This is a genomic window from Mycobacterium sp. 29Ha, from assembly GCF_032883055.1.
GTDB lineage: Bacteria > Actinomycetota > Actinomycetes > Mycobacteriales > Mycobacteriaceae > Mycobacterium > Mycobacterium gallinarum.
On sequence record NZ_JAMQTI010000035.1, the window covers coordinates 1 to 56,551 of the forward strand.

52 protein-coding genes and 1 pseudogene are annotated in these 56,551 nt (G+C 67.1%); 37 read left to right on the plus strand and 16 right to left on the minus strand.

Annotated features, from left to right (window positions below; translation table 11 throughout):
• From M1248_RS33470 to M1248_RS30220, 4 genes are all read right to left on the minus strand, one after another.
• Nucleotides 1–139, minus strand: a 139-nt coding sequence (locus M1248_RS33470; protein ID WP_410506762.1) for a hypothetical protein, incomplete at its 3' end; no start/stop codon positions are given.
• A complete protein-coding gene (locus tag M1248_RS30210) occupies nt 136–1,329 on the minus strand; it encodes a ubiquinol-cytochrome c reductase iron-sulfur subunit (protein ID WP_317150606.1) in 1,194 nt (397 codons plus the stop codon). The genes M1248_RS30210 and M1248_RS33470, both read right to left, overlap by 4 nt.
• On the minus strand, nt 1,326–2,162 hold the full coding sequence (locus M1248_RS30215) for a c-type cytochrome (RefSeq protein WP_163729292.1): 837 nt from the start codon (nt 2,160–2,162) through the stop codon (nt 1,326–1,328). The genes M1248_RS30210 and M1248_RS30215 overlap by 4 nt, the downstream gene beginning before the upstream one ends.
• Nucleotides 2,163–2,209: 47 nt before the next feature.
• The gene (locus M1248_RS30220; protein ID WP_163729290.1) at nt 2,210–2,821 is read right to left on the minus strand and encodes a heme-copper oxidase subunit III; all 612 of its coding nucleotides are present in this window, start codon (nt 2,819–2,821) and stop codon (nt 2,210–2,212) included.
• Nucleotides 2,822–2,870: 49 nt separating this feature from the next.
• On the opposite strand from M1248_RS30220, the gene trpD reads away from it, so the two are divergent.
• Nucleotides 2,871–3,947: an anthranilate phosphoribosyltransferase gene (gene trpD, locus M1248_RS30225; RefSeq protein ID WP_232076526.1), complete on the plus strand. Its 1,077-nt coding sequence runs from the start codon at nt 2,871–2,873 to the stop codon at nt 3,945–3,947.
• On the opposite strand, the pseudogene M1248_RS30230 reads toward trpD, so the two are convergent.
• A pseudogene (locus tag M1248_RS30230) lies at nt 3,885–5,684 on the minus strand (DEDD exonuclease domain-containing protein); the annotation flags it as partial. The gene trpD and the pseudogene M1248_RS30230 overlap by 63 nt on opposite strands.
• A 134-nt stretch (nt 5,685–5,818) precedes the next feature.
• Between M1248_RS30230 and M1248_RS30235 the strand changes: the two are divergent.
• From M1248_RS30235 to M1248_RS30250, 4 genes are all read left to right on the plus strand, one after another.
• Nucleotides 5,819–6,049: a hypothetical protein gene (locus tag M1248_RS30235; protein WP_163684556.1), complete on the plus strand. Its 231-nt coding sequence runs from the start codon at nt 5,819–5,821 to the stop codon at nt 6,047–6,049.
• A 151-nt stretch (nt 6,050–6,200) separates the two neighbouring features.
• The gene (gene ripC, locus M1248_RS30240; protein WP_174262051.1) at nt 6,201–7,355 is read left to right on the plus strand and encodes a peptidoglycan hydrolase RipC; all 1,155 of its coding nucleotides are present in this window, start codon (nt 6,201–6,203) and stop codon (nt 7,353–7,355) included.
• A gap of 23 nt (nt 7,356–7,378) precedes the next feature.
• Nucleotides 7,379–8,224, plus strand: coding sequence for a DUF4157 domain-containing protein (locus tag M1248_RS30245; protein ID WP_317150607.1), 846 nt, complete (start codon nt 7,379–7,381; stop codon nt 8,222–8,224).
• A 20-nt stretch (nt 8,225–8,244) separates the two neighbouring features.
• Nucleotides 8,245–9,372 carry a glycosyltransferase family 4 protein gene (locus M1248_RS30250; protein ID WP_317150608.1) on the plus strand — a complete coding sequence of 376 codons (1,128 nt, stop codon included), beginning with the start codon at nt 8,245–8,247 and terminating at the stop codon, nt 9,370–9,372.
• On the opposite strand, the gene M1248_RS30255 is transcribed toward M1248_RS30250, so the two are convergent.
• Entirely contained in the window at nt 9,369–11,171 is a 1,803-nt protein-coding gene (locus tag M1248_RS30255; protein WP_197905578.1) for an AMP-dependent synthetase/ligase, read from the minus strand. The genes M1248_RS30250 and M1248_RS30255 overlap by 4 nt on opposite strands.
• Nucleotides 11,172–11,264: 93 nt before the next feature.
• Between M1248_RS30255 and M1248_RS30260 the strand changes: the two genes are divergently transcribed.
• The 5 genes from M1248_RS30260 (at nt 11,265) to M1248_RS30280 (ending at nt 14,672) form a co-directional block, all read left to right on the plus strand.
• The gene (locus M1248_RS30260; RefSeq protein ID WP_163729281.1) at nt 11,265–11,654 is read left to right on the plus strand and encodes a polyketide cyclase / dehydrase and lipid transport; all 390 of its coding nucleotides are present in this window, start codon (nt 11,265–11,267) and stop codon (nt 11,652–11,654) included.
• 68 nt (nt 11,655–11,722) lie between these two features.
• Nucleotides 11,723–12,163 (plus strand): SRPBCC family protein, encoded by a 441-nt coding sequence (locus M1248_RS30265; protein ID WP_317150609.1) that lies wholly within the window; start codon nt 11,723–11,725, stop codon nt 12,161–12,163.
• A gap of 22 nt (nt 12,164–12,185) precedes the next feature.
• Nucleotides 12,186–13,445: an ArsA family ATPase gene (locus M1248_RS30270; RefSeq protein WP_317150610.1), complete on the plus strand. Its 1,260-nt coding sequence runs from the start codon at nt 12,186–12,188 to the stop codon at nt 13,443–13,445.
• Nucleotides 13,442–13,843 (plus strand): hypothetical protein, encoded by a 402-nt coding sequence (locus M1248_RS30275; RefSeq protein WP_163729277.1) that lies wholly within the window; start codon nt 13,442–13,444, stop codon nt 13,841–13,843. The genes M1248_RS30270 and M1248_RS30275 overlap by 4 nt, the downstream gene beginning before the upstream one ends.
• Before the next feature lie 103 nt (nt 13,844–13,946).
• Nucleotides 13,947–14,672, plus strand: coding sequence for a lysophospholipid acyltransferase family protein (locus M1248_RS30280; protein ID WP_163729275.1), 726 nt, complete (start codon nt 13,947–13,949; stop codon nt 14,670–14,672).
• On the opposite strand, the gene M1248_RS30285 is transcribed toward M1248_RS30280, so the two are convergent.
• The gene (locus M1248_RS30285; protein ID WP_163729273.1) at nt 14,669–15,961 is read right to left on the minus strand and encodes a glycosyltransferase 87 family protein; all 1,293 of its coding nucleotides are present in this window, start codon (nt 15,959–15,961) and stop codon (nt 14,669–14,671) included. The genes M1248_RS30280 and M1248_RS30285 overlap by 4 nt on opposite strands.
• An 84-nt stretch (nt 15,962–16,045) precedes the next feature.
• Between M1248_RS30285 and M1248_RS30290 the strand changes: the two genes are divergently transcribed.
• Genes M1248_RS30290 through M1248_RS30300 form a run of 3 tightly spaced genes read left to right on the plus strand, consistent with a single transcriptional unit; the run spans nt 16,046 to nt 18,837 of the window.
• Nucleotides 16,046–16,921: a hypothetical protein gene (locus M1248_RS30290; RefSeq protein WP_163729270.1), complete on the plus strand. Its 876-nt coding sequence runs from the start codon at nt 16,046–16,048 to the stop codon at nt 16,919–16,921.
• Nucleotides 16,918–17,415 carry a polyadenylate-specific 3'-exoribonuclease AS gene (locus tag M1248_RS30295; protein ID WP_163729268.1) on the plus strand — a complete coding sequence of 166 codons (498 nt, stop codon included), beginning with the start codon at nt 16,918–16,920 and terminating at the stop codon, nt 17,413–17,415. The genes M1248_RS30290 and M1248_RS30295 overlap by 4 nt, the downstream gene beginning before the upstream one ends.
• A 33-nt stretch (nt 17,416–17,448) precedes the next feature.
• Entirely contained in the window at nt 17,449–18,837 is a 1,389-nt protein-coding gene (locus M1248_RS30300; RefSeq protein ID WP_163684573.1) for a class II 3-deoxy-7-phosphoheptulonate synthase, read from the plus strand.
• Here M1248_RS30300 and M1248_RS30305 read toward each other — a convergent pair whose 3' ends face one another.
• A complete protein-coding gene (locus M1248_RS30305; RefSeq protein WP_163729266.1) occupies nt 18,838–20,019 on the minus strand; it encodes a protein kinase domain-containing protein in 1,182 nt (393 codons plus the stop codon).
• Nucleotides 20,020–20,055: 36 nt separating this feature from the next.
• Between M1248_RS30305 and M1248_RS30310 the strand changes: the two genes are divergently transcribed.
• Nucleotides 20,056–20,460 (plus strand): helix-turn-helix domain-containing protein, encoded by a 405-nt coding sequence (locus tag M1248_RS30310; RefSeq protein ID WP_163729263.1) that lies wholly within the window; start codon nt 20,056–20,058, stop codon nt 20,458–20,460.
• On the opposite strand, the gene M1248_RS30315 is transcribed toward M1248_RS30310, so the two are convergent.
• The 4 genes from M1248_RS30315 to M1248_RS30330 form a co-directional block, all read right to left on the minus strand.
• On the minus strand, nt 20,449–21,981 hold the full coding sequence (locus M1248_RS30315) for an alpha-(1->6)-mannopyranosyltransferase A (RefSeq protein WP_163737264.1): 1,533 nt from the start codon (nt 21,979–21,981) through the stop codon (nt 20,449–20,451). The two genes, M1248_RS30310 and M1248_RS30315, sit on opposite strands and share 12 nt — an antisense overlap.
• Before the next feature lie 2 nt (nt 21,982–21,983).
• Nucleotides 21,984–23,072, minus strand: a complete 1,089-nt coding sequence (gene idsA2 / locus M1248_RS30320) for a bifunctional (2E,6E)-farnesyl/geranyl diphosphate synthase (RefSeq protein WP_163729262.1) — start codon at nt 23,070–23,072, stop codon at nt 21,984–21,986.
• Nucleotides 23,073–23,166: 94 nt separating this feature from the next.
• Nucleotides 23,167–23,814, minus strand: a complete 648-nt coding sequence (locus M1248_RS30325; protein ID WP_163737261.1) for an LppM family (lipo)protein — start codon at nt 23,812–23,814, stop codon at nt 23,167–23,169.
• A 91-nt stretch (nt 23,815–23,905) separates the two neighbouring features.
• Entirely contained in the window at nt 23,906–24,514 is a 609-nt protein-coding gene (locus tag M1248_RS30330) for a GNAT family N-acetyltransferase (RefSeq protein WP_163729260.1), read from the minus strand.
• Nucleotides 24,515–24,746: 232 nt separating this feature from the next.
• Between M1248_RS30330 and M1248_RS30335 the strand changes: the two genes are divergently transcribed.
• The 20 genes from M1248_RS30335 (at nt 24,747) to M1248_RS30430 (ending at nt 46,035) form a co-directional block, all read left to right on the plus strand.
• Nucleotides 24,747–25,154, plus strand: a complete 408-nt coding sequence (locus tag M1248_RS30335) for a DUF3040 domain-containing protein (protein ID WP_163729258.1) — start codon at nt 24,747–24,749, stop codon at nt 25,152–25,154.
• A gap of 302 nt (nt 25,155–25,456) precedes the next feature.
• Nucleotides 25,457–25,888 carry a division/cell wall cluster transcriptional repressor MraZ gene (gene mraZ, locus M1248_RS30340; RefSeq protein ID WP_163684585.1) on the plus strand — a complete coding sequence of 144 codons (432 nt, stop codon included), beginning with the start codon at nt 25,457–25,459 and terminating at the stop codon, nt 25,886–25,888.
• Nucleotides 25,863–27,014 carry a 16S rRNA (cytosine(1402)-N(4))-methyltransferase RsmH gene (rsmH, locus tag M1248_RS30345; protein ID WP_317150611.1) on the plus strand — a complete coding sequence of 384 codons (1,152 nt, stop codon included), beginning with the start codon at nt 25,863–25,865 and terminating at the stop codon, nt 27,012–27,014. The genes mraZ and rsmH overlap by 26 nt, the downstream gene beginning before the upstream one ends.
• The gene (locus tag M1248_RS30350; protein ID WP_317150612.1) at nt 27,011–28,081 is read left to right on the plus strand and encodes a hypothetical protein; all 1,071 of its coding nucleotides are present in this window, start codon (nt 27,011–27,013) and stop codon (nt 28,079–28,081) included. The genes rsmH and M1248_RS30350 overlap by 4 nt, the downstream gene beginning before the upstream one ends.
• Nucleotides 28,078–30,006, plus strand: a complete 1,929-nt coding sequence (locus tag M1248_RS30355) for a peptidoglycan D,D-transpeptidase FtsI family protein (RefSeq protein ID WP_163729252.1) — start codon at nt 28,078–28,080, stop codon at nt 30,004–30,006. Before M1248_RS30350 ends, M1248_RS30355 begins: the two co-directional genes overlap by 4 nt.
• Before the next feature lie 44 nt (nt 30,007–30,050).
• The gene (locus tag M1248_RS30360; RefSeq protein ID WP_163729250.1) at nt 30,051–31,571 is read left to right on the plus strand and encodes a UDP-N-acetylmuramoyl-L-alanyl-D-glutamate--2,6-diaminopimelate ligase; all 1,521 of its coding nucleotides are present in this window, start codon (nt 30,051–30,053) and stop codon (nt 31,569–31,571) included.
• Nucleotides 31,568–33,058: a UDP-N-acetylmuramoyl-tripeptide--D-alanyl-D-alanine ligase gene (locus M1248_RS30365; RefSeq protein WP_317150613.1), complete on the plus strand. Its 1,491-nt coding sequence runs from the start codon at nt 31,568–31,570 to the stop codon at nt 33,056–33,058. The genes M1248_RS30360 and M1248_RS30365 overlap by 4 nt, the downstream gene beginning before the upstream one ends.
• Nucleotides 33,055–34,134 carry a phospho-N-acetylmuramoyl-pentapeptide-transferase gene (gene mraY, locus M1248_RS30370; protein WP_083125477.1) on the plus strand — a complete coding sequence of 360 codons (1,080 nt, stop codon included), beginning with the start codon at nt 33,055–33,057 and terminating at the stop codon, nt 34,132–34,134. Before M1248_RS30365 ends, mraY begins: the two co-directional genes overlap by 4 nt.
• Nucleotides 34,127–35,554, plus strand: a complete 1,428-nt coding sequence (gene murD / locus M1248_RS30375) for a UDP-N-acetylmuramoyl-L-alanine--D-glutamate ligase (RefSeq protein ID WP_163729246.1) — start codon at nt 34,127–34,129, stop codon at nt 35,552–35,554. Before mraY ends, murD begins: the two co-directional genes overlap by 8 nt.
• Nucleotides 35,555–35,559: 5 nt before the next feature.
• Nucleotides 35,560–37,119, plus strand: coding sequence for a putative lipid II flippase FtsW (ftsW, locus tag M1248_RS30380; protein ID WP_163729243.1), 1,560 nt, complete (start codon nt 35,560–35,562; stop codon nt 37,117–37,119).
• Complete coding sequence (murG, locus tag M1248_RS30385; protein ID WP_410506761.1) at nt 37,116–38,228, plus strand: undecaprenyldiphospho-muramoylpentapeptide beta-N-acetylglucosaminyltransferase; 1,113 nt, start codon at nt 37,116–37,118, stop codon at nt 38,226–38,228. Before ftsW ends, murG begins: the two co-directional genes overlap by 4 nt.
• Before the next feature lie 38 nt (nt 38,229–38,266).
• Complete coding sequence (gene murC, locus M1248_RS30390) at nt 38,267–39,670, plus strand: UDP-N-acetylmuramate--L-alanine ligase (RefSeq protein ID WP_410506763.1); 1,404 nt, start codon at nt 38,267–38,269, stop codon at nt 39,668–39,670.
• The gene (locus tag M1248_RS30395) at nt 39,667–40,611 is read left to right on the plus strand and encodes a cell division protein FtsQ/DivIB (RefSeq protein WP_317150615.1); all 945 of its coding nucleotides are present in this window, start codon (nt 39,667–39,669) and stop codon (nt 40,609–40,611) included. Before murC ends, M1248_RS30395 begins: the two co-directional genes overlap by 4 nt.
• Before the next feature lie 176 nt (nt 40,612–40,787).
• The gene (gene ftsZ, locus M1248_RS30400; protein ID WP_163690324.1) at nt 40,788–41,921 is read left to right on the plus strand and encodes a cell division protein FtsZ; all 1,134 of its coding nucleotides are present in this window, start codon (nt 40,788–40,790) and stop codon (nt 41,919–41,921) included.
• Between the two features lie 55 nt (nt 41,922–41,976).
• On the plus strand, nt 41,977–42,684 hold the full coding sequence (gene pgeF / locus M1248_RS30405) for a peptidoglycan editing factor PgeF (RefSeq protein ID WP_197905528.1): 708 nt from the start codon (nt 41,977–41,979) through the stop codon (nt 42,682–42,684).
• 5 nt (nt 42,685–42,689) lie between these two features.
• Nucleotides 42,690–43,502, plus strand: coding sequence for a YggS family pyridoxal phosphate-dependent enzyme (locus tag M1248_RS30410; RefSeq protein ID WP_317150616.1), 813 nt, complete (start codon nt 42,690–42,692; stop codon nt 43,500–43,502).
• Nucleotides 43,499–44,152 carry a cell division protein SepF gene (locus M1248_RS30415; protein ID WP_317150617.1) on the plus strand — a complete coding sequence of 218 codons (654 nt, stop codon included), beginning with the start codon at nt 43,499–43,501 and terminating at the stop codon, nt 44,150–44,152. Before M1248_RS30410 ends, M1248_RS30415 begins: the two co-directional genes overlap by 4 nt.
• 159 nt (nt 44,153–44,311) lie before the next feature.
• Nucleotides 44,312–44,602 carry a YggT family protein gene (locus M1248_RS30420; protein WP_083125548.1) on the plus strand — a complete coding sequence of 97 codons (291 nt, stop codon included), beginning with the start codon at nt 44,312–44,314 and terminating at the stop codon, nt 44,600–44,602.
• Nucleotides 44,603–44,864: 262 nt separating this feature from the next.
• Nucleotides 44,865–45,680 (plus strand): DivIVA domain-containing protein, encoded by an 816-nt coding sequence (locus M1248_RS30425; RefSeq protein ID WP_163729229.1) that lies wholly within the window; start codon nt 44,865–44,867, stop codon nt 45,678–45,680.
• 46 nt (nt 45,681–45,726) lie between these two features.
• Nucleotides 45,727–46,035 carry a DUF308 domain-containing protein gene (locus M1248_RS30430; protein ID WP_163729227.1) on the plus strand — a complete coding sequence of 103 codons (309 nt, stop codon included), beginning with the start codon at nt 45,727–45,729 and terminating at the stop codon, nt 46,033–46,035.
• 54 nt (nt 46,036–46,089) lie between these two features.
• Here M1248_RS30430 and M1248_RS30435 read toward each other — a convergent pair whose 3' ends face one another.
• The gene (locus M1248_RS30435) at nt 46,090–46,761 is read right to left on the minus strand and encodes a phosphoribosyltransferase (RefSeq protein WP_163729226.1); all 672 of its coding nucleotides are present in this window, start codon (nt 46,759–46,761) and stop codon (nt 46,090–46,092) included.
• A gap of 82 nt (nt 46,762–46,843) precedes the next feature.
• On the opposite strand from M1248_RS30435, the gene M1248_RS30440 reads away from it, so the two are divergent.
• Complete coding sequence (locus M1248_RS30440; RefSeq protein WP_163729224.1) at nt 46,844–48,190, plus strand: TIGR01777 family oxidoreductase; 1,347 nt, start codon at nt 46,844–46,846, stop codon at nt 48,188–48,190.
• Here M1248_RS30440 and M1248_RS30445 read toward each other — a convergent pair.
• Nucleotides 48,169–48,894 (minus strand): type 1 glutamine amidotransferase, encoded by a 726-nt coding sequence (locus tag M1248_RS30445; protein WP_163729223.1) that lies wholly within the window; start codon nt 48,892–48,894, stop codon nt 48,169–48,171. The genes M1248_RS30440 and M1248_RS30445 overlap by 22 nt on opposite strands.
• A gap of 8 nt (nt 48,895–48,902) precedes the next feature.
• The gene (locus M1248_RS30450; RefSeq protein ID WP_163729221.1) at nt 48,903–50,141 is read right to left on the minus strand and encodes a serine hydrolase domain-containing protein; all 1,239 of its coding nucleotides are present in this window, start codon (nt 50,139–50,141) and stop codon (nt 48,903–48,905) included.
• Nucleotides 50,142–50,296: 155 nt separating this feature from the next.
• On the opposite strand from M1248_RS30450, the gene M1248_RS30455 reads away from it, so the two are divergent.
• Nucleotides 50,297–51,838, plus strand: coding sequence for a phospholipase D family protein (locus M1248_RS30455; protein ID WP_163729219.1), 1,542 nt, complete (start codon nt 50,297–50,299; stop codon nt 51,836–51,838).
• On the opposite strand, the gene M1248_RS30460 is transcribed toward M1248_RS30455, so the two are convergent.
• Nucleotides 51,822–53,033: a cytochrome P450 gene (locus M1248_RS30460; protein WP_317150618.1), complete on the minus strand. Its 1,212-nt coding sequence runs from the start codon at nt 53,031–53,033 to the stop codon at nt 51,822–51,824. The two genes, M1248_RS30455 and M1248_RS30460, sit on opposite strands and share 17 nt — an antisense overlap.
• 127 nt (nt 53,034–53,160) lie before the next feature.
• Between M1248_RS30460 and M1248_RS30465 the strand changes: the two genes are divergently transcribed.
• Nucleotides 53,161–56,442, plus strand: a complete 3,282-nt coding sequence (locus M1248_RS30465; protein ID WP_317150619.1) for a LuxR C-terminal-related transcriptional regulator — start codon at nt 53,161–53,163, stop codon at nt 56,440–56,442.
• Nucleotides 56,443–56,551 lie beyond the last annotated feature (109 nt).

Genomic DNA, 56,551 nt, shown 5'->3' on the forward strand with positions numbered 1-56,551 from the left:
GGAACGACCAGTGGGTCGGGAACACCTTGTTGAGTTGCCGACGCACCGCCGCTGATGGGTGATAGCGCGAATCGATGGCGTCGCCTTGGCCGGCCGCGACCTCGGCCATATTCGGTGGTTTTGGCAGTTTCGGACTCAATTTGTTTGCTCCCAGAATGCCGGGCCGACGGGTTGGATGAAGTCGCCGTTGGCGACCAGGTATCCGTCCTGATCAATGGTGATGGGCAACTGCGCCAGCGCGCGCGCAGCCGGGCCGAATATGGGTTTCGCAAAGTGCAACGCGTCAAATTGCGACTGGTGGCACGGGCAGAGAATGCGGTAGGTCTGCTGCTCGTAGAGCGATGACGGGCAGCCGAGGTGCGAGCAAACCTTGGTGTAGGCGAACAGATCCCCGAAGTTGAAGCTCTCCTGGTTCTTTCGCTTGACGACCCGGGGCAAGTCGACCGGCTTGATGCGGATCAGCATGACCGGGTTGCGCACGCCCATGGTGATTTCGGCCAGCCGGTGATGCGACTCGACGGTGGTGCCGTCACCGTCGGCCTCACGCCACGGGAACACCGTCTCCATTCCGCCGGCGTCGATGTCCTCAGGGCGCATCTTGGCGTAGGTGCCGTTGCCGGTTGCGCGGGCAAGGAAGATGGTCTCGCCCTTGAAGCGCGGCGTCCAACCGGAAGTCCAGAGCACGGCCTTCTTGCCTTCGGCGGTCTGCACCACCGGTTTCCACGGATTCTTGATCAGACCACCGGCGAAGGCCACGAGGGTGCCGAGGCCGAACGCGCCGAGGCCGACTCCGAGCGACAGGCCAATCAATTTGCGCCGCTTCAGCGTTGACGCTTCGAGCGCGTCGGACAGGTTGGCCACCACCGTCTTTCGGTGGATGTCGGGAGAGGCGCCGTCGTGGCGCTCCTGGATCGAGATCTCCTCGGGGATGAACTTCTTCTGGTACAGCACGGCGCCAATGCCGATCGCCAGGATCGACAGACCGAACGTCAATCCGTACATCGGAGTGGCGAGGTCGTACCAAAGGTGGCCTTCTTCGGCTCCGCTGCGGTACTCCCACGGCCAGAACAGGAAAACGACCAGCAGCGCCAGGCCCGACAGGCCGCCCAGCATCAACCAATACGCGACCAGGCGCTCGGCGCGCTTCTCGGCCTTGGTGCCGGGAACCGGCCAGCGGTCGTCCTTGTAGACGATCTCGACACCGTCGAGCTTGCCGCCGAGCTCCAGCAGTTCCTCACGCGACATCGCGGCGAGTTCGGCGTCGGTCGGCTGACCGGGAACGCCTTGCTGGCCGGGGGTGTCGGTGCCCTTGCCGGTGCCGTCGCTCATGCTCGCGCTCCGATCCACAGGGCCACGATGACGACGGCCACTATGCCGATAATCCAGATCGCCATGCCCTCGGACGTCGGGCCGAGGCCACCGAGGCCGTAGCCACCCGGGTCAGGAGCCGTGCTGGCCATCCGGACGTAGGCGACGATGTCGCGCTTTTCCTCCGGCGACAGCTGCCGATCGGAGAACTTGGGCATGTTCTGGGGTCCGGTCAGCATCGCGGTGTAGATCTGGGCCGGATCGGCGCCCGCCAGGGCGGGTGCGTACTTACCCGACGACAACGCGCCGCCCTTACCCGTGAAGTTGTGGCACGACGAGCAGTTCAGCCGGAACAGGTCACCGCCGCGGGCGACGTCGCTGCCCAGCAGCGACTCGTTGGCGATAGCCCCGTTCTCGTCGCGCGGAACAACCGGTCCGCCACCGTTGGCCTGCACGAATGCGCCGAGGGCATCGATCTGCTCGGCGTCGAACTGCGGGGGCTTCTGCGGTGCCTGGGCCTCGCCACGCATGGCGGGCATGCGTCCAGTGGACACCTGGAAGTAGACGGCGGCCTCGCCGACACCGATGAGGCTGGGTCCGCGGTCGGCCACACCCTGCAGGTTCGCGCCGTGGCACGTGATGCAAGAGGTGTCGAACAGTTCCTTACCGGTGCGCAGCAGCGCCGACTGCGACTCGTCGGCGACCGCGACCTGCGGGGTCGGGGTCAGCGTGGCCGCCAGACCACCGGCGACCCCCAGCCCGACGAGCAGAAGCATCGCCGCTGACAGGCGGCGGCGCAGCCGCCGGCGCTTGATCGTCGCCGGTTTGCCGGTTCCGGTGGCCTTCTCGGTCATCGAACCCCTTCTCTTCGAACCCCTCAACGGACGCATCGGCGAGCCGATCACCGAACGAAGTAAATGACGGCGAACAGGGCAATCCACACGATGTCGACGAAGTGCCAGTAGTACGAGACGACTATCGCCGCGGTGGCCTGAGCAGGCGTGAACTTACTCATCCTGGTTCGGGCCAGCAGGAAGATGAAGGCGACGAGGCCGCCGATGACGTGCAGGCCGTGGAATCCGGTGGCCAGGTAGAAGACCGACCCGTAGGCGCTGCTGGACAAGGTGGTGCCGTGTTTGACCAGCTCGATGTATTCGTAGCCCTGGCCGAGGACGAAGAACAGGCCCATCAGGAACGTGATGACATACCAGCGACGCAGCCCGAAGACGTCACCGCGCTCGGCGGCGAACACGCCCATCTGGCAGGTGAACGACGAGGCGATCAGCACCAGCGTCACCGGAACGGCCTGGACGAGGTTCAGCTCGGTCGGCTCGGGTGGCCAGTTGCCCCCGGCCTGCGAGCGGGCGGTGAAGTACATCGCGAACAGCCCGGCAAAGAACATCAGCTCGCTGGAGAGCCAGACGATCGTTCCGACACTGACCATGTTCGGCCGGTTCAGGGAATGAACTCGCGACGTGATAGCGGTCCCCGAGGTGCCTACAGCGCTCGTCACAGAAGCAAGTATGACGCTTTGTAGTTGTTGAACTCCACCCGGGTGAGCAATTGGTCATAATCAGCGCGTGACTTCCGCTGATTCCCCCACCTGGCCACAACTCCTCGGCCGCCTAACCACAGGTCAGGCGCTCGAGACCGGCCAGGCCGGCTGGGCGATGGATCAGATCATGACCGGTGCGGCCACTCCAGCTCAGATCGCCGCCTTCGGCGTGTCGATGAAAATGAAGCGCCCGACGCCCGCAGAAGTGGCCGAGATGGCCGACATCATGCTCAAACATGCGCGCCGAGTTCCGACGGAGACGATCGGCAACGAGACCGTCGACGTGGTCGGTACCGGTGGCGACGGCTCCAACACGGTGAACCTGTCCACGATGGCCGCGATCGTCGTGGCCGCCGCCGGTGTGCCGGTGGTCAAGCACGGCAACCGGGCCGCGTCGTCACTCTCAGGTGGTGCCGACACTCTGGAGGCGCTCGGGGTGCGGATCGACCTGGGTCCCGAGGATGTCGCCCGCAGCGTCGCCGAGGTCGGTATCGGATTCTGTTTCGCGCCGCAATTCCATCCGTCCTACCGGCATGCCGGAGTTGTGCGGCGTGAGATCGGTGTGCCCACTGTTTTCAATCTGCTTGGGCCGCTGACGAATCCGGCGTCGCCGCGGGCCGGTCTGATCGGCTGCGCGTGGGCGGACCTGGCCGAGGTGATGGCCGGAGTGTTCGCCGCCCGCCGCTCCAGCGTGCTCGTGGTGCATGGCGACGACGGCCTTGACGAGCTGACCACCACCACGACGAGCACCATCTGGCGCGTTCAGGCCGGCACCGTCGAGCGGCTGACGTTCGATCCGATGGCGTTCGGGTTCGCCCGCGCGCAACTGTCCGAGCTCATCGGCGGAGACGCGGAGGCGAACGCCGAGTCGGTGCGGGCGGTACTCGGCGGTGAGAAGGGGCCGGTGCGAGACGCTGTGGTGCTCAATGCCGCCGGCGCGATGGTGGCGCACGCCGGTCTAGCCAGCGACGCCAAGTGGGTGCCCGCGTGGGAGTCGGGTCTGGCCAGAGCCACCGAGACCATCGACTCGGGTGCGGCCGAAAAGCTGCTCGCGCGTTGGGTGGGGTTCGGTCAAAAGCTCTGATTCGGAACGGGTTTCGGTCAGTTGCTCAGCCGCGACGCGCGCCGACCGCGCCGCCGCGGCCCAGCCCGAGAATCGACCCGCCGAGCCCGCCGGTGAGGCGTAACCGGCTTCCGCGCGCACGATCCGGACGCCCGGCTGGGAGAGCCAGCGTGCGATGAGCGCAGTCTCCTCGACGAGTGCACCGCCGAGTGGCGCCTGACTCGGCAGAATCGCTTGTGCGCCAGCGCAAATCGCGTCCACGACCGGCATGGGCGGAACGCCGCGCAGTGCATTGCCCGCCGACGCCAGCTGCCCGTGACGGATCACGGCGAGGCGCCAGCCGCCGGCGCCGTCCGGACGCGCCGCGACGATCTCGCTGACGTCGGCAAGTGCGCGTAGCCGCTGGCCACGCCAGAGCACGTCGATGGCGGTGGCGGCGTGATCCCTCAGCCGCGCAGCGGTTTCGTAGCGCGCGCGGCCCGCGAGGTCGGTGATGTGCGACAGCACGTCGGCCAGCGCGCTGCTGTCGGCGCCTTCGATCAGGTCGCGGGCCCGCGTCGGCGCGCCGGCGTATTCGGCGGCGTTGATGTCGCGCGGCGCGGGGCACGGTGAGACTTCGTGTTCGGGGCACTTCGGACCGTGCAGCGCCGCGCGGCCCAGCCTTGCCGAGCAGGTCCGCACGCCGGTGAAGCGGGCCAGCAATGCGGCGGTCTGTACCGCGTCGGCGCGGGCGCGAAACGGGCCGACGGCGGACGCGTGCTTTGGCGAACGCACGACAGAAAAACGTGGGAACGCCTCGTCGGTCAGCACCACCCACCACCACCGGTGCGGGAATTTCGATCGGCGGTTGTAGGGCGGTGAGTGCGCGGCGAGCAGCCGGAGTTCTCGCACACCGGCCTCCAGATCGTGCGCGCACTCGACATGGTCGACCGCCGTGGCCAGCGACGCCATCTCCTTGATGCGGGTGCGTGGGTCCGCGCCGTTGAAGTACTGGCCGACCCGACGGCGCAGATCGACGGCCGTGCCCACATACAAGACTTCCGACGCGGGCCCGCGGAACAGGTAGACGCCGGGCCGCCGGGGCAGTGATGAGGCGAGATGGCGGTTGCGGCGCTGAGCGGGTGACACGTCGGGCAGGTACGACCGCAGCTCGGTATAGGTGTGTACGCCTTGGTTGCCGACGCGCTCGATGAGCCCGTGCAGCACGTCGACGGTGGCGCGGGCGTCGTCGAGGGCGCGGTGCGTCGGGGTGGTGGACGCCCTGAACAGCCGGGCCAGCGCCGACAGGCGCACGCTGGGTGCCTCGTCGCGGGTGAGCACGCGTCGCGCCAGGCGCACCGTGCACAACACCGGCGGCCGGGGCCAGGCGATCTCGGCGCGCTCGGCGGCCGCGCGCAGGAACCCGACGTCGAAGCCGGCGTTGTGGGCGACCAGCACCGCTCCGCGCGCGAATTCGAGAAACGAGGGGAGTACCGAGTCGATCGTCGGGGCATCGCACACCATGGCCGTGGTGATGCCGGTCAGCGACACGATCTGGGGTGGGATGCTGCGGCCCGGGTCGACCAGGGTGGCGAGCTCGCCAAGCACCATGCCGCCGCGCACCTTGACCGCGCCGATCTCGGTGATGGCGTCGTGGTTCTCGCCGCTGGCGCGGCCGCCCGTGGTCTCGAGGTCGACGACGACGAACGTGGTTTCGCGCAACGACACATCAGTGTTGAAAGCCAATGGCTCGACGTCAGCGAAGCTGAGCTGGCCCATGCGCTGACGGTAGGGAACCGGACCGACAAATGCCGCCAGGCTGGGCTTTGCCACGCCGCCCGCGGCACACACCAAACGTAAATGTCGGTGCCCGCGGATACCGTGCGGGCAACACCGAGCAGGAGGACTGCGGAATGTTTGATAACGACGAGGTGCCCGACACGGGCACCGTCACCATCGACTGCGATGACTGCGCAGTGCGGGGCCCCGGTTGTCAGGACTGCGTCGTCAGTGTCCTACTCGGCGTCCCCGAAACTTTGCTCGACGACGAACGCCGAGCGCTCGAAGTGCTCGCTGACGTGGGGTTGGCGCCACGTCTTCGACTCGTTCCGATCCACGGCCGCAATAACTCTGGCGTTGCGTGACAACACGCTACAGGTGGGCCGGTTGTTGCAGATGTGGCGTCGCCTGTTAAATTTGCGTCTTCTGTTGGACAAGGGCGATGCCGTTTCGTAACCTGTCTGAGACCTAAGCGCAGCTCGACACGGCCCGTCACGGCAGTTGAAGGACGCAATCTTGAGGCTCGACCGCACGCAATGGTTCACTCGTGTTCTTAAGCGACCCGGTATCGGTGTGATAGCCGGCCTCATGGTGTTCGGCGGACTTCTCGCCTCGGGTGTGCAGGCCGATCCCGCCGATGACGCGCTGGCGAAGCTCAATGAACTGTCGCGGCAGGCCGAGCAGACGACCGAGGCCATGCACTCCGCGCAACTGGATCTGAACGACAAACTGGCTGCGCAAGAGGCCGCGGAGGCCAAGCACGCCGCCGACGCCGGTGCGCTGGATTCCGCCAGGTCTGCACTGGTGACATTCCAGATCGGTGTCGACAAGATCGCCGCGTCGCAGTACATGGGTGGCCGGCCCGACGGCATGAACGCCCTGCTGACAGCCTCGTCGCCGCAGGGTCTCATCGATCAGATGTCGGTACAGCGCGTGATGGCCGCTGAAATATCGTCACAGATGAAGAGCTTCCGGGAGGCCAGCGCACGGGCAGCCGCCGCCGAGGAAGCATCGGCGAAGTCGGCCGCCGCGGCGAAGACCGCCGCCGAGCAGGCTGCCGCCGTCCGTGCTGATCTGCAGTCCAAGCAGAGCAAGCTGCAGGTCGAGATCGCGACCGTCAAGTCGCAGTACGAGGCGTTGACGCCGAACCAGCGCGAGGCCCTGGCCGCCATGCCGCCCGTGCCCCCGATCCCGCCGCCGCCCGCTCCGGCGCCCCCGGGCGATCCCGCGATACTCGCCGCCGCTCCTCCTGGCATCGCTCCGCCGCCCGCCGGCGCTGTTCCGGCCCCCGGCGTTCCGCCCGGTGACATGGCCCCGCCAGTCGGCGGCCACGGCACCACCGTCATCCAGGCCGCATTGAGCCGCATCGGATCGCCTTACTCGTGGGGCGGATCCGGCCCCAACGCGTTCGACTGCTCCGGGCTGGTGCAGTGGTCGTTCCAGCAGGCGGGCATCTCGCTGCCGCACTCCAGCCAGGCGCTGGCCAACGGCGGATCGCCGGTCTCGGTAGACCAGATGCAACCGGGTGACGTCGTCAACTACTACTCCGACGCATCGCACACCGCGATCTACATCGGCAACGGCATGATGGTTCACGCCTCGACCTATGGCACGCCGGTGCGCGTCGCCCCAGTGGACAACGCGCCGATCTACAACGTCCGCCGCTACTGACCCTGGAGAACCAGCGCCGGCGAGTGGCAGATCGCCTCTCGCATGCAAAGACGAGAACCACTCTCGCCGCGGTCCTGATCGCCGAACTGGTCTGCGGACTGCTTCTACTTGGCAATGCCGGACCAACTCAGCCCGATCCGCCGATGGCCGCACCGGCGTCCCTCAGCACGCCCTCCTCGGCGCCGACCACGCAGACGCTGCGAGACGGCCGCACCGTGCGCCTGGTCGGTCTTGGTGAGCGCACCGCCCCCCTGCTGCGGCGCATCTCCGCGCATCTCGACGACGCGGCGGACGCCGTCACCGGCTTCTGGGGACCTGACTGGCCGCGCGAGATCGTCCTGGTGGCGACCGGCACCGACGAACAGTTCGCGGCGGTCGGCGGCGGCGACTCTCACACCGCGGCCACCACCACCGGCGAACGAATCGTGTTCGCACCCGGCGCTGCGCAGATGAGCGATGAATCGCTGCGAATCGTCTTGCGCCACGAACTGTTCCACTACGCGGCACGTCACGCGACCGCAGCCGATGCACCGCAGTGGCTCACCGAGGGCGTTGCCGACTTCGTCGCTCGCCCTCCCACGCCGCTGCCCACCCACGCCGCCGCTATGGCAGGGGCAGGACTGCCGACCGAGGCGGAGCTCAGCGGGCCCGACCGCTCGCTGGCCTACGACCGCGCCTGGTGGTTCAGCCGGTTCGTGGCCGACACCTACGGCACCGCAGCACTGAAGGACCTCTACGTGCGCGCCGGCGGACACGGCCACCCCGACGTCGCCACCGCGGTGCAAGACGCCCTCGGAACCGACCTCGCCGCAGTGCTGGCCGCATGGCGGCAGTGGCTGACCTGGGGGGACCGCCCACCCGGGCGCTAGAGGGAATAGCCTGACGGGCTATGAGTCGGGTCCTGCTGGTTACCAACGATTTTCCGCCCAGACGTGGCGGCATTCAGTCGTACCTCCAGGAATTCGTGGGCCACCTGGTCGACGCGGGTGCCCACACTTTGACGGTGTACGCACCGAAGTGGAAGGGCTCCGACGAGTTCGACCGGGCCGCCGACTACGAGGTGGTGCGGCATCCGACCACGCTGATGCTGCCCGAACCGTCGGTCGCGGGTCGGATGCGGCGACTCATCAAGCTTCACAACGCCGAGACCGTGTGGTTCGGCGCGGCGGCACCGCTGGCGTTGATGGCGTCACTGGCTCGCGACGCGGGCGCCGCCCGGGTGATCGCGAGCACCCATGGCCACGAGGTGGGATGGTCGATGCTCCCGCTGGCCCGAACGGCGTTGCGGCGCATTGGATCCGGGACCGACGCGGTGACTTACGTCAGCCGCTACACCAGGCGGCGGTTCGCGTCGGCGTTCGGTCCGCATGCGGCACTCGAGCATCTGCCGCCGGGTGTGGACACCGAGCGGTTCGTGCCCGACGAGATCGCACGCGCGCAGATGCGGGCCCGCTACGGGCTGGGCGGTCGCCCCGTCGTGGTCTGTCTGTCGCGACTGGTGCCGCGCAAGGGCCAGGACATGTTGATCCGGGCGCTGCCCGCCATCCGGCAACGTGTGCACGGTGCCGCTCTGGTGATCGTCGGCGGCGGCCCCTACGGAAAATCCCTGCGGGGCCTCGCGCAGGACTTCGGGGTGTCCGACCATGTGGTGTTCACCGACGGCGTGCCTGGCGAGGAACTGCCGGCCCATCATGCGATGGCTGACGTGTTCGCGATGCCGTGCCGGACCAGGGGAGCCGGCCTGGACGTCGAAGGTCTGGGCATCGTCTACCTGGAGGCGTCGGCGTGCGGAGTGCCCGTGGTCGCCGGCCGGTCAGGCGGTGCGCCCGAGACCGTGCTCGACGGCGAGACCGGGGTGGTGGTCGACGGCTGGGACGTCGGCGCGATCGCGGCGACCGTGAGCGATCTGCTCGCCGATCCCGACCGGGCGGCCCGGATGGGGGCGGCCGGTCGGCGCTGGGCCGTCGACAACTGGCAGTGGAAGGACCAGGCCGCCAAGTTGTCCGACCTGCTCTAGTCCTTCGCGTACAAACCCTCGATATCGGTGGCGAACTTCTCGGCCACCACCTTGCGCTTGACCTTCATCGTCGGGGTCAGTTCGCCGGTGTCCTCGGTGAAGTCCACGCCCAGGATCCGGAACTTGCGGATCGCCTCGGCCTTGGACACGGCCTCGTTGGCCTCCTTGACGGCCAGGTCGATCTCGGCGACCAGGTCGGGGTCGGTGGCCAGGTCACCGACCGACGCGCCCGCGTTTTTTCCGTTGCGGTCCTTCCAGCCGTCGAACGCCTCGGGGTCAATCGTGATGAGCGCTGCGATGAAAGGTTTCGCGTCACCGACCGCCATCGCCTGACTGATCAACGGGTGGGCCCGCAGCCGGTCTTCGAGGATGGCGGGTGCGACGTTCTTGCCGCCGGCGGTGACGATGATCTCCTTCTTGCGACCGATGATCGTCAGGAAGCCGTCGTCGTCGATGGCGCCCAGATCGCCGGTGTGGAACCAGCCGTCGGAGAACACCGCGTTGGTCTCGGCTTCGTTGCGCCAGTAGCCGCTGAACACGACGCCGCCCTTGACCAGCAGCTCGCCGTCCTCACCGAGCTTCATACTGTTGCCGGGCAGCAGCTTGCCGACCGAACCCACGCGCAGGTCGCCGACGCGGTTCACGGTGATGGCCGCGCTGGTCTCGGTGAGCCCGTAGCCCTCGTAGATCGAGAGCCCGACGCCGCGGTAGAAGTGGCCCAGCCGTGCACCAAGCGGGGCGCCGCCGGAAATCGCGGCGTGACATTCGCCGCCGAGTGCGGCCCGGAGCTTGCCGTAGACCAGCTTGTCGAACAGCGCGTGCTTGAGTTTGAGCACAAGACCGGGGCCGCCGGTGTCCTGCGCCTTGCTCCACTCGATCGCGGTGTCGGCGGCGGCCGTGAAAATCTTGCCCTTGCCGCCACTTTCGGCGTTCTGCTCGGCGGTGTTGTACACCTTTTCGAACACCCGCGGCACCGACACCACCAACGTCGGCTTGAAGACCGCGAACGTCGGCACGAGGTTCTTGATGTCGCTGGTGAACCCGAGCGTCACCTTGTTGGTGAACGCGGCGACGGTGATCGCGCGGGCCAGTACGTGCGCGAGCGGCAGGAACACCAGCATCCGTTCGCCCTTGGCCAGGTGCGTGGGGAAGCAGTCCTTGGCGCCGCGGATCTCGTAGAGCAGGTTGGAATGGGTGAGTTGGCAGCCTTTCGGTCTGCCGGTGGTGCCCGACGTGTAGATCAGCGTCGCGGGGTCGGAGGACTTCACGCCGGCCAGGCGGTCATCGAGCTGTTTGGCGTCCACCGACGCGCCCGCCGCGGCGAGCGCGTCGAGCGCGGGCGTATCCGAACCGTCGATCCGCAGCACCGTGCGCAACGAGGGCACCTCGCCCTTGAACTGCTCGATCTTGTCGGCGTGAGCGTCGGACTCGGCGAATATCAGCACCGCGCCGGAATTCTCGAGTACGTATTTCACCTGCTCGGCGGAGCTGGTCTCATAGATCGGCACCGTCACCGCACCCGCGGCGAGAATCGCGAAGTCCAGGATCGGCCACTCGTAGCGGGTGGCCGACAGGACGGCGACGCGATCACCGGGGGCCACACCCTCGGCGATCAACCCCAGTGCCGCCGAACGGATCTGATCGGCGGCCTCCTTGCACGTGACGTCGGTCCATACGCCGTCGACGAGGCGCTGGAAGATCACGTGGTCGGGATCGTCGCGCTCGTGGCTGAAGACGGAGCTGACGACATTGTCATACTCACCCACGGTGAATGAGGCGGGGACACTGAACTCGCGCACGATCATGGCCTCTCGACTAGCGGCTTTGCCGCTCAATAGCGTAGTCGGCCACCGTCGACACCGACCGGGGCACGCATGTATAGCTTGTAGGCCATGCACAGCATCCAGATCGCCGACGAGACGTTTGTCTCCGCTGACCCCGCCGAGGTGGGAACGGCGGTCGGCGACCCCGCGAACTGGCGCCGCTGGTGGCCCGACCTGCGGCTGACCGTGGTGGAGGACCGCGGCGAGGTCGGTCACCGGTGGACAGTCGCCGGCGCGCTCACCGGCACGATGGAAGTCTGGCTGCAGCCCGCCCTGGACGGGGTGATCCTGCATTATTTCCTGCATGCTGAACCGTCGGGCGTGGCGGCCTGGCAGCTGGCGAAGATGAACCTCGCCAAAATGAACCATCAGCGCCGGGTAGCGGGCAAAGACATGGCGTTCGAGGTGAAGCGGCGCCTGGAGGCGACGCGCCCGGTCGGGGTATCCCGGCTGGCGTGAGACTTGGGCCCAACGCCGCCGCGCGGGGTAGATTCTGGGCCATCGGCAGATAGACGGAGAAGAAGGCAGTGGCGGACAAGACGGCGCAGACCATCTACATCGATGCCGACCCGTCGAGGGTGATGGGTGTCATCGCCGACATCGCGTCCTATCCGGAGTGGGTCAACGAGTACAAGTACTGCGAGGTCCTCGAGGCAGGTCCGGAGGGGTATCCCAAGACGGCGCGACTGGTGTTGGACGCGGCCGTGCTCAAGGACACGATGGTTCTGGCATACGACTGGAAGCAGGTCGACCGCGGCTCGGTGGAGTGGACCTTGGTGTCCAGTTCGCTGCTCAAGTCGTTGAACGGCGCATATCGGTTGTCGCCCAAGGGGTCTGGAACCGACGTTACCTATGAGCTGTCGGTCGACCTGATCATCCCCATGATCGGGCTGCTGAAGCGCAAGGCCGAACGGCGGCTCACCGACACCGCGTTGAAGGACCTCAAGAAACGAGCCGAGGCTGAGTGACCTTCCGCCACCCCCTCGCGGTGTGAATCCGGGCCCGCCGGTGGCTCGGATCAGTCTCTTCGTCGGTAAGGGCGGTGTCGGGAAGTCGACTCTGGCCACCGCCACCGCCGTGCGCGACGCCCGCGCGGGCATGCGGGTGCTGCTCGTGTCGACGGATCAGGCGCACTCGATCGGTGACGTCCTGGGCGCGCAAATCACTCCGACCGGGCGACGGAAACCCACCAGGGTCTTCGCCGACCTTGACAACGGCACCGACGCGGGTGGTCTCCTCGACGCGTTGGCGCTCGACACGCTGGCACTGCTGGAGACGCACTGGCGCGAGATCGCCGGGATGCTGGCCGGCAGATTTCCCGAGTCGGATCTGGGAAGCGTTGCCCCCGAAGAACTTTCAGCGCTGCCGGGTATCCAGGAAGTGCTCGGTTTGCACGAGGTCGGCGAGCTGGCGGCAGCTGGTCAGTGGGATCACGTCGTGGTGGACTGCGCGTCGACCGCCGATGCGCTGCGCATGCTCACGCTGCCCGCGACGTTCGCGCTTTACCTGGAGCGCGCCTGGCCCCGGCACCGCCGGCTGTCCGGCACCGACGACGCTCGTTCGGCTGCGGTCGTGGGACTCGTGGAACGCATCGGCGCGGGCACCGAGCGGTTGAGCGCGCTGCTCACCGACGGGTCCGTACTCAGCGCCCATCTGGTGATGACCGCTGAACGGGTGGTCGCCGCCGAGGCGGCCCGCACGCTGGGCTCGCTGGCGTTGATGGGCGTTCGGATCGACGAGTTGATCGTCAACCAGATTCTGGTGCAGGACGATTCATACGAGTACCGCAACCTGCCCGATCATCCCGCGTTTGACTGGTACTCCGAACGGATCTCCGAGCAGCAGTCGGTGCTCGACGAATTGGACAGCATGATCGGCGACGTGCAGCTCGTCCTCGTTCCGCACCTGGCCGGCGAGCCGATCGGTCCGAAAGCACTTGGCGAGCTGCTGGACGCCGCACGCAGGCGCGACGGTTCACCGCCCCCTGGTCCGCTGCGGCCGATCGTGGACAGGGAATCCGGATCCGGTCTCGAAGCCGTCTACCGACTGCGGCTAGAGTTGCCGCAGGTCGACTCAACCGCCCTCGCGCTCGGACGGGTCGACGACGACTTGATCATCGGTGTCGGCGGGATGCGACGCCGTGTTCGACTCGCTTCGGTACTACGTCGTTGCATCGTGATCGACGCGCAGCTGCGAGGCAGTGAACTGACAGTGCGGTTCCGACCGAATCCGGAGGTGTGGCCTCAGTGAACGGCGAACACTCCGACATCGGTCCGGAGTTGCGGCAGCTGGCGCAGACCATCCTGGATCGACTCGACCCCGCGCTGCGCATGGCCGCGGCGCGTGCGGCCGCCCCAGACGCCACCCCCGGGAAGTGCCAGCAGGTGTGGTGCCCGGTGTGCGCACTGGCCGCGCTGGCGTCGGGCGAACAGCATCCATTGCTGACGGTCATCGCTGATCACAGCGTCGCGCTGCTCACCGTGGTGCGGGCGCTCATCGAGGACACTGCGCATTCCGGACAGTCGGGTGGCGCACCGCCTCCGCCTCCGGACGGGCCGCCGTCGCCGCCGGAACCGCCCAACAATGACGGGCCCGCACCACCGGGACCCGGGCGCTATCAGCACATTCCGGTAACGGTCGAGGACTAGCTGAGTTCAATCTCGCGCCGAGGCTGCGCTGTGGTCGCATGCCCGGTGCGTGGGTACAGTTGTCGCAGAACACCGAGGTGTGTTCGATCATCAGGAGGGGCCCATGTGGTATTGGCTGTTCAAGTACATCTTCATGGGTCCTTTGCTGTCGTTGCTGGGCCGGCCGAAAGTCGAAGGGCTGGACTATGTTCCGCGCTCGGGACCCGCGATCCTCGCCAGCAACCACCTAGCCGTTGCCGATAGCTTCTTCAAGCCTCTTGTGGTCCGCCGCCGGATCACCTTCCTGGCCAAGGCCGAGTACTTCACCGGAACGGGGCTCAAAGGGTGGTTCCAGCGGTGGTTCTACACCGCCGCGGGCCAGGTGCCGATCGACCGTTCCGACGCCGACAGTGCGCAGGCCGCGTTGACCACCGCGGCGCGGGTGCTCGGTGAGGGCAAGCTGCTCGGTATGTATCCCGAGGGCACCCGCTCACCCGACGGACGGCTCTACAAGGGCAAGACAGGGCTGGCGCGACTGGCGCTGGAGACGGGTGTCCCGGTGATTCCGGTCGCGATGATCGGCACGGATTCCGTCAATCCGCCTGGCAGCAAGATGTGGCGATTCGGCCGGGTCACGGTGAAGTTCGGCAAGCCCATGGACTTCAGCCGGTTCGAGGGCCTGGCAGGCAACCGGTTCATCGAGCGGGCCGTCATCGACGAGGTGATGTACGAGCTGATGCGCCTGTCCGGGCAGGAGTACGTCGACCTGTACGCCGCCGATGTCAAGGAAGGCAAGGCGGAGCCCACCGCGAAGCCGTCCGCCCGTATGCCCGAAGTTGCCGCCGGTTAGTTGACCGCGGGAACACGCGCTTCGTCGACCGCGGCATCGGAGCCCTGGGTCTGGCGCCACGACATCGTGCCTGACACGACAATCACCGCGATCGCCCACCACACGTAGGAACCGCCGGCCAGCTGCCGCCAAAGCGACGCCGCGGTTTCCTGGTGTTCGGGCATCAGCGGGATCGGGGTCCAGATCATCAGCGCGACGCCCGCCGCGGCGACAACCCCCAGGGCCACGTGCCGCTGGCGGTAGGCCGCGATGCCGGTGACCAGCACGGTGGGCAGCACCCACACCCAATGATGCGACCAGGAGACCGGCGACACCACCAGCCCGAACATCGCCACGCAGATCAGGGCGAGCACCGGTTGCTCGGCCTTCAAGACGCGTCGCACGGCCCACACCGTCAGCGCCAGCACCGCGAAACAGGCGACGGTCCACAACACGAATCGCATGCCTTCGCCGAGGCCCAACCGAGCCAGGGCGCCGGCGATGTTCTGGTTGGTGTTCAGCGTCGCGGTGCCGATGCGGTCGGTGTTGCGCACAGTTTCCGTCCAGTACTCGAACGAGTCGCGCCAGGCGAACGCCACCCCGGCCAGCGTGGCGGCAGCGGCAGACGCTGCGGTGACCAGCAGCGCGCGGGTGTCCCGACGCAGGACGAAGTACAGCAGGAACACCGCAGGGGTGAGTTTGAGGGCGATCGCCAGCCCCAACAGCATGCCGCGCGGCCACGGTGTCTTGCGCGGGACGCAATCGGCGATGACCAGGGTCATCAACACCACGTTGATCTGGCCGAAGTCGAAGTTCGACCGGATCGGTTCGAAGTAGATGACCGCGGGCGCCACGATCGCCGCGGCCAGCCAGGTCCGGCGCAGCCATGCCGGCTCCGAGGTGACAGCGCTCTTGCCGTCCGCCGGATCCGGCCATACGTCCAGTCGAGTCAGCAGGATGGTCGTCGCGACGATCAGCAGAAGCAGTGTGGCCAGCGTGATGGCGATGCTCGCACCGTCCAGCGACAGGAGCGCGAACGGCGCGAACAGGACGGCCGCCAGCGGCGGGTAGGTGAAGGGCAGGTCGAGCCCGCCGCGAGTGTTGAACATGACACCGTCGGCATACAGCGGCCGGCCGTCGAGCCAGGCCTGCCCGCCCATCCGGTAGACGTCGATATCGATGCGGTACGGGGTGTGGCCCAGCAGCCGCCAGCCGGCCCAGACCAATGCCGCCACGGTGAGCAGCTGAACCAGCCGCCAGGCGAGCATTCGTCCCCAATCAGGCATGCCGGGAGACCGCCGAATACTCATTTCGCGACCAGACTATCGGTGGCCACCGGCGCGTCGGAGGGTATCCCGGGCGTGACACGCGCAGGTCGGCGTAAGTTTTCGACCGTGCGCGCGACGTTCGACCTCGACTTCGGCATTCCACATAGCCGAATACCGCTGGTGTTCTGCCTGGTCGCGTTCATTCTCACGTTCTTTGTGACGCGCACGATCGTGCGGTACATCCGCAGCCATGCCGACTCCGACGCGCCCCGCAAGTGGTGGCAGCCGCGCAACATTTCTGCAGGCGGCGGACTGCACATCCACCACGTGGTTATCGGCGTGATACTCGTCATGATCTCCGGTGTGTCGATGGTGACTTTGGCGGTCAACGGGGGGGTACCCGAATTCACGGTCGCGGCAACCTTTTTCGGAATCGGAGCCGCACTGGTGCTCGATGAGTTCGCGCTGATCCTGCACTTGCAGGACGTTTATTGGGCCGAGGACGGGCGAACTTCGGTCGACGCGGTATTCGCTGCCGTCGCCGTGGCGGGTCTGCTCGTCCTGGGGTTCAACCCGCTGTCTTTCTTCGATATCGGGATCTGGCGCAACGACCACTCGTTCGAGGCGAGGGCCAGCGTGATCGCCCTTGCAGCGCTCACGTTGATGCTGGCGGTCGTCGTGTTGCTCAAGGGCAAGGTCTGGACCGGGTTGGTGGGGATGTTCATCACCCCGCTGCTCTTCATCGGAGCGATCCGGCTGTCCCGCCCACACGCGCCGTGGGCCCGATGGCGATACGGCGACCGCCCGAGGAAGATGCACCGCGCGCTGGAGCGCGAACGTCGGCTGCGACGACCGGTGGTGCAGGCCAAGCTGTGGCTGCAGCACGTCATCGCGGGCGAGCCACGCTTCCCGGAAGACGCCGAAGTGAACCAGGAACTGGACCGCGAGATCCGCGCCGCCCCGGCGCCAGAGCGGGCGGCGGCGGGAGTACCGCGGGCGTGAAGTACTTCTACGACACCGAGTTCATCGACAACGGCCGGACGATCGAGCTGATCTCCATTGGCGTCGCAGCCGAGGACGGTCGCGAATATTACGGTATTTCAACGGAGTTCAACCCGGAACAGGCGGGCAGCTGGGTGCGCAAGAACGTGCTGCCCAAGCTCCCTTCGCCGTCGTCGCAGCTATGGCGCTCGCGTCGGCAGATCCGCTCGGAGCTGGAAGATTTCTTCGGCGTCGACGGTGACGAGCCGATCGAACTGTGGGCGTGGGTCGGGGCTTACGACCATGTCGTGCTGTGTCAGTTGTGGGGCCCGATGACCGACCTGCCGCCTGCGATTCCTCGGTTCACCCGGGAGTTGCGGCAGTTCTGGGAGGAGAGGGGATCGCCCCGGATGCCGCCGCGACCGCGCGACGCCCACGACGCCCTGGTGGACGCGCGTCACAACCTGTTGCGCTTCCAGTTGATGACCACCGGCGAAGTGCCAGTCCAGCGGTGAAAACCGCTATCGGCGCCCAGTTACCATTGACGGGTGAACTGGACCGTCGACGTACCCATCGACCAGCTGCCTGCGCTGCCGCCGCTGCCTGATGAGCTGCGGCAACGCCTGGACACCGCACTCGCCAAGCCCGCCGCCCAACAGCCGAGCTGGGACGCCGAACAGGCCAAGGCGATGCGGACCGTCCTGGAGAGCGTGCCGCCCATCACCGTTTCCTCTGAGATCGAGCGGCTCAAGAGCCTGCTGGCCGACGTGGCCCGCGGCGAGGCGTTCCTGCTCCAGGGCGGCGACTGCGCCGAGACGTTCGCCGACAACACCGAACCCCATATCAGGGGCAATATCCGCACCCTGCTGCAGATGGCCGTCGTCCTGACCTACGGGTCGAGCATGCCGGTGATCAAGGTCGCGCGAATCGCAGGCCAGTACGCCAAGCCGCGCTCGTCGGACACCGATGCCCTCGGGCTGAAGTCCTACCGCGGCGACATGATCAACGGGTTCGCTCCCGACGCCGCGGTCCGCGAGCACGACGCGTCGCGGCTGGTGCGCGCGTACGCGAATGCGAGTGCCGCGATGAACCTGACCCGCGCCCTGACATCGGGCGGGCTCGCGTCCCTGGACCTCGTGCACGACTGGAACCGGGAATTCGTCCGGACGTCGCCTGCCGGCGCCAGGTACGAGGCCTTGGCCGGCGAGATCGACCGCGGTCTGCGATTCATGAACGCGTGTGGCGTCAACGATCCCAATCTGCAGACCGCCGAGATCTACGCGTCTCACGAGGCGTTGGTGCTCGACTACGAGCGGGCGATGCTGCGGCTGGCCGACAACAGCGAGGGCGAGCAGGCGCTGTTCGACCTGTCCGCGCACTACGTGTGGGTGGGCGAGCGCACCCGCCAGCTCGACGGAGCACACATCGCGTTCGCCGAGGTGATCGCCAACCCGATCGGCGTGAAGCTCGGCCCCACGATGACCCCGGAACTCGCCGTCGAATACGTGGAGCGGCTCGACCCGAACAACGAGCCCGGCCGGTTGACGTTGGTCACGCGCTTCGGCAACAACAAGGTTCGCGACCTGCTGCCACCGATCATCGAGAAGGTGCAGGCGACCGGGCATCAGGTGATCTGGCAGTGCGATCCGATGCACGGCAACACCCACGAGTCGTCGACCGGTTACAAGACCCGCCACTTCGACCGGATCGTCGACGAGGTGCAGGGCTTCTTCGAGGTGCACCGCGCGCTGGGCACGCATCCGGGCGGCATTCACGTCGAGATCACCGGCGAGAACGTCACCGAGTGCCTCGGCGGCGCTCAGGATATCTCCGATTCGGACCTGGCCGGGCGTTACGAGACCACCTGCGACCCGCGACTGAACACCCAGCAGTCGCTGGAGCTGGCGTTCCTCGTCGCGGAGATGCTGCGCGACTAGTTACAGCAGCGCACCGATATTGCTGCCGACCGTCCACGAGCCCGCGGCCACCAGCCCGGTCAGCGTGATGACGGCGATCACCCAGAACAGCAGCACGCGCTTGGAGCGTTGCCGCGCCCAGTAGAACTCGTCGAGGTCGACACCGGCGAATTGTCCTGACACCGGCTGATATTCGGGCTCCTGGGGCGGAATGTTGCCGAGAGTGAGCTCACGGGTGTGCTGCGGTGCGGGCCGGGGTTTGCCGGCGGTGACGACGGTGGTCGCCGCAGCGTGCTGAGCCGAGTTGCTCGGTGCAGGCACGCGGAAGGCCGGCAGGCCGAGGTCGTCGACGATCTCGGCGAGATCATCGGCCATGTCCCCGGCGTCCGTGTAGCGCCGCTGCGGATCGCGGGCGGTGGCGTGCAGTACCAGTTCATCGAATTGTGTTGGCACACCGGCAATCACCGTTCCCGGCGGGGGTACATCGTGGTCCATCCGTTGGTATGCGACCGTGAGCGCATTGTCACCGGTGAACGGCGTGACGCCGGTGAGCAGCTCGTAGGCCATGATGCCGACCGAGTACACATCGCTGCGGGGATCGGCGTCACCGGTGCCGACCTGTTCGGGTGACAGGTAGGCCGCGGTGCCCAGAATGACGCTGGTGGACGTGATCTTGGCTTCGGCGACCGCGCGAACCAGCCCGAAGTCGGCGATCTTGACCTCGCCGTCGTCGGAGATCAACACGTTCTCGGGCTTGATGTCGCGATGCACCAGACCGGCCGCGTGCGCGACCGCCAACCCGCCGAGTACCGGTTTGAGCACCGCGGCGACGGCATGCGGTGGCATCGGTCCGCGCTCGCGCAACAGCTCTCGCAGGGTGCCGCCCTCGACGAGCTCCATCACGAGGTAAGGGGCCTGCCTGCCGGGTGTTCCAGCGCCCTGGTCGTAGACGGCGACGAGGCCGGGATCCTTGAGGCGGGCCACCGCGCGCGCCTCGCGCTGAAAACGTGTGAGGAACTGTTGGTCGCCCGCGTAGCGGAATTCCATGATCTTGAGTGCCACTGGACGGTCGAGACGAAGGTCCAGTCCGCGGTACACGGAGCTCGTGCCGCCGGTGGCGATCATGTTGTCGACTCGGTACCGACCGTCCAGCACGGTCCCGACGAGCGGCGCCGACTGCCGGTGGGTCTCCACGAAACACATGTTACGAGTCGACCGTCTCGACTTAGACTCGATGAGGTGAGCAGCATTCCGGCCGCCGATGATGTTCTTGACCCTGGCGAGGCCGTCTACGACCTGCCCGCTGTCGCCGATCTACTCGGTGTTCCGGTCACCAAGGTGCAGCAGCATCTGAGGGAAGGACACCTGATTGGCGTACGCCGCAACGGCGCGGTGGTGGTGCCGAAGATCTTCTTCGACGACGCCGGTCGCGTCGTGAAGAGCCTGCACGGGTTACTCGTCCTGCTGCACGACGGCGGCTATCACGAGACCGAGATCATGCGCTGGCTGTTCACCCCGGACTCGTCGCTGACGATCCGCAGGGACGGGGAGGCGGACAAGCAACCCAATGCCCGGCCGGTTGACGCGTTGCACTCGCATCAGGCCCGTGAGGTGGTACGTCGGGCCCAGGCTCTAGCTTATTGACCGCTCGGCGGGTCGTGCCGTGCTGACCGCCGGCGCCTTGTAAAGCGAGTACCACGCGCCTGCAGCACAAGCTGTGGCCAGCAGCACGTGCGGCCACGAGTACATGCCGTGCGCTCCGTCGGGTTTCCAGATCACCGTGATCCATGTGGACAAGCCCGCGATGATCGCAATCGACCGCCTACCCTGGGTCAAGGCTGAGATGACCGCCAGCGGCCAGGTGTAGTACCAGGGCAGCGCCGCGGGCACGAACAGCACCACGACGGCCATCACCAGGGCGATACCGACCAGAGCCTCGCGGTCGGTGTGGCGAAACCTCCACCACAGCAATGGAAGTGAGATCGCGATGATGGCGATGCCGATGATCCGGGTGACGTCGAGCACGGCGTAGAAGTTCACCTGCATGAAGAGGCTGCCGATGACGTTGATCAGGTTGGCCGCTGCGGTCGGCAGCGTCAGCCAGTTGATGATCTTCACCGAACCCGCGAGTGCTGTCAGCCAGCCCAGGCCGACGCCGGCGGCCAGCGACAATACCGCGAACACCGCGACGAAGACGAGTGCCGAGGCGACGGTCGCCGCCGCGAACGACTTGGCGGGCCCATAACCGCGCCGTTGCCGTAGGTCCCGTGCCCACACCCACACCATGAACGGAAGGGCAAGGCCCGCGGTGGCTTTCACAGCGACCGCGACGGCGATCAGGCTGACGCCCCAGAAGTGGTGGCCGCTGAAGGTCAGTGCGATCGCGGCCATCATCAGTCCGACCATCAGCATCTCGTTGTGGACGCCGCCCATCAGATGGATGATCACCAGCGGGTTCAGCACGCATATCCATAGTGCCGCGGCGCCGTTGGCGCCGACGTGACGGGCCACCCGGGGCGCCGCCCAGATCAACAGCGCCAGACCGGGCAACATGCACAGCCGCAGCAGCATCGTGCCCGCGACCACGTCCTCGCCGACCACCAGGGTCACGAACTTTGCCACCAGGATGAAGGCGGGTCCGTAGGGTGCCGTTGTGGTCGTCCAGATGGGACTGACGTTCTCCAGCAACGAGTTCGGGTTCTCGATAGGCCCGACGACGTACGGGTCGAATCCGTCGCGCAGCAGCGCGCCCTGGGCCAGATACGAATAGGTGTCGCGGCTGAACACCGGGACACTCAACAGCAGCGGAGCCAGCCAGAACGCCGTCGTCGCGACCATCGTGTACTCGGTCGCGGTGCGGTCGATCACGCTGCGCCCCAACCGCAGCCAGGCCAACAGCATCAAGGCCACGCCGACCCACAACAGCACCGACGACAGCACCAGACCGTGACCGAAACGCAGCCATGACAGGTGCAGCGATTCCAGCAGGGGATCGTGTAGCCGCGTGCTGCCCGCGCCGAGTCCGCCCGCGGCGATCAGCACGGCGCCAAGTGCGCCGAGCCGCGCGGGTTTCGCCTCCGGCGACGTCGCGAACGCGACGAATCGCGAAATGCGTTGCCCGCTGGCTGATGTGTCCGACGGCAGCGCCGGTGACGATGGTGTCATTGTCACGCGGTCCGGTTGGCGGCCAATCTGGCGAGCTCCGAAAGGCCGATCTTGGCCTGGCTGTCGATCGATGCGACGTTGAGGATCGCGAGCGCTCTGCGGGTCAGCACATCGATACGGTCTTCGACGGCGGCCAGTGCGCCGACCGATTCGATGAGCAGACACAGATCTTTGACCTGCGCGTCGGAAAGCTCTGTGCCGATGGATGTGCGGAGCATTTTGGCCCCGACCGGATCGTGCTTCTCGGCCAGCTCGACCGCCTCGGCCAGCAGCACGGTTCGCTTACCCGAACGCAGATCGTCTCCGGAGGGCTTGCCGGTCACCGCTGGGTCGCCGAACACGCCGAGCACGTCGTCGCGCAGCTGAAACGCGACGCCGAGGTTGGTGCCCAGCTCGTGGAAAGCGGCCTGCACATCCGGGCGGTCCGCCGCCGCGGCGACGCCCAATTGCAGCGGGCGTGAAATCGTGTACGAAGCAGTCTTGTAGATGTTCACCGTCATCGCCGATGCCACCGATTCGGCGCCGCTGGCCTCGGCCACGATGTCGAGGTACTGGCCGCCGAGGACCTCGGTGCGAATGGCGCCCCAGATCCGGTTGACGCGACGGTGCGCCTCGATCGGCAGATCGACCGTCGCGACGATGTCGTCGGCCCACACCAGGGAGAGGTCACCGAGCAGGATCGCTGCGGACAGGCCGAATTGGTCGGAGTTGCCGTGCCAGTCGTTGGCGCGGTGCTTCTCCGAGAACAGCCGATGCACGGTCGGCAGTCCGCGACGGGTCGCCGATGCGTCGATGACGTCGTCGTGGACGAGGGCACAGGCGTGCAGCAATTCGAGTGCGGAGAACAGGCGCAGGGCCTGCTCCTCATCGCTGTCGTCGGGGTGTTCGGCCACCGCGCGCCAGCCCCAGTACGCGAAGGCCGGCCGCAGGCGCTTGCCGCCGCGCAGCACGAACTCTTCCAGCGCGGCGGTCAGCTCGCCGTAATCGGCGCCCATGTAAGCACATTCGCTGCGGCGCTCGGCAAGATAGACGCGCAGTTGCTCGGTCACGGCTTTGGCCAACTCGACGGCTGACGGTGCCGCTGCGTACACGCTCAGCGGGCGCCCCTTTCTTTGTGCACTATTCGCCCCGAGTGCATTCAGAGTAGAGCCTGAGCCTGCTGGTTTAGCAAGTCAGAGCGGGGTGTCAAGGGGACTCGGTGCGGCGCTCGCCGACGCGGGGCGATTGGTCGCGGTTGTAGTAGGCGAGTCCGCCGATGATCCCGGCAACCAGGAATGAGCCCACGGTGAGCCAGATCGCGGCGCCGGTGAACGAGCGGGCGCTCGGGTCGGTATATCGGGCCTGGGCGTTCATCGTGCTCACGACACCGGGCCGCAGTTTCCACTCGACGATCTCGGCGGACACCTGGGTCCCGTTGGTCGATGTGACCTCGCCGGGGAACGACACCGAAAGAGAGACGTCGGCGTCGGGGTCGCTCAGTGAGGTGAGGTCGACGCGGCCCTCGAGAATCACGAGGTCGCCGGCGCGCCGAAGCGCGATGTCCACGCCGGCGGCGTCGCGGTTCATGTTGGCCAGTTGGGGGAGTTCGGCGAAGGTGAGGTCTGAGAACACCGCTTGAGAGCCGACATAGTCGTCGCGGCTGTACTCGGAGACAGCCACCTTGTTGGCGAATGTCAGGTTGTTGAGAAGTTGGGGGCCCTTGTCGTCGTCGTTGCGCGGTTTGGCCGCGGCGACGATCTGTCCCGACACCCTGTCGTCGGGCGAGACCGTCATCGACGCCCTGATCCGAACACATCCGACGAGTGCCGGAAGGGCGATCAGGATCAGCAACATCACGGCGAGCAGCCGACGTTTCCGAGAATGCTGGGCGCGCACGTGGTCATCGTGCCAGACCGGAGCGGTTCAGCGATGCATCAGAGAGGTATCAGAGAGGTAAAGCCCGCCCCAGGATGGCAAACGCCCGCGGATCGCCTGCGAAGTGGTAACCCCGGATGATGTCGGCGAAGCCGAGGCGACGGTAGAGCCGCCAGGCCCGGTTTGCTTCGCCGTTGATCTCGGGCGTCGACAGCAGTACCTGCGATTCGGCACGGTCGGCGAGCAGCCGGCGGGCGAGCGCCTCACCGAGTCCGCGGCCCTGCGCGCGGGGATGGATGTGCAGTTCGGTGAGCTCGAAGTAGCTCGTCATCAGCTCGGCGATGCGGGCCGGCTCGGCGCCTACCCGGTGCAGGCCGGCGACCACTTGCTGCTGCCACCATTGGTCCGGCGCGCCGCAGTAGCCGTATGCGATGCCGAGCAGCGACGCCGAGGCCAGTTCCGGATCTGAAGGGGCAGTCGCGTCGGGTCCGTCCCGGTCGGGCGCCTCGACGGCGGCGACCGCCTTCCACCCACCCCGGTGCGTGTGCTCGAGCCACATCGATGCGCGTTGGTCTTCGGTGCCACGCGGATAGCGCATGGCGTCGACGTAGACGGCGAGCGCGTCACCGAGCCGGCGTTGCATATCGCTCGGCGACAGATCGATCAGAAACGTCGCCAACTTGCTCCTGTCCTCAGATCAACTTGGTGCACTCACGTGTCCCCATTATCAAACCGAGCGAGGTGTTACTCACCGGCGGCAGTGCACGTCATACAATCGGGCGTCCAACAAGGTGGTACGGCTCAGACTGACCTCGTATCATGACTGTTAGGCGTCCGTGAATGCGGGCGGACATCAGTTTGAACGATTTGAGACCGGTCGCATCGGCTCCAGGGCCCCGAGGGAGGGACGAATGCCACTCTCCGATCATGAGCAGCGCATGCTCGATCAGATCGAGAGCGCGCTTTATGCCGAGGACCCGAAGTTCGCTTCGAGCGTTCGCGGTGGAACGCTCCGCGCGCCGTCCACCCGCCGTCGACTGCAGGGTGCAGCGCTTTTCGTGGCCGGACTGGCGATGCTTGTGGCGGGTATCGCGATCCCCGCCACTCGGATCGGCGACTTCGCGATCCTGTCTGTGATCGGCTTCATCGTGATGTTCGGCGGCGTGGTCTTCGCGATCACCGGCCCGCGCGTGGCAGGCGGTCGTGACCATTCGGCCACCGATCAGGTCGGGCAGCAGCGACAAAAGAAAGCCAAGGGTTCCGGCGGTTCGTTCACCAGTCGCATGGAGGATCGCTTCCGCCGCCGTTTCGACGAGTAGTAACACACCGACCCCAGGGGTAGCCCACACCGGGCTACCCCTTTTTTGTGCGGACGGCCGGCTCAGCTGCTGAATTGCTGCCCCACCGCGCCCCACCGATCCGGTCATGCCCCTCTAGCTGCGGTTTTACCAGCCCGGACAGCTCCCGATGCCCAACCGCGGTGCTGAAACGTCGCCGATCTCCCTGCTAGGTGGGGACGCGCGAACAAAACTTGATATCAAATGGAGTGATGTGGGGGATTGTGGGGTAAAGTGGCGGCAACGGAGCAACCGGGGCTCCGGATGGCGCGGGAGGTGGCGGGATGTTTCTCGGCACCTACACGCCGAAGCTCGACGACAAGGGGCGGCTCACACTGCCCGCCAAGTTCCGCGACGCGCTGGCAGGAGGGTTGATGGTCACCAAAGGCCAAGATCACAGCCTCGCCGTCTACCCGCGCGCGGAGTTCGAAAAGTTGGCACGACGGGCGTCGCAGGCATCCCGGAGCAATCCGGAGGCTCGGGCATTCCTGCGAAACCTGGCCGCGGCCACCGACGAACAGCACCCCGACTCACAAGGCCGGATCACGCTGTCGGCCGATCATCGCCGCTACGCCAACCTCTCGAAGGACTGCGTGGTGATCGGATCGGTTGACTACCTGGAGATCTGGGATTCGGCGGCGTGGCAGGAATACCAACAGACGCACGAAGAGAACTTCTCCGCGGCCACAGATGAAGCTCTGCACGACATCATCTGATGCGGGACTCGACCGGCTCGGTGCCCGTGCATCGTGGCCTCTGTCCGAACCGGCCCTGGCGTACTTCCCCGACGCCAGGTCCGCACACTCGGACAGGGACCTCGGTGCAGGGGCCTTCCCCGGAGGCCTGGAGGGATTCACAGCGATGCCAGATCACATCCCCGTCCTCCTCGACCGCTGTGTCGAGCTGCTTGCCCCTGCGCTGACCCGCGACGCCCCCGATGGCAGCGGCGCAGTGCTCATCGACGCCACACTCGGCGCGGGTGGCCATGCCGAGCGATTCCTCACCGAGTTCCCCGCCCTGCGGCTCATCGGGTTGGACCGCGATCCGAATGCCCTATGGATCGCCGGAGAGCGGCTATCCAAATTCGGCGACCGCGTGCTGCTGGTGCGTACCCGATACGACGGGATCCAAGGCGCACTCGAGCAGTCCGGTCACTGGGTGGGCAGCGACGACTTCTCGGTGGCCGGCATCCTCTTCGACCTCGGGGTCTCCTCGATGCAGCTGGACCGCACCGAACGGGGCTTCTCCTATGCCGTGGACGCACCGCTGGACATGAGGATGGACCCCGACGCGCCGCTGACTGCGGCGGAGGTTGTCAACACCTACGACGAGCGCACGCTGGCGCGGCTGCTGCGTGAGTTCGGCGAGGAGCGGTTCGCCAACCGGATCGCCTCGCAGATCGCCCGCAGGCGCGCCAACCGGCCGTTCTCGACCACCGCCGAGCTGGTCGAGCTGCTGTACCAGGCGATACCGGCGCCCGCTCGCCGCACCGGCGGACACCCCGCGAAGCGGACGTTCCAGGCGCTGCGCATCGCCGTCAACGGAGAACTGGACTCGCTGCGTGACGCGCTGCCCGCGGCACTTGACGCACTGGCGCCCGGCGGACGGATCGTGGTGATGGCCTACCAGTCCCTGGAGGACCGCATCGTGAAGAACCAGTTCTCGGCGGCCACGGCATCCAGGACGCCGCAAGACCTGCCGGTCGAATTGCCCGGGCATGGACCGGAATTCGTCGCCTTGACCCGTGGCGCCGAGCGCGCGGGGGACGAAGAGATCGCAATCAACCCACGTAGCGCAAGTGTGCGGCTACGGGCGCTGGAAAAGGTGGGGGAGTCACGATGAAGGCCAAGCAGAGCAATCAGGCAAAGCAAGGCAAGCAGGCCAAGCAGCGCAAGCAGGTGAAGCGTTCGGCCTTGGCGCGCGGAACCGACGAGCGCCGCAACCCCCGCAACAGTGGTCGTCCCGCCGAAGCGCCGTCGCGCCGCAAGCCCCCCCGCGACCAGCGGCCACGGCGGTCCGCGCCCCAGACCGCCCCGATTCCGCGGCCCACCGGTGCTCCGGCCCGGCCGAAGAACGCCGGCCAGGCCAAGGCGCGAGCGAAGGCGCGTAAGGCCAAGGCGCCCAAGGTCATTCGGCCTCCGCTACGCGAGCGCATCCTCGTCAAACTGTCGTCTGTCGACCTGCGTCCCCGTGCGCTGATCGCCAGGGTGCCGTTCGTTGTCTTGGTCATCGGATCGCTAGGTGCAGGTCTGGGAACCACACTTTGGTTGTCGACCGACGCCGCCGAGCGTTCCTATCAACTCGGAAACGCCCGTGAGACGAATCAGGCTCTGCTGCAACAGAAGGAAGCGCTGGAGCGGGACGTCCTCGAGGCGCAGGCGGCACCCGCGCTCGCCGAGGCGGCTCGCGGCCTGGGCATGATTCCGTCGCGGGACACCGCGCACCTCGTGCAGGATCCGTCGGGAAACTGGGTCGTCGTCGGCACTCCCAAACCCGCCGAAGGCGTTCCACCGCCCCCGCTGAACACGCCGCTTCCCGAGGAAGCGCCACCGGCACCTCCGCAGGCTCCGGCGGCGCGCGTCACCGAACCGCGTGAACTCACCGTGCGGATACCGGAACGACCTGCGCTCGCGCCGGCGCCCGGCGCCGTCCAACTGACGCCCGGCGCGAGCCAGCCGATCCCGGGCATCAGCCAGCCCGTGCCGATCCCCGCGGTTCCACCGGCGGCCACGCCCGGTGTCGAGGTACCGCACGCGACCCAGGGCACGCTGCCCGCACTGGGGCCGCTGCCCGCGACACCGGCCGCCCCCTCGGCGCCGGTGATCCAGCAGCCGCTGCAGGTGCCACCCGTCGAGGCCGCACCGCAGGCGCCCGGGCCCGTCGCGCCGATCCCCGGCGCACCGGCATGAGCCGCGGCGACAAGGGTCCCGTCCCCGGCAAGGCGAAGGCGCGCACCGCGGGAAAGACGGCGAAGACGCAGGAGCGGTCCGCGCGGTCGCGGCGCACCCGCACGCCGTCGGCCGAGGGTGGCATACGTAGCGCGTCGTTCGTATTTCGACATCGCGTCGGCAACGCCGTCATCTTCCTGGTGCTGATCGTCGCGGCCGCGCAGCTGTTCAACCTCCAGGTTCCGCGCGCCGAGGGTCTACGCGCCGAGGCCGCGAGCCAGCTCAAGGTCACCGACGTCGACCAGGCTGTGCGCGGGGCGATCGTCGACCGCGACAACGACAAACTGGCCTTCACCATCGAGGCGCGCGCGCTGACGTTCCAGCCGGTCCGGGTGCGCAAGCAGCTGGAAGAGGCACGGGCGAAGACGGAGGAGGCGCCGAATCCGGACACCAGGCTGCGCGAGATCGCCGATGAGGTGGCGCTGCGGCTCAACAACAAGCCGAACGCGGCCACGGTGTTGAAGAAGCTCAAGAGCAACGAGACATTCGTGTACCTGGCCCGCGCGGTCGACCCCGCCATCGCCGACGTCATCACCACCAAGTTCCCCGAAGTCGGCTCGGAGCGGCAGGATCTGCGTCAGTACCCGGGCGGGGCATTGGCGGCCAACATCGTCGGCGGCATCGACTGGGACGGCCACGGTCTGCTGGGCATGGAGGACTCGCTGGACGCGGTCTTGGCCGGCACCGACGGTTCGGTCACGTACGACCGCGGGTCCGACGGCGTGGTGATTCCGGGGAGCTACCGCAACCGCCACGACGCGGTCGACGGGTCGACGGTGGTGCTCACCCTCGACGACGACATCCAGTTCTATGTCCAGCAGCAGGTGCAGCAGGCCAAAGACCTCTCCGGTGCGAAGAACGCGTCCGCGGTGGTGCTGGACGCGAAGACCGGTGAAGTCCTGGCGATGGCGAACGACAACACCTTCGATCCGAGCCAGGACATCGGCAGGCAGGAGAACCGGCAGCTGGGCAACCTCTCGGTGTCCTCGCCATTCGAACCCGGGTCGGTCAACAAGATCATCACCGCCGCATCGGTGATCGAGTACGGGCTTTCCAACCCCGACGAGGTGCTGCAGGTGCCGGGCTCCATCCACATGGGTGGCGTCACCGTCGGCGACGCCTGGGAGCACGGCGTCATGCCGTACACCACCACCGGGATCTTCGGGAAGTCCTCGAACGTCGGCACCTTGATGCTGGCCCAGCGCCTCGGTCCGGAGAAGTACTTCGAGATGGTGCGCAAGTTCGGCCTCGGCCAGCGCACCAACGTCGGGCTGCCGGGGGAGAGCGCGGGCCTCGTCCCGCCGATCGACCAGTGGTCGGGCAGTACGTTCTCCAACTTGCCTATCGGACAGGGTCTTTCGATGACCCTGCTGCAGATGACGGGTATGTACCAGGCGATCGCCAACGACGGCGTGCGCGTTCCGCCGCGCATCGTCAAGAGCACCATCGCTCCGGACGGACGTCGCACCGACGAACCCCGGCCGGAAGGGATTCGGGTGGTGTCGGCGCAGACGGCGCAGACGGTGCGGCAGATGTTGCGGGCGACGCTACAGCGCGATCCGATGGGCGTGCAGCAGGGCACCGGATCGCAGGGCGCCGTCGAGGGCTATCAGCTGTCCGGCAAGACAGGCACCGCCCAGCAGATCAACCCGGCGTGCGGCTGCTACTACAGCGACGTCTACTGGATCACCTTCGCCGGCATCGCCACGACCGACGACCCGCGCTACGTCATCGGCGTCATGATGGACCACCCGCACCGCACGGCCGACGGCCAGCCCGGGACGACCGCGGCGCCGCTGTTCCACAACATCGCTTCCTGGTTGCTCCAGCGGGAGAACGTGCCGCTCTCACCCGAGGGACCGCGGCTGACGCTGCAAGCGGACTGAGCGCTCGGATGGGCCGGACACCGGGCCGGTAACGTGTCATCGCCATGAACCTGCGTCCCAGCCACCCTGCCGGAAGCGCGCTCGGACTGGTTGCCGAGCAGGTCGCGGCGGTTCCGGCGCACGGCCCGCGGGTCCCCGACATCCGGATCACCGGGGTCACGCTGCGCAGCCAGGACGTGCAGGCCTCCGACCTGTTCGCCGCGCTGCCCGGTGCCTCGTCGCACGGTGCCCGCCACGCCGCCGAAGCGGTGTCGCGGGGGGCCGCTGCGATCCTGACCGACGCCGCCGGAGTCGCCGAGATCGGTGCCGATGTCGACGTCCCGGTGCTCGTCCACCCGGCTCCGCGCGCGGTGCTCGGCGAGATCGCGGCCACGGTCTACGGGCATCCGTCAGAGAAGCTGCGCGTCATCGGCGTCACCGGGACATCGGGCAAGACGACCACGACCTATCTCGTCGAGGCCGGTTTGCGTTCGGCCGACCGGATGCCGGGACTCATCGGGACGGTCGGCATCCGGATCGACGGCCGCGATCAGCCCAGCGCGCTCACCACACCGGAGGCCCCCGACCTGCAGGCGCTGCTCGCCGTGATGGTCGAACAGGGCGTCGACACCGTGGTGATGGAGGTGTCCAGCCACGCGCTGACCCTGGGACGCGTCGACGGGGTCCGGTTCGCGGTCGGCGGGTTCACCAACCTATCCCGTGACCATCTGGACTTCCATCCAACGATGCAGGACTACTTCGACGCCAAGGCCAAGCTGTTCGATCCCGAAGCTCCAACGCACGCAAGCGTTTCGGTGGTGTGCGTCGACGACGACGCGGGCCGCGCGATCGCCGATCTCGCGCACGATCCGGTATCGGTCAGCACGACCGGAACCGCAGCCGATTGGCGCGTCGAAGACGTCCGCGCAGTCGACGCGGGTGCCCAGGAATTCGTCGCCGTCGACCCCGCAGGGGTGCACCACGGACTGAGGATCGGCCTACCGGGCCGCTACAACGTGGCGAACTGTCTGCTCGCGGTGGCGCTGTTGGACGCCGTAGGGGTGTCACCGGAGCAAGCGGCGCACGGGCTGCGTACGGCGAGCGTGCCCGGACGTCTGGAATCCGTCGACCGTGGGCAGCCGTTCCTGGCGCTGGTCGACTATGCGCACAAGCCCGGTGCGTTGGAAGCGGTGCTGCAGACGCTGCGGGAGCAGGGCGCCGGCCGCTTGGCGGTCGTGTTCGGCGCCGGCGGTAATAGGGACCCCGGTAAGCGTGCACCGATGGGTCAGGTCGCCGCCTCCTTGGCAGAGCTCGTCGTGGTCACCGATGACAATCCGCGCGACGAGGACCCTGCCGCCATCCGTGCTCAGATCGTCGCGGGCACGGCGGGGCGCGCAGAAGTGGTCGAGATCGGTGACCGTCGTCAGGCCATCGACTTCGCGGTCGGATGGGCGCAACCGGGCGACATCGTGCTCGTCGCCGGTAAGGGGCACGAGCCGGGACAAACCAGCCATGGTGTGACTCGCCCGTTCGACGACCGCGACGAGCTCGCCGCAGCCCTCGAGGCGTTGGGTCGACGCGCGTGATCGACCTGACCATTGCCGAGATCGCCGACATCGTCGGTGGACGGCTCGCCGACATCAGCCCGGAGCAGGCGGCGGCGACCCGCGTCACCGGAACCGTCGAGTTCGATTCGCGCGCCGTCGGCCCCGGCGGCCTGTTCCTCGCGCTGCCCGGTGCCCGTTCGGACGGACATGACTTCGCGGCCGCGGCGGTTGAACAGGGGGCGGTGGTGGTGCTCGCCGCCCGGCCCGTCGGAGCGCCCGCGATCGTTGTCGAGCCCGCTGCGCCGTCGGCCGGCGACGGGACCGCGAGCGTGCTCGAACACGACACCGACGGTTCAGGGGCCGCGGTGCTGGCCGCTCTGGCGCGCCTCGCCGCTGCCGTCGCCGCGCGCCTGGTCGAGGGCGGGCTGACGATCGTCGGCGTCACCGGCTCGTCGGGTAAGACGTCGACCAAGGATCTGCTGAGGGCTGTCCTCACCCCGCTGGGTGAGGTGATCGCGCCGCCCGGCTCGTTCAACAACGAACTCGGTCATCCGTGGACGGTGTTGCGGGCGACGGAGTCCACCGACTATCTGGTGCTGGAGATGTCCGCGCGGCACCGCGGCAACATCGCGGCTCTGGCCGCCATCGCACCGCCTTCGATCGCGGTCGTACTCAACGTCGGCACCGCGCACCTCGGTGAGTTCGGGTCACGAGAAGCGATCGCGGCGACGAAAGCTGAACTGCCCCAAGCTGTCCCGTCATCAGGAGCAGTGATTCTCAATGTCGACGACGCCGCGGTGGCCGCGATGGCCGATGTGACGGCGGCGCGGGTGGTGCGGGTGTCCCGTTCGCCGGGCGCGGACCTGTGGGCGGACGCGGTGACGCTCGACGAGTTGGCTCGGCCGCGGTTCACGCTGCATGCCGGCCGCGGACAGGTTGACGTCACGCTTGCGGTGCACGGCGACCACCAGGTGTCCAACGCGTTGTGTGCGGCCGCGGTCGCGCTCGAGTGCGGCGCAACGCTCGAGCAGGTGGCCCAAGCACTCGCCGCGGCGGGTCCGGCGTCTGCGCACCGCATGCAGGTCGCCACCCGCGCCGACGGCGTCACGATCATCAATGACGCCTACAACGCCAACCCAGACTCCATGCGTGCCGGACTCAAGGCGCTGGCCTGGATGGCGCGCGGGAAACATCGCAGCTGGGCGGTTTTGGGCGAGATGGCCGAACTCGGTGACGACGCGATATCGGAGCATGACAACATCGGCCGGTTGGCCGTGCGATTAGATGTGTCACGACTGATCGTCATCGGAACCGGGAGGGCTATGAGCGCCATGCACCACGGCGCGGTGATGGAGGGGTCGTGGGGGCCTGAGGCCACCATGGTCGCCGACGCCGACGCCGCGCTGGCTGTGCTCCGGTCCGAACTGCGGCCCGGTGATGTGGTGCTCGTCAAAGGCTCCAACTCGGCCGGGCTCGGCGCGCTGGCCGATGTCCTGATCGCCGATGAGGGGGATCCGCTCGCATGAGGCAGATCCTCATCGCCGTCGGGATCGCACTGACGGTCTCGATTCTGCTCACCCCGGTGCTGATCCGGCTGTTCACCAGGCAGGGTTTCGGCCACGAGATCCGCGAGGACGGCCCGCCCAGTCACCACAAGAAGCGCGGCACACCGTCGATGGGCGGGGTGGCGATCGTCGCGGGAATCTGGGCCTCCTATCTCGGCACCCACCTCGTCGGCGTGGTGATCGACGGTAGGGGCCCGTCGGCGTCGGGGATGCTCGTGCTGGGCCTGGCGACCGCGCTCGGCTTCGTCGGCTTCGTCGACGATCTGATCAAGATCCGGCGGTCGCGCAACCTCGGGCTGAACAAGACGGCCAAGACCGTCGGCATTCTGTCCGCCGCCGTCATATTCGGTGTACTCGCGCTACAGTTCCGCAACTCCGACGGGCTGACGCCGGGTAGCCCCGATTTGTCCTACGTCCGTGAAATCGCCACGGTCACACTGCCGCCCGCGCTGTTCATCCTGTTCTGCGTCACGATGATCTACGCGTGGTCCAACGCGGTGAACTTCACCGACGGCCTGGACGGGCTGGCCGCCGGCGCCATGGCGATGGTCTGTGCGGCCTACGTGCTGATCACCTTCTGGCAGTTCCGCAACGCTTGCGCGATCAGTCCCGGTTTGGGCTGTTACAACGTTCGTGACCCGCTCGACCTCGCGATCGTCGCGGCGGCGACGGCAGGTGCCTGCATCGGTTTCCTGTGGTGGAACGCCGCGCCCGCCAAGATCTTCATGGGCGACACTGGATCGCTCGCGCTGGGCGGCATCATCGCCGGTCTGTCGGTGACCAGTCGCACCGAGATGCTCGCGGTCGTCCTCGGCGCACTGTTCGTCGCCGAGGTCACGTCGGTCGTCGTGCAGATCCTGGCGTTCCGCACCACCGGACGCCGCGTCTTCCGTATGGCGCCGTTCCATCACCATTTCGAATTGGTGGGCTGGGCCGAAACCACGGTGATCATCCGCTTCTGGCTGTTGACCGCCATCGCCTGCGGGCTCGGTGTCGCGCTGTTCTACAGCGAGTGGTTCACCACCGTCGGTGGGTGACGTGAGCGATCTCTCGATTCTGGTGCCGGGTGCGCGCGTCCTCGTGACCGGCGCGGGTATCACGGGCCGTTCGGTGAGCGCCGTGCTGGAGCCGACCGGCGTGCGGCTGACGATTTGCGACGACGATCCGCTGGCGCTGCAGCGCCTCATCACACCGGCGCGCGTGGTCACCACCGACGACGCGCAGGCGCACATCGCCGACTACGACCTGGTGGTGACCAGTCCCGGGTTCTCGCCGACCGCTCCTGTGCTGGCGGCCGCGGCGACCGCTGGCGTGCCGATTTGGGGGGACGTCGAATTGGCTTGGCGGCTGGACAGTTCCGGCCACTTCGGCCCGCCGCGGCAATGGCTCGTCGTCACCGGAACCAACGGGAAGACGACGACGACGTCGATGCTGCACGCCATGCTGATCGCGGCGGGACGTCGCGCCGTGCTGTGCGGCAACATCGGCAACCCCGTACTTGACGTGCTTGCTGAACCCTCCGAAATGTTGGCAGTCGAGCTGTCGAGCTTCCAGCTGCACTGGGCGCCGTCACTGCGGCCGGCGGTGGGCGTGGTGCTCAACGTCGCCGAGGACCACCTGGACTGGCACGGCAGCCTGGAGGCCTACGCGAACGACAAGGCCCGTGTGCTCGACGGCCAGGTCGCGGTCGTGGGCCTCGACGACCCGATCGCCGCGGGCCTGCTGAACACGGCGGCGGCTCCGGTACGGGTCGGCTTCCGGCTGGGCGAACCGGCAGCGGGGGAGCTCGGCATGCACGACGGCATGCTCGTCGACAACGCGTTCGGCGAGCGGCTGCCGCTGGCCTCTGCCGAGTCCATCACGGTGGCGGGCCCGGTCGGGGTGCTCGATGCGCTGGCCGCGGCGGCGCTGGCCCGCGCGGTCGGCGTGGGGCCGGAGCCCATCGCCGGCGCGCTCGCGGATTTTCAGGTGGGCAGGCACCGCGCCGAAGTCGTCGGCACCCATGACGGCGTGACCTACATCGACGATTCCAAGGCCACGAATCCGCACGCGGCGCAGGCCTCGATCGCCGCGTATCCGCGCGTGGTGTGGATCGCCGGCGGCATGCTGAAGGGCGCGTCGGTCGAAGAACTGGTGATCGCGGTGGGGAATCGGCTGGTCGGAGCGGTGCTGATCGGCCGAGACCGTGAGCTGATCGCCAATGCGTTATCGCGACACGCCCCGGATGTCCCCGTCGTTGAGCCTGTGACGGGGGAGGATTTTGGGGTGCATGGGAAAGATGAGACTGGTGTGACTGGAGAGGCGGTGATGACGGCCGTCATCGAGGCCGCGTCACGTCTCGCCGGCCCTGGTGACACCGTCCTGCTGGCACCGGCCGGGGCATCCTTCGACCAGTTCAGCGGCTACGGCCATCGCGGCGATGCATTCGCCGCGGCCGTGCGCGCCCTGTCGCGGTAGCAGCGATGAGCAACATCCTGACCCGATTGCGGCTCCGCAGGACGGGTGACGACCAGCCGGCCGACGCCGTGTCGGCGGAGCCCGCTCCCCGCACCCGGTTCGGCGCCTGGCTCGGCAGGCCGATGACGTCGTTCCACCTGATCATCGCCGTCGCGACGCTGCTGGTGATCCTCGGCCTGACGATGGTCCTGTCCGCCTCGGGCGTGTACTCCTACGACACCGACGGGTCACCGTGGATGGTGTTCGCCCGGCAGGTGCTGTGGACCGTGGTCGGCCTGTTCGCGTTCTACGTCGCGATGCGGGTACCGATCCACCTGATGCGCAGCCTGGCGTTCAGCGGTTTCGCCATCTCTGTCGTGCTGTTGGTGTTGGTGCTGATCCCGGGAATCGGCAAGGTGGCCAACGGTTCTCGAGGCTGGTTCGTCGTTGCGGGCTTTTCCATGCAGCCGTCGGAACTGGCGAAGATCGCGTTCCTGATCTGGGGTGCGCACCTACTGGCCACCCGTCGGATGGATCGAGCCTCGCTACGCGAGATGTTGATCCCGCTGGTGCCGGCCGCGGTGATCGCGCTGGCGCTCATCGTCGCCCAGCCCGACCTCGGGCAGACGGTGTCGCTGGGCATCATCCTGCTCGGTCTGCTCTGGTACGCCGGTCTGCCGCTGCGGGTCTTCCTGTCGTCGCTGCTCGCGGTCATCCTGTCCGCGGCCGCGCTGGCCATGGCCGAGGGCTACCGCTCCGACCGCGTGATGTCATGGCTGAATCCCGGCGCCGACTCCCAAGGGTCCGGCTACCAGGCCCGTCAGGCCCGCTTCGCGCTGGCCAACGGCGGTTTCTTCGGCGACGGACTGGGGCAGGGCACCGCCAAGTGGAACTATCTGCCCAACGCCCACAACGACTTCATCTTCGCCATCATCGGAGAGGAACTCGGCTTCGTCGGGGCGGCGGGTCTGCTCTGCCTGTTCGGTTTGTTCGCCTATACCGGGATGCGGATCGCGCGGCGCTCGGCCGATCCGTTCCTGCGGCTGCTGACCGCCACCGCGACGCTGTGGGTGATGGGTCAGGTCTTCATCAATGTCGGCTACGTGGTGGGCCTGCTGCCGGTGACCGGGCTGCAGCTCCCGCTGATCTCTGCTGGCGGAACGTCAACGGCCACAACGCTGTTGATGGTCGGCGTCATGGCGAATGCGGCGAGACACGAACCCGAAGCTGTCGCCGCACTGCGCGCGGGGCGTGACGATCGGGTCAACCGACTGCTACGGCTGCCGCTGCCGCAGCCGTACGTGCCCAGCCGCACCGAGGCGCTGCGCGACCGGATGCGCACGCGCGGATCGAAATCGAAGGGACCCAAGAAGGACGCACGGCCGCGTCCTGCGACTCGAGCGGGGGGCGCGAAGGCGGCCAAAGCCTCCAAGCCCGCTACCAGCAGAGCCCGCAAGCCCGCCGGCGAGAACCGGCGCCAAACCCCCACGGCTGCTCGGGCCGTGCGAGCCCCAAGGCATCATGGAGACGGCCGAGATCGCAAAGGCCGACGGGTTCGCACATTGGAAGGTCAGCATTACGGGTGAAAAGTACGGTTTCAGTGGTACTCGCGGGCGGTGGTACCGCGGGCCATGTCGAACCGGCGATGGCAGTGGCAGACGCGCTGCGAGCGATCGATCCCGACGTGCGGATCACCGCGCTGGGCACCGAACGCGGTCTGGAGACCCGGTTGGTGCCCGAACGCGGATATGACCTGGAATTGATCACGCCGGTCCCGCTTCCGCGCAAGCCATCCGCCGACCTGGCCCGGCTGCCCTGGCGGATACGGAAGGCGGTGCGACAGACCCGCGCCGTGCTCGCCGATGTCGACGCCGACGTTGTGATCGGATTCGGTGGCTACGTCGCGCTGCCCGCGTATCTGGCCGCCCGCCGGCGGGTGCCGGTCGTGGTCCACGAGGCCAACGCCAGTGCGGGTTGGGCGAACCGGGTGGGTGCCCGGTTCGCGCGACGGGTGCTGTCAGCGGTGCCGGATCCCGGTCTCCGCGACGTGGAGGTCGTCGGGGTGCCGGTGCGTGCGGCGATCACGTCGCTGGACCGCATGGCGTTGCGTGCCGAGGCGCGCGCCCACTTCGGGTTCGACGCCGACGCCAAGGTGCTGTTGGTCTTCGGCGGTTCACAGGGTGCACAGTCGCTCAACCGCGCAATCTCCGCGGCCGCCAAAGATCTTGCGGCGTCGGGCATCTCGGTGCTACACGCCCACGGCCCCAAGAACACCCTCGACTTGCGCGAGCCGGCGGACGGTGATCCGCCGTATGTCGCCGTTCCGTACCTCGACCGGATGGACCTCGCCTACGCCGCGGCCGACCTCGCGGTCTGCCGGTCGGGGGCGATGACGGTGGCCGAGGTGACGGCCGTCGGACTGCCCGCGGTGTATGTGCCGCTTCCGATCGGCAACGGGGAGCAGCGACTCAACGCGCTGCCCGTCGTCAACGCCGGTGGCGGCCTCGTCGTCGACGATGCGGATCTGTCACCGCAATTCGTCGCCGAGACGGTCGTCGGATTGTTCACCCAGACAGGCCGATTGCAGGCGATGACGGCGGCCGCCGCGTTGGCCGGACACCGCGACGCCGCGCAAAAGGTTGCCGAGGTGGCTCTCGACATCGCCCGTGGATCCGACCGAAAGAGTGTGCGGTGAACGCGAAGTCGCTCCCGGAGGAGTTGCAGCGGGTGCACATGGTCGGCATCGGCGGAGCCGGTATGTCGGGTATTGCCCGCATTCTGCTGGACCGCGGCGGCATGGTGTCCGGCTCGGATGCCAAGGAATCGCGTGGCGTGGTGGCGCTGCAGGCCCGCGGGGCGTCGATTCGCATCGGGCACGACGAATCCTCCCTCGACCTGCTGCCGGGCGGACCGACGGCTGTCGTCACCACGCATGCCGCGATTCCCAAGACGAACCCAGAACTGGTCGAGGCCCGCCGCCGCGGCATCCCGGTGATCCTGCGGCCCGTCGTGCTGGCCAAGCTCATGGCCGGTGACGCCACCCTGATGGTGACCGGCACCCACGGCAAGACGACGACCACGTCGATGCTGATCGTCGCCCTGCAGCATTGCGGGTTCGACCCGTCCTTCGCGGTCGGCGGCGACCTCGGCGAGGCCGGCACCAACGCCCACCACGGCAGCGGCGACTACTTCGTCGCGGAGGCCGACGAGAGCGACGGCTCGCTGCTGGAGTACAGCCCCGACATCGCGGTGGTCACCAACATCGACGCCGACCACCTCGATTTCTACGGCAGTGTGGAGGCCTACCGCGCCGTCTTCGACGACTTCGTCGAACGCATCAAACCCGGTGGTGCACTTGTGGTGTGCGTCGACGACCCAGGTGCCGCCGCGCTCGCCGAACGCACGGCGGCCCTCGGCATCCGGGTGTTGCGCTACGGCAGCGATCCAGCCGTGGCGACCGACGCCGCGCTGCTGAGCTGGGAACAACACGACACCGGCGCCGTCGCACACATCAAGCTGGCCGGCGACCCGGAGCCGTGGGTGCTGCGGCTGGCGGTGCCGGGCCGACATATGGCGCTCAATGCGCTGGCCGCGCTGATCGCGGCCGTGAACGTCGGGGCGCCCGTCGACGCCGTGCTGGACGGATTGGCCGGCTTCGAAGGTGTGCGCCGCCGTCTGGAGTTGGTCGGCACCGTCAACGGCGTGCGTGTCTTCGACGACTACGCGCACCATCCGACTGAGGTGAACGCCAACCTGAGCACATTGCGGACAGTGGCGGGGACAGGCCGCTCGGTTGTGGTCTTCCAGCCCCATTTGTATTCGCGGACAGAGGCTTTCGCGCGGGAGTTCGGGCAGGCGCTGAACACCGCCGACCAGGTTTTCGTGCTCGACGTCTACGCGGCACGCGAACAGCCCATACCGGGTATCAGCGGTGCGAGCGTGGCCGAACACGTCACCGTTCCGGTCACCTACATTCCGGACTTCTCGGCCGTCGCCGAACGGGTCGCCGAAGCGGTTCGCCCCGGTGACGTCATCACAACCATGGGGGCGGGCGACGTCACGATGCTCGGCACGGAAATCCTTGCGGCGCTGCGGGCCAAGGCCAACCGCGGTGCACCCGGCGGACCGGTTAGATGACCGAACCCACCGAACCGTCGAAAGCCACCGAGCCGACCGCCGAGGCCGAAACGAGCGAGGCGCCGGCCGAGGCCGAAGCCGTCGAGGGGGACGCGCCGGCGGAACCCGACGCCGAGCCGCAGGAAACCGATTTCGAGGGACCGCGTCGCCGCGCACGACGGGAACGCGAAGAACGACGCGCGGCCCAGGCCCGCGCCACCGCCATCGAAGAGGCGCGTCGCGAGGCCAAGCGGCGCGCCACCGGGATCGTCAGCACGAAAAAGGTTGGGCGCGGCGCGGTTCGGGGTCTGAAGGTTCTGATGTGGTCGGCGTTGATCAGCGTGATCGTCGTCGGACTCGGCCTCCTGCTGTACTTCACGCCGGTGATGTCCGCCCGCAACGTCGTCGTCGTCGGACTGGGTTCGGTGACGCAGGAGGAAGTGACCACCGCAGCGGGCGTCGCGCCGGGGACGCCGTTGTTACAGGTCGACACCGACACGGTCGCCGAGCGGATCGCCGGGATCCGGCGCGTCGCGACCGTGCGGGTGCAGCGGGAGTATCCCTCGACGCTACGGGTGACCATCGTCGAGCGTGAACCGGTGGTGGTCAAGGACTATCCGGACGGACCGCACCTCTTCGACCGCGACGGCGTGGACTTCGCGATTGGGGTGCCGCCGCCGGGCGTGCCGTACCTCGATACGAAGAATCCCGGACCCAACGACGCCCCCACGAAGGCCGCGCTCGAGGTGATGACGTCGCTGCGACCAGAGGTCGCCGCCCAGGTTGCCCGTGTCGACGCCCCCTCGGTCGCGGCCATCACCCTGCAGCTCACCGATGGACGCCAGGTGATCTGGGGGACGACCGATCGCACGGAGGAGAAGGCGCTCAAGCTCGGCGCGCTGCTCACCCAGCCGGGCAAGACCTACGACGTCTCCAGTCCGGATCTGCCGACCGTCAAGTAATTGCGCAGAAATCTTTGCGTGCGCGTCGGCGCGCCTGCACGGATCGTCCGCGACCGCGCCCTACCGTTCTGGTTGCACGGACCAACTTGACATAACTATAACCCTCTGGTTGAGGTTGAGAGTTTGCCGAGGTGATCCGCGTGTCGACAGCCAACCTGGGAGGAAAGGGCGATCCGATGACCCCCCCGCATAACTACCTCGCCGTGATCAAGGTCGTCGGCATCGGCGGCGGCGGCGTCAACGCCGTCAACCGGATGATCGAGCAGGGCCTTAAGGGCGTTGAGTTCATCGCCATCAACACCGACGCGCAAGCTCTGTTGATGAGCGATGCCGACGTCAAGCTCGACGTGGGCCGCGACTCCACCCGCGGGCTCGGCGCCGGTGCTGACCCCGAGGTCGGGCGCAAGGCGGCCGAGGACGCCAAGGACGACATCGAGGAACTGCTGCGCGGTGCCGACATGGTGTTCGTCACCGCAGGCGAAGGTGGCGGCACCGGTACCGGTGGCGCGCCCGTCGTGGCGACCATCGCGCGCAAGCTCGGTGCGCTGACCGTCGGTGTGGTGACGCGACCGTTCTCCTTCGAGGGCAAGCGCCGCAGCAATCAAGCCGAGACCGGCATCACCGCTTTGCGGGAGAGCTGCGACACCCTCATCGTGATCCCCAACGACCGACTGCTGCAGATGGGTGATGCCGCGGTGTCCTTGATGGACGCGTTCCGCAGCGCCGACGAGGTACTCCTCAACGGTGTGCAGGGCATCACCGACCTGATCACCACGCCTGGTCTGATCAACGTCGACTTCGCCGACGTCAAGGGCGTGATGAGCGGCGCCGGCACCGCATTGATGGGTATCGGCTCGGCCCGCGGCGACGGCCGGGCGCTCAAGGCAGCGGAAATCGCGATCAATTCGCCGCTGCTCGAGGCGTCCATGGAGGGCGCTCAGGGTGTGCTGTTGTCGGTGGCCGGCGGCAGCGACCTCGGACTCTTCGAGATCAACGAGGCGGCGTCGCTGGTTCAGGAAGCGGCGCACGCGGAAGCGAACATCATCTTCGGCACCGTCATCGACGACTCGCTGGGCGACGAGGTCCGGGTCACGGTGATCGCGGCCGGCTTCGATTCCGCGGGGCCGGGACGCAAGCCGGTGGTGGGTGCCGGACAGGCCATCGCACCTGCGGCCGCGGGCAAGGTGACATCACAGCTGTTCGAGCCCGCCGACGCCGTCAGTGTGCCGGTGCACACCAACGGTGCGACGGTCAGCATCGGCGGGGACGACGACGATGACGTCGACGTGCCGCCGTTCATGCGCCACTGATTCCCGTGCTCTCCGCTCTTCGTCCGAGAGCCTCATCGCCGCGATACTGGGAAACGTGACGGTTCGTATTCGGCGCGTGACAACGACGCGCGCCGGTGGTGTCTCCGCGCCGCCGTTCGACACCTTCAATCTCGGCGACCATGTCGGCGACGACCAGGCCGCGGTGGCCGCCAACCGCAAGCGGCTCGCTGCGGCGATCGGGCTGGGCGACGACGGTGTCGTGTGGATGAACCAGGTGCACAGTGATCGCGTGGTCGTGGTCGACGAACACCAGACCGAGCCGGTAGACAAAACCGATGCGTTGGTTACCACCAGGGCGCGTTTGGCTTTGGCCGTGGTAACCGCCGATTGTGTTCCGGTTTTATTAGGGGATGCGCGCGCCGGAGTCGTGGCCGGCGCGCACGCGGGACGCGTGGGGGCGCAGAACGGCATCGTGGCGCGCACGGTCGAGGCGATGCTCGACGTGGGTGCGCACGTCGAGGACATCTCGGTACTGCTCGGCCCGTCGATCAGCGGACGCAACTATGAGGTCCCCGAGGCGATGGCCGCTGAGGTCGAGATGACGCTTCCCGGCAGCCGCACGACGACGACCAGAAATACCCCGGGGCTTGACTTGCGGGCCGGAATTGCCCGGCAGCTAACGGATTTGGGCATTAGATCCATCGACGTGGACCCGCGCTGCACGGTGGAGGACCGCAACCTGTTCAGCCATCGGCGCGATGCACCGACGGGACGCTTGGCGTCTCTGGTGTGGATGGAGTGACGCTGATGACGGCAGCCACTCGCGAACAGGAGCTTGCCGACGCGCTGGCCGCCGTACGAGCCCGGCTCACCGCGGCGGCCGAGGCGGCCGGCCGCAATTCCGACGAAATTGAATTGCTGCCCATCACCAAATTCTTTCCGGCCGCCGATGTAACAATTCTGCACCATTTAGGGTGCGAGGCATTTGGCGAATCGCGCGAACAGGAAGCGGCGAATAAAGCGGCCGAAGTCGCCAATAGTGTGGGCGGCGCACCCATTCGCTGGCACATGGTCGGACGTATCCAGCGCAATAAGGCGCGGTCGATCGCGTCCTGGGCGTATGCCGCGCACTCGGTCGACAATGTGCGCGTCGTCGACGCATTGAACCGCGCCGCGGCGCGGGCGTTGGCCGACGGTGAGCGCGCCGCGCCGCTTCGCGTCTACATACAGATAAGCCTCGACGGCGACACCGAGCGCGGCGGCGTGGACGTCGAGCACCCGGCGTTGGTCGACGAGGTCTGCGCCGCGGCCGAGGCTGGCGAGGGCCTGGAGTTCGTTGGGCTGATGGCGATTCCGCCGTTGGGATCGGACCCGGACCAGGCGTTCGGCCGCCTGCAATCCGAGCTCGCGCGGGTACAGCGCGACTATCCGCAGCGCCTAGAACTGTCAGCGGGGATGTCCGGCGACCTCGAGGCGGCGGTTCAACACGGCTCGACGTGTGTGCGTGTCGGTACCGCGCTAATGGGGCCTCGTCCTCTAACGTCACCTGAAGTAGTCACTCCAGTCACATCTTCATCACAGACACCAGAGTCGGAAGTCATCAGAAGGGTCGAGCGATGAGCACACTCCACAAGGTCAAGGCCTACTTCGGGATGGCCCCTATGGACGACTATGACGACGAGTACTACGAAGACGACGACCGCGGCACCTCGCGCGGTGGATACTCACGCCGTTCGCGTGAGGACCGGTTCGACGACCGCTTCGAGGCTGAGGGCTACGGTCCCGGTCGCGGCGGCTACGACGAGTACGACGACGCACCCGGTGGGTATCGCGGTGGGTTCCGTGACGAAGATCGATTCGAGCCGAGGATGCGCGGCACGCGCGACTTCGAGCGCGCATCCTCCCGGCTGGGCGCGTTGCGCGGTTCCACCCGCGGTGCACTCGCGATGGATCCGCGCCGGATGGCCGAGCTGTTCGAGGCGGGCAGCCCGATGTCGAAGATCACCACGTTGCGGCCCAAGGACTACGGCGAGGCCCGCACCATCGGTGAGCGGTTCCGCGACGGGACCCCGGTGATCATGGACCTCGTGACCATGGACAACGCCGACGCCAAGCGGCTGGTCGACTTCGCGGCCGGGCTGGCATTCGCACTGCGCGGTTCATTTGACAAGGTCGCGACCAAGGTCTTCCTGCTGTCGCCCGCCGATGTGGACGTCACGGCCGAGCAGCGGCGCCGTATCGCTGAAGCCGGCTTCTACGCCTATCAGTAGCTGCCGATCAGTAGGTCCTGAGCGGTTTGGGGCCATCGTCGCCGACGCCGTCACCGAACGTGCCAGGTAGGCTGGCGGCGTCGCGCGAGCGCTCCGGCTTCAGGCGTGCGCGGCCTTGTGCCTGTATCGAATGTCACACCTGTAGTGAGGTCGGCTCCGTTGTCGCAATTCTTCTCGATCCTGGGCTTCGCCCTGTTCGTGTTCTGGCTGCTGCTGATCGCCCGGGTCGTCGTGGAGTTCATTCGTTCGTTTTCCCGGGACTGGCAGCCCAAGGGGGTGACGGTGGTGATCCTGGAGCTGATCATGACCGTGACCGATCCGCCCGTGAAGCTGTTGCGCCGGATCATTCCGCAGCTCACGATAGGCGCCGTTCGCTTCGATCTGTCGATCATGGTGCTGCTGCTCCTGGCGTTCATCGGCATGCAGCTGGCATTCGGCGCAGCGGTCTGAGATCGGTCGGCACGCCGCGGATTTGGCGTTAGCGACGGCCGTCATCCGGGGGTTTGCCGAGGTCGATATTCGTTCACCGATTCGCGACATCGTCGGCGGGGAACTTGCGCGGGAACTTGCCGGGAACATTGAAATTCGCTCTTAATTATTGGGCTCTCCCGCAACCGCCGGGTCTGGTGTGACAGGATGGACGCCAGTTACGTTCCAGCGAGGCTCTACACTTTGAGATCGGTTTACGGTCCAGACTTCAAGGGGGCAGAGAATGCCGCTCACACCAGCCGACGTTCACAACGTCGCGTTCAGCAAGCCACCCATCGGCAAGCGCGGCTACAACGAGGACGAGGTCGACGCGTTCCTCGATCTGGTTGAGAACGAGCTGACCCGCCTCATCGAGGAGAACGCTGATTTGCGTCAGCGAGTCGCCGAGCTGGACCAGGAGCTGGCGTCCGGTGGCGGCGGTGGCGGCCAGTCGACGCAGTCGATTCCGCAGTACGAGCCTGCTCCGACACCTGCGCCCGCACCCGAGCCTGCCCCCCAGCCCGTATACGAGGCGCCCGCGGCCCAACAGTCGACCACCGAGGATCAGGCGATCAAAGCGGCTCGCGTGCTGGCCCTGGCCCAGGACACCGCGGACCGGTTGACGGGCTCCGCCCAGGCTGAGTCCGACAAGATGCTCGCCGACGCCCGCGCCCAGGCAGACGCCATGGTCAGCGAGGCGCGCCAGACCGCGGAGACCACCGTCGCCGAGGCCCGTCAACGCGCCGACGCCCTGCTCGCCGACGCTCAGACCCGGTCCGAGACCCAGCTGCGGCAGGCCCAGGAGAAGGCCGACGCCCTGCAGGCCGACGCCGAGCGCAAGCATTCCGAGATCATGGGGACCATCAACCAGCAGCGCACCGTGCTGGAAGGCCGCCTTGAACAGCTACGCACGTTCGAGCGTGAATACCGCACCCGGCTCAAGACCTACCTGGAGTCGCAGCTCGAGGAACTCGGACAGCGCGGCTCCGCCGCACCGGTGGACTCCAGCGCCAACAACGACTCCGGCAGTTTCAACCAGTTCAACCGCGGCAACAACTAGTCATCGGCGTTTCGCAGGCCGTGTCCCGTCGACCCAGGGTTGATCCATGTTGATCGTTGCGCTCGTGCTCGCAGTCATCGGCCTGGCCGCGCTGGTCACCGCCGTTGTCACCAGCAATGAGCTGATCGCATGGGTGTGCATCGCCGCCAGCGTGATCGGCGTGGTGCTACTGATCGTGGATGCGATCCGGGACCGCTCGCGAAACGATGACGGTGCCGTCGAGCGAGACGAAGTCGCGGAGTTCGACGAGGAATATCCGGAGTCCGCGGATCCCGCCGCGGAGCCCGATTACGAAGCGGAGACGACGGTCGTCGAGCAGGCCGACGACGTCGCGGGCGACGACCGCAATCGCTAAATCGTTGGGACTGAACTGAATTCGCGGCTCAGCCGCGGGTGTTGAATTCGCGGCTCAGCCGCGGGCCAGCAATTCGCGTACCTCATCGTCGGTGACCTGGTGGAAGTCCTCGTACACCTGGCCGACGGCTTCGAATCCCGGCGGCGTCATCGCGCACACCACATCTTCGGCTTCGGCCGCGAGGTCACGGCACGTCGATTGCGGCCCGACGGGCACGGCGACCACGATTGCGGCGGGGGCCTCGGCTCGCACCGCACGCACCGCGGCGAGCATGCTGGCTCCGGTGGCGATCCCGTCGTCGACCAGGATCACCGTCTTTCCGGCCAGCGCGAGCGGTGGCCGGTCACCGCGATAGGCGTGTTCGCGCCGGTGTAGTTCATCCGTTTCGCGCTCGATCGCGGCCTGTATTTGGTCTTCACTGATGCCGAGGCTGCGGACCAGGCTTTCGTTGATCACCACACCACCGCCGGAGGCCAGCGCTCCCATCGCGAGCTCGTCCCACTGTGGGACGCCGAGCTTACGGACCAGGAACACGTCCAGCGGTGCGTGCAAAGCACAGGCGACCTGCGCGCCGACCGGGACACCACCCCGGGCCAGCCCCAGCACCTGCACGTTGCAACGGTCGCGGTAGGACGCCAACTCCCGTGCCAGGACGTCGCCGGCCTCCCGGCGGTCCCGGAACACACGACCCGCATCTCGGCGGGTCAGCCGGCGGACTCCGCTCATCGAATCTCCGAATTTCAGATTACGACCCTGGATACCCAGACCGGGGGCAATCCGTCGGCGCTGCGGGTACGAATATCGACATATGGGCATCGAGTTGGAAACCGTCGTCGACCATCCGCTGGCAGAGGTCTTCGAATGGCACTCGCGAATCGGAGCGATGCGGCGGCTGGTACCGCCGTGGCAGCCGATGAAGGTGGTGAGCGAGGCCGACTCCCTGGTTGACGGCCGCGCGGTCCTCGGGCTGCCGGGCGGGTTGCGGTGGGTGGCGCAGCATGATCCCGACAGGTACGAGCCCGGACGCCGATTCGTCGACGTGCTCTCCTCCGACGGACCCCGGTCCTGGCCACCGCGCATCGTCGGACACTGGACCCACACCCACGAGTTCGGCGAGGCGCCTTCGGGAACGCGCGTATACGACCGCATCGACGCGCCGGTACCCGCGGCCGCGCTGCGACCGATGTTCGCCTATCGGCATCGGCAGCTCGCCGACGATCTGGCCGCACACCGGGACGCACGTGATGCGGGATTGCGCCCGATGGTGGTGGCACTCACCGGTGCGACGGGCCTGGTCGGCACCGCGCTTTCGGCGTTCTTGAGTACCGGCGGGCACCGGGTGATCCGCTTGGTGCGCCATGCGGCGCAATCGCCCGACGAGCGGCAGTGGGATCCCGATCATCCCGCCCCCGACCTGTTGTCGGGCGTTGACGCCGTGGTGCATCTGGCCGGCGCGTCGATCGCGGGCCGGTTCACGGCCGCGCACAAAGAGGCGATCCGCGACAGCAGGATCGGACCGACGCGCCGGCTGGCCGAACTCGCCGCCGCCAGTGACTTCAGCGGGCCGTTCGTCAGCGCCTCGGCGGTCGGCATCTACGGATTCGACCGCGGCGATGCCATCCTGTGCGAGGACAGCGTGCGCGGCGACGGTTTTCTCGCCGACGTCGTCGCGGACTGGGAGGCCGCCACCGCACCCGCCGCCGAGTCCGGACTTCGGGTCGTCAATGTGCGCACCGGAATCGTGCAGTCGGCCAACGGCGGAACACTACGACTGCTGCGTCCGTTGTTCGCCGCCGGGCTCGGGGGCCGCGTCGGCGGAGGACGTCAGTGGCTGTCCTGGATCGCGCTGGACGACCTACTCGACGTCTACTACCGCGCGCTGTACGACGCCCGGCTGTCGGGTCCGGTCAACGCCGTCGCGCCCGCACCGGTGCGTAACGCCGACTACACGAAGGCGCTCGGCCGGGTACTGCACCGGCCGACGCTGCTACCCGTGCCGTCGCTGGCGCCTCGGCTCTTGTTGGGGGAGCAGGGATCACGAGAGCTCGCCGAAGCCGATCAGCGGGTGGCTGCCACCAAGCTGGAGGCGGTGGGCCATCGATTCCGGCACCCGCACATCGACGGTGCGCTCGCTCACGAACTGGGACACGGCTGACGAACGACGTGAGTCACGAAGCCACGCACCAGATCGCGCACCCGCGACGATGCATCATCGGCAAGTTCTGTTGTGCGGGAGCGTAATTCATCGTGCGTGCGTCCGATGCTCGCGACCTCACCGTCGGTATCGTCGGCCAGCCACCGCTCGAGCAGCTCCGTGTCGACTTCCGGATGGAACTGCAATGCGAGCGCACGGCCGAGCACGAACGCCTGCGATGCATTGGCGGTGCGGGCGATCTCGGTGGCTCCGGGAGGCAGGGTCCATCGGTCGAAATGCCATTGGAACCACGGTCCGCCGGGGACGAGGTCCGGACTGTCGCTGGTGATGTCGTACCAGCCGATCTCAGGCTCCGTCGACCGCGCCACCGAACCGCCGAACGCCTGCGCCAGGAGCTGCCCGCCGAAGCACACGCCCAACAGCGCCACGCCCGCATCGGCGGCGTCACGTACCAACTGCGTCTCGGCGCCCACCCAGGTGCGGCGCAACGTGTCGTCGTACACCGGCCATCGCGCACCCAGCGGTACCACGACGTCGTAGCCGCCTGCGTCGGGGAACGTCACGTCAACGGCGGGATCGCCGACGCGCGCGGCGGGGACGACCTCGAACACCTCGACGTCGTATCCCTGTTCGGTGAACGCCTCGCCGAGCAGCGCTTCGGTCGCGAGGTGCTCGTTGCGGAGAAACAGAACTTTCGGAGCCACACCTCACCTTATTTCGGCGCGCGTACCGGTGGCGCGTCGTCGGGGGCCAGCACCGCACCGATCTTTCGGAACACGGTGTCAGCGGCGTTGGTGTAGTCGCCCTGGTCGTCGAAGGCTTCGGGAAGGTATGTCGCGGCGACCGCAATGGCGATCTTCTGTGATGGCAAGTAAGCCTCGATCGCCGAGTACCCCGACATCAGCGGATTCTGCAGCAGCCAGTTGCCGGAGATGACGATGCCGAGGCCGTACGTGTAGCCGTCGGTCATCTCGTCACAAGTGGTGCACCCGGGCTGTTTGCGGGTCTTTCCGCGGAGGTCGGTGGACACCATCTTCTCGTAGGACTCCGTGGACAGTAACCGGCCGGAACCGATTGCGGCTGCGGTGGCCTCCATGTCGTAGATGTCGGTCGTCTGAATCGCACCGTGGGTGATGGTCCATGACGGATCCCAGAAGGTGCTCTCCTCGTAGAACGGTGAGCCCGACGGTATCTTGAGGAACGCGCGACGTTCCGAGCTGAACGCGTGCAGCACGGGTGCCGGAATCTCCGGCGTCAGCGAGTTCACTGTGTTGGTCAACCCGAGTGGCCGAAGCACCTTATCGGACAACAGCTTCGGCATCTCCTGACCGGTCGCCTTCTCCAGTGCGAGGCCGAGGAGCAGGTAGTTGGTGTGCGCGTAGTTCCAGTTGGTTCCCGGTTCGTAGAGCAGCGGCTGTTTGATCGCGTACTGCAGCAGATCGTGAACTGTCCAGCGCCGGAACGGATTGGCATACAGCGCGTCGTTCATCGCGGTGTTGCCGATGACGTAATCGACGTAACCCGATGTCATCTGGGCCAGCTGACCCAGCGTGACGCGGTCGGCGTGCGGAATCTCGGGCAGAAACTTCGACAGCTTGTCGTCGAGACTGACCTTCTGTTCGTCGACGAGCTTGAGCAGCAGCGTCGCGACGTAGGAGATGGCCACCGCGCCATTGCGGAAGTGCATGTTGGTGGCCGCGGGCACGCCGGTCATCGATTCGCCGACGGCGTCGGTGACGACCTCTTGCCCGTCGACGGTGACCCGGACGATGACCGCCTTCAGGTGTTCATCGGCCATCGCGTCGCGGACGGCGCGCATCACCGCGTCGGCCTTGGCGTTGTCGGTGTTCGCGCTCGTCGCGGGCGGTTCGTCCGGCAGCACGCCGGGCGTACACCCGGCGGTCAGGGCAATTGCGCACAGTGCGACCAGTAGCCGCCGGAGTACGGGCATGCCCGGATCTTCGCACACCCTCGGGTGCGTAAATAACCGCGAAAATGGGCATTCAGGTGCGTGTCTCTGCTGGCCGAATGGTTTCTCACGTCCTACCGGGTGATTTTCGATCCCGACGGTCTGGCCTATGCCGACCGGTTGCTGGGCCGCAGGCCATGAACATCACCGATTGGTTCCTCACCGCAGACGAACGCGGCAACCCCGATTCCGAGTTGCCCGCGTGGTGCGAAGGCAACAGGGCGGAGCCACTGATCCACGGCGCGACGTATTTCGACCAGCTTGTCACCGAAGTGCAAGCGCTCAACGCAGGTGATCATCTGTTTTTCACCGACTGGCGCGGCGACCCGGACCAGAAGATGCGCGACGACGGTCCGACCATCCGCGAATTGTTCTGTCGCGCCGCCGAACGCGGTGTCGTCGTCAAGGGTCTGGTGTGGCGATCCCATCTGGACAAGTTCGCCTACAGCGAGGAGGAGAACCGGCACCTCGGCGAGGCGATCGAACGCGCAGGCGGGGAGGTGTTGCTCGACCAGCGCGTGCGCATCGGCGGATCGCACCATCAGAAGCTCGTCGTCATCAGGCATCCTGGTGCGCCCGAGCGGGACGTCGCGTTCGCCGGCGGTATCGACCTGTGCCACTCTCGCCGCGACGATGCATCGCACCGCGGCGACCCGCAGGCGGTGCAGATGGCCGAACGGTACGGCGAGAATCCACCGTGGCATGACGTACAACTGCGGGTGCAGGGCCCCGCCGTGGGCGCCCTGGACATGACTTTCCGCGAGCGCTGGAACGATCCAGCGTCGCTGGACATGCTCAATCCGCTGGCGTGGCTGCGGGACAAGTTGGGCGGGGCCGATATGAAGGCGGATCCGCTGCCCGACCAGCCGCCGGATCCGCCGCCGTGTGGGCCGCACGCCATACAGGTGCTACGCACATACCCTGATGCGCACTTCGCTTACGACTTCGCGCCCAACGGCGAGCGCAGCATTGCGCGTGCATACAACAAGGTGGTGCCGCGTGCCCAGCGGCTGATCTACGTCGAGGACCAGTACCTGTGGTCGAAGCGGGTGGCGAAACTTTTCGCTCAGGCGCTGAACGAGAACCCGGACCTACATCTGGTTGCCGTCATCCCGCGCCATCCCGACGTCGACGGACGACTCGAGTTGCCGCCCAACCTCATCGGTCGCTGGCAGGCGCTCGAGACATGTCGCGCGGCCAGCCCGGAGCGGGTGCACATTTTCGACGTCGAGAACCCTGAGGGCACACCGGTCTACGTGCACGCCAAAGTGTGTGTCATCGATGACATCTGGTCGTGCGTCGGCAGCGACAACCTCAATCGGCGGTCTTGGACGCACGACAGCGAGCTGACCTGCGCCGTCCTCGACACCGATGGCGACTTCGCGCGTGATCTGAGATTGCGGCTGTTACGCGAACACCTCGACCGCGCCGACGACGGCAGCGACGATCGCGGACTGGCCGAACCGGCCACCGCGGTGCGCGAAATCATCGAATCGGCAGAGGAATTGGAGCGCTGGCACGCCTCCGGTCGACGTGGTCCACGGCCGCCTGGTCGCCTTCGGCCACACAAGGCGGAGCGGCCGAGCCTGTTCACCCGGCTGTGGGCCGAACCGGTCTACCGGTTGACCTATGACCCGGACGGACGTTCGTACCGCGATCGCCTCAGGGGCAGGCTGTAAAGGCGATTGGCAGGCTGGCCGGTCCACTGATGCCCGTGATCGATTTCCACGGCACGGCGCCGGCGATCCGCATATCGGGCATGCGACGCACCATTGTCGTCAGGGCTTCGGCGAGCTCGATTCTCGCGAGGTGCGCGCCAAGGCAGTAGTGGATGCCGCCGCCGAACGTCAGCATGGCCTGGGCGTTCTCGCGGGTGATGTCGAATCGGTCGGGGTCCTCGTAGACGTTCGGATCGCGGTTGGCCGCCGCGGTATTGGCGATCACCATCGTGCCGGCGGGGAACTGGACACCGCCGAGGTCTACATCGTCGACCGCGATGCGCACCGTCGAGAAGATGACAGGGGAGAAGCGCATCGCCTCTTCGACGGCCCTGGGCGCCAACTCGGGACGCTCGGCGAGCAGCACCCACTGGTCGGGATGCTCACAGAAGACCTGCAACGTTGCGGCCAGTTGATTGCGGGTGGTGTCCGTGCCGGCCATCAGCAACGTCGCGGCCAGCATCAACAACTCATCATGTGCCAGCCGATCCCCATCGAACTCCGCGCGGATCAGGTCGGATAGTAAGTCCTCGCCCAGCGCGTCGCGCCGCGCGGTGACCATCTCGTCGAAATAGTTCGTCAACCCGTGCCATGCGGCCACTATGACGGCCTCGTCGTTCACCACATTCCAGTCGAAGATCTTGAAGACGTCGTCGGCCCAGTCGGAGAACAGGTGCCAATCCGCCGATGGCGTCCCGAGCATCGCGCAGATGACCGGGACGGGGTAGTGCCTGGCGATGTCGGCCACCGCATCGCAGGAGCCGGCATCGATCTGGGCGTCGACGAGGTCGCCGATGACGGCCGTGCAGGTGGTCCGCAGCCGTTCGGCGGCCCTTGGAGTGAACGCCTTCGACACCAGCCGCCGCTGCCGGTGGTGTGCTGCGCCGTCGAGGCTCAACAGTCCTTTGACGGCGATGTCCCAAAGCTCGCCGGCCGTGATGCCCTGCGCCGCGAGGGTCAAGCCCTTGGGCATGGCGAATCGGTCGTCCCGCAGAACGGTGCGGACGAGGTTGTAGGACAGCACCTCGGGTCCGTGCGGCCCCATGGCGACAGGCCCTTGCTCTCGGGCTTGGCGGATCAGATCGTGCGCCTCCGCCGGGCTCTGGGCGTGCTCGTAGGCGATGGTGGGCAGGTCGGTCGCGATCGTTGTGGTCATGGTTCGACTATCTGGTTTCGCGGCGCCGAGAAGATCGGCCGAACGTCGTATTTCTGGAGCGGGGTGGGTCGTATATACGCGTATTCGCTGATGTATTGCCGCACGTCAGGGCTGCATGCTGGCTAGCATGAGCGCGACTGAGTGGAGCGAACTGGGCGTGAGCGAGCTGCCGACGGGGACGGTGACGCTGCTGCTGGCAGACGTCGAGGGCTCGACGCGGCTGTGGGAGACCCAGCCCGCGGAAATGAGCGCGGCGATCGCGCGGCTGGACGAGACGCTGGCGGGGCTCGTCGCGGCGCACCAGGGGGTCAGGCCGGTAGAGCAGGGTGAGGGTGACAGCTTCGTGCTGGCCTTTGCGCGGGCAAGTGATGCGGTGGCGTGCGCGCTGGCGCTGCAGCGTGCCCCGCTGGCGCCGATCCGGCTGCGGATCGGCATCAACACGGGCGAGATCCAATTGCGCGACGAGGGTAACTACATCGGCCCGACGATCAATCGGACGGCGCGGTTGCGCGATCTCGCGCACGGCGGGCAGACGGTGCTCTCCGGTGCTACCGAGCCGGTGGTCATCGACTACCTGCCCGATGGGGCATGGCTGACCGACCTTGGCACGCATCCGTTGCGCGACCTGCCGCGTCCCGAACGGGTTGTGCAACTGTGCCATCCAGACATTCACAACGACTTTCCGCCACTCCGCGTCGTGGGTAACGCTGCGACGCAGAACCTTCCGGCTCAGCTGTCGAGCTTCGTCGGCCGAACCGAGGAGATGGCAGAGGTGCGAGAGCTTCTCTCGCAGAATCGATTGGTGACGCTGACGGGCGCCGGCGGATCAGGGAAGACGCGGCTTGCTGTCGAGGTAGCCGCGTCGATCGCCGGCGAATTCGCAAGTGGTGTCTGGTATGTGGACCTGGCACCGGTCACGAACGCGGGCGTCGTGCCGGTGACCGTGGCCCGCGCACTGGGCCTGCCGGACCAGCAGGGAAGTTCCTCCACCGAGAGCGTGGTGCGCCACGTCGGAGACCACCGGATGCTCATCGTGCTCGACAACTGCGAGCACCTGTTGGACCCGTGCGCAGCCCTGATCGAGGAACTGCTCGGCAGCTGCCCGGCGGTGACACTGCTGTGCACGAGCCGCGAACCGATAGGTATGCCAGGCGAATTGACGTGGCGGGTGCCGTCGTTACCGGTGGAGACCGACGCCGTCGAGTTGTTCGCCGAACGTGCCCGCAAGGTCAGGTCCGACTTCCGCATCACCGACGAGAACGCATCGGCCGTCGCCGAGATATGCCGTCGGCTCGACGGTATGCCGCTGGCGATCGAACTCGCCGCCGCGAGAGCACGCGCCTTGTCGATCACCGACCTGCTCACCAGCCTGCACGACCGGTTCCGGTTGCTCACCGGGGGTGCCCGCACCTCGGTTCGACGGCAGCAGACGCTGCGGGCGTCGGTCGACTGGTCGCACGCACTCCTCACCGAACCCGAGCAGATCCTGTTCCGTCGGCTGGCCGCGTTCATGGGAGGTTTCGACCTCGACGCGGCTGAGGCCGTGGGCGGCGGGGGCGAGGTCGAGCGCTATCAGGTGCTCGACCAGCTCACGCTGCTCGTCGACAAATCGCTGGTGGTGGTTGAAAGCGCTACGGAACCAACGAGGTACCGGCTGCTCGAAACGGTGCGTCAGTACGCGCTCGAGAAGCTGGGGGAATCCGGTGAGGCGGACGTGGTGCGGACTCGCCATCGCGATCACTACGCGGCGATGGCTGCACGGCTCGACACCCCGGCCGGCGACTGCCACGAACGCCATCTCGATCAGGCGGCACTGGAGATCGACAATCTGAGGGCCGCTTTCCAGTGGTGCCGTGAGAAATCCGATGTTGCCCAGGCACTTTCGCTCGCCACATCGCTGCAGGCGCTGTGGCTGGCACGGGGTCGGATCCGGGAAGGCCTTGCGGGGCTGGAGATTGCGATTGCAGACCGTGACGCGGCCGGGGACATCGCAGCCGCGGAGTATGCATGCGCCCTTGCCGACAAGGCGATGCTCGATTCGTGGCTCGGTGTCAACAGTACGGCGCTGGCCGAGACGGCGTTGGAGATCGCGCGTGGTTCAGAGGATCCGACACTGTTGATTCGCGCCCTGATTGCGATCGGTTGCGTCAACGGACACAACGCGATCGCCGCCAAGTCGTACTTCGCCGAAGCCCTCGAACTGGCGCGGGAGGCCGACGACACCTGGCGAATCAGCCAGATCCTCGGTTGGCAGGCCTACGGCGCGATGATGATGGGCGACTGCGCCACAGCAAACGCCATAGCCTGTCAGGGAATCGATTTCGCCGACGGTATCGGCGACAATTTCGTCTCGCGCCAATGCCGTTGGGTTGTCGGACTCGCAAAGATGTGGGGCGGCAAATTAGTTGAGGCTACAGCACAATTCGCGCAGACTGCCCACGAAGCTGAGGCGGCGCACGACGAGTTGTGGGCCGAAATGAACATCGGATCTATGGGTTACGCGTTGTCGTATCTCGGGGAAACTGACGCCGCCGAAGCTGCGGCGAGAAGAGCGATCGACATCGGCAATGACATCGGGGGACTGCAACTCGCGCACGGTTTCACCGGTCTGGCGCTCGCCGCCTTCGCGAGAGGCGACGGTGGACCGGCTGCGGATGCGCTGGAACTGGCGTCGCCGGTATGGGGCCTGTTGCCCGAGATGGCGGCGATGCACATGGAGTTGCAGTCGCGCGTCGCCCTACTGTGCGGTGACCACGACAGAGCGCGTCGACTCGCCGAAGAGGCGGTACCGGCCACTAAGGGCAGAGGTTGGCATCACGCAGCGGCGCTGACGGCGCGCGCCCGGCTTGCCGTCGTCGACGGCGCCTACGCACAGGCCGAGGACGACCTCCATGCGGCCATCGCGGAGGCGACGGCGGTGAGTTCGTATCTGGATGTTCCGGAGATGTTCGAATATCTGGCCCATCTCGCGATGGTCGGCGACAGCCCGCAGGAGGCGGCCCGGTTGTTCGGTGTTGCCGAGACCCTCCGCACCAAGACCGGAGCGGTACCGTTCGCAGATGTTCGCGCGCGTTCCAGTGCGTGGATTTCGGCATTGCGGGACATGTTGGAGGAAGAGGACTTCGATGCGGCGTGGGCTGAGGGTGCGGCGTTGTCGACGGACGAGGCGATCGCGTATGCGCAGCGGGGTCGTGGGGCGCGTAAGCGGCCGTCCAGCGGGTGGGCGTCGCTGACGCCGACCGAGCTCGACGTGGTGCGGTTGGTCAGTGAGGGGTTGGCCAACAAGGACATTGCGACGCGCCTCTTCATCTCGCCTCGCACGGTGCAGACGCATCTCACGCACGTGTATACCAAGCTGGGCTTGACGTCGCGCGTCCAGCTGGCGCAGGAGGCCGCGCGACAGAGCTGACGGGACTTGTCGTTGGGACATGGCATAGTCGCACGTATGTTCGAAGGCATGTCGGTCCACTGACTCAAACTTCTTGGCAGGGTCGCGTTGTGCATACGCGGCTGATGTT

Bases quoted from the DNA above. Each gene is read 5' to 3' on its own strand.
- M1248_RS30285 (WP_163729273.1), bottom strand. From the start codon at position 15,961: ATGAGTATTCGGCGGTCTCCCGGCATGCCTGATTGGGGACGAATGCTC.
- M1248_RS30335 (WP_163729258.1), top strand. From the start codon at position 24,747: ATGCCACTCTCCGATCATGAGCAGCGCATGCTCGATCAGATCGAGAGC.
- M1248_RS30440 (WP_163729224.1), top strand. From the start codon at position 46,844: ATGGGCATCGAGTTGGAAACCGTCGTCGACCATCCGCTGGCAGAGGTC.
- ftsZ (WP_163690324.1), top strand. From the start codon at position 40,788: ATGACCCCCCCGCATAACTACCTCGCCGTGATCAAGGTCGTCGGCATC.
- M1248_RS30305 (WP_163729266.1), bottom strand. From the start codon at position 20,019: ATGTGTTTCGTGGAGACCCACCGGCAGTCGGCGCCGCTCGTCGGGACC.
- rsmH (WP_317150611.1), top strand. From the start codon at position 25,863: ATGAAGCTCTGCACGACATCATCTGATGCGGGACTCGACCGGCTCGGT.
- M1248_RS30360 (WP_163729250.1), top strand. From the start codon at position 30,051: ATGAACCTGCGTCCCAGCCACCCTGCCGGAAGCGCGCTCGGACTGGTT.
- M1248_RS30450 (WP_163729221.1), bottom strand. From the start codon at position 50,141: ATGCCCGTACTCCGGCGGCTACTGGTCGCACTGTGCGCAATTGCCCTG.
- M1248_RS30465 (WP_317150619.1), top strand. From the start codon at position 53,161: ATGAGCGCGACTGAGTGGAGCGAACTGGGCGTGAGCGAGCTGCCGACG.
- M1248_RS30250 (WP_317150608.1), top strand. From the start codon at position 8,245: ATGAGTCGGGTCCTGCTGGTTACCAACGATTTTCCGCCCAGACGTGGC.
- M1248_RS30210 (WP_317150606.1), bottom strand. From the start codon at position 1,329: ATGAGCGACGGCACCGGCAAGGGCACCGACACCCCCGGCCAGCAAGGC.
- M1248_RS30355 (WP_163729252.1), top strand. From the start codon at position 28,078: ATGAGCCGCGGCGACAAGGGTCCCGTCCCCGGCAAGGCGAAGGCGCGC.
- M1248_RS30430 (WP_163729227.1), top strand. From the start codon at position 45,727: ATGTTGATCGTTGCGCTCGTGCTCGCAGTCATCGGCCTGGCCGCGCTG.
- murC (WP_410506763.1), top strand. From the start codon at position 38,267: ATGGTCGGCATCGGCGGAGCCGGTATGTCGGGTATTGCCCGCATTCTG.
- M1248_RS30415 (WP_317150617.1), top strand. From the start codon at position 43,499: ATGAGCACACTCCACAAGGTCAAGGCCTACTTCGGGATGGCCCCTATG.
- M1248_RS30315 (WP_163737264.1), bottom strand. From the start codon at position 21,981: ATGACACCATCGTCACCGGCGCTGCCGTCGGACACATCAGCCAGCGGG.
- mraY (WP_083125477.1), top strand. From the start codon at position 33,055: ATGAGGCAGATCCTCATCGCCGTCGGGATCGCACTGACGGTCTCGATT.
- M1248_RS30235 (WP_163684556.1), top strand. From the start codon at position 5,819: ATGTTTGATAACGACGAGGTGCCCGACACGGGCACCGTCACCATCGAC.
- M1248_RS30280 (WP_163729275.1), top strand. From the start codon at position 13,947: ATGTGGTATTGGCTGTTCAAGTACATCTTCATGGGTCCTTTGCTGTCG.
- M1248_RS30215 (WP_163729292.1), bottom strand. From the start codon at position 2,162: ATGACCGAGAAGGCCACCGGAACCGGCAAACCGGCGACGATCAAGCGC.
- M1248_RS30410 (WP_317150616.1), top strand. From the start codon at position 42,690: ATGACGGCAGCCACTCGCGAACAGGAGCTTGCCGACGCGCTGGCCGCC.
- M1248_RS30435 (WP_163729226.1), bottom strand. From the start codon at position 46,761: ATGAGCGGAGTCCGCCGGCTGACCCGCCGAGATGCGGGTCGTGTGTTC.
- M1248_RS30325 (WP_163737261.1), bottom strand. From the start codon at position 23,814: ATGTTGCTGATCCTGATCGCCCTTCCGGCACTCGTCGGATGTGTTCGG.
- ftsW (WP_163729243.1), top strand. From the start codon at position 35,560: ATGAGCAACATCCTGACCCGATTGCGGCTCCGCAGGACGGGTGACGAC.
- M1248_RS30455 (WP_163729219.1), top strand. From the start codon at position 50,297: ATGAACATCACCGATTGGTTCCTCACCGCAGACGAACGCGGCAACCCC.
- M1248_RS30395 (WP_317150615.1), top strand. From the start codon at position 39,667: ATGACCGAACCCACCGAACCGTCGAAAGCCACCGAGCCGACCGCCGAG.
- M1248_RS30425 (WP_163729229.1), top strand. From the start codon at position 44,865: ATGCCGCTCACACCAGCCGACGTTCACAACGTCGCGTTCAGCAAGCCA.
- M1248_RS30460 (WP_317150618.1), bottom strand. From the start codon at position 53,033: ATGACCACAACGATCGCGACCGACCTGCCCACCATCGCCTACGAGCAC.
- M1248_RS30350 (WP_317150612.1), top strand. From the start codon at position 27,011: ATGAAGGCCAAGCAGAGCAATCAGGCAAAGCAAGGCAAGCAGGCCAAG.
- mraZ (WP_163684585.1), top strand. From the start codon at position 25,457: ATGTTTCTCGGCACCTACACGCCGAAGCTCGACGACAAGGGGCGGCTC.
- M1248_RS30260 (WP_163729281.1), top strand. From the start codon at position 11,265: ATGCACAGCATCCAGATCGCCGACGAGACGTTTGTCTCCGCTGACCCC.